The 57,671-nt window shown below is 67.1% G+C and carries 55 protein-coding genes, 1 tRNA gene and 1 pseudogene (2 of these 57 only partly in view); 41 read left to right on the top strand and 16 right to left on the bottom strand.

Annotated features, from left to right (window positions below; all coding sequences use genetic code 11):
- From L5G28_RS18995 to L5G28_RS18940, 12 genes are all read left to right on the top strand, one after another.
- Nucleotides 1-283, top strand: the final stretch of a protein-coding gene (locus L5G28_RS18995) for a carboxyl transferase domain-containing protein (protein WP_237002884.1). 1,331 nt of this gene lie to the left of the window's left edge; 283 of the gene's 1,614 nt are visible here — the last part of the coding sequence; the start codon falls outside the window, past its left edge; the stop codon is at nt 281-283.
- Between the two features lie 79 nt (nt 284-362).
- Entirely contained in the window at nt 363-2,390 is a 2,028-nt protein-coding gene (locus tag L5G28_RS18990; RefSeq protein WP_237002883.1) for an acetyl/propionyl/methylcrotonyl-CoA carboxylase subunit alpha, read from the top strand.
- A gap of 28 nt (nt 2,391-2,418) precedes the next feature.
- On the top strand, nt 2,419-3,567 hold the full coding sequence (locus tag L5G28_RS18985) for an acyl-CoA dehydrogenase family protein (RefSeq protein WP_236999025.1): 1,149 nt from the start codon (nt 2,419-2,421) through the stop codon (nt 3,565-3,567).
- Nucleotides 3,564-4,055, top strand: a complete 492-nt coding sequence (locus L5G28_RS18980) for a MaoC family dehydratase (RefSeq protein WP_237002882.1) — start codon at nt 3,564-3,566, stop codon at nt 4,053-4,055. Before L5G28_RS18985 ends, L5G28_RS18980 begins: the two co-directional genes overlap by 4 nt.
- Before the next feature lie 5 nt (nt 4,056-4,060).
- Complete coding sequence (locus tag L5G28_RS18975; protein ID WP_237002881.1) at nt 4,061-4,906, top strand: HpcH/HpaI aldolase/citrate lyase family protein; 846 nt, start codon at nt 4,061-4,063, stop codon at nt 4,904-4,906.
- 41 nt (nt 4,907-4,947) lie between these two features.
- Nucleotides 4,948-6,591, top strand: coding sequence for an AMP-binding protein (locus L5G28_RS18970; RefSeq protein WP_237002880.1), 1,644 nt, complete (start codon nt 4,948-4,950; stop codon nt 6,589-6,591).
- A gap of 189 nt (nt 6,592-6,780) precedes the next feature.
- Nucleotides 6,781-8,742, top strand: a complete 1,962-nt coding sequence (locus L5G28_RS18965) for an acetoacetate--CoA ligase (RefSeq protein WP_237002879.1) — start codon at nt 6,781-6,783, stop codon at nt 8,740-8,742.
- 148 nt (nt 8,743-8,890) lie between these two features.
- On the top strand, nt 8,891-9,844 hold the full coding sequence (locus tag L5G28_RS18960) for a DUF5336 domain-containing protein (RefSeq protein ID WP_237002878.1): 954 nt from the start codon (nt 8,891-8,893) through the stop codon (nt 9,842-9,844).
- A gap of 13 nt (nt 9,845-9,857) precedes the next feature.
- Nucleotides 9,858-11,345: a cell division protein PerM gene (locus L5G28_RS18955; protein WP_237002877.1), complete on the top strand. Its 1,488-nt coding sequence runs from the start codon at nt 9,858-9,860 to the stop codon at nt 11,343-11,345.
- 103 nt (nt 11,346-11,448) lie between these two features.
- The gene (purN, locus tag L5G28_RS18950; protein ID WP_237002876.1) at nt 11,449-12,078 is read left to right on the top strand and encodes a phosphoribosylglycinamide formyltransferase; all 630 of its coding nucleotides are present in this window, start codon (nt 11,449-11,451) and stop codon (nt 12,076-12,078) included.
- A complete protein-coding gene (purH, locus tag L5G28_RS18945) occupies nt 12,075-13,658 on the top strand; it encodes a bifunctional phosphoribosylaminoimidazolecarboxamide formyltransferase/IMP cyclohydrolase (protein ID WP_237002875.1) in 1,584 nt (527 codons plus the stop codon). Before purN ends, purH begins: the two co-directional genes overlap by 4 nt.
- A 633-nt stretch (nt 13,659-14,291) precedes the next feature.
- Nucleotides 14,292-14,705, top strand: a complete 414-nt coding sequence (locus L5G28_RS18940; protein WP_237002874.1) for an endonuclease domain-containing protein — start codon at nt 14,292-14,294, stop codon at nt 14,703-14,705.
- A 73-nt stretch (nt 14,706-14,778) separates the two neighbouring features.
- On the opposite strand, the gene L5G28_RS18935 is transcribed toward L5G28_RS18940, so the two are convergent.
- The 3 genes from L5G28_RS18935 to L5G28_RS18925 are packed head-to-tail and all read right to left on the bottom strand — an operon-like array spanning nt 14,779 to nt 16,783.
- The gene (locus L5G28_RS18935) at nt 14,779-15,498 is read right to left on the bottom strand and encodes a hypothetical protein (protein ID WP_237002873.1); all 720 of its coding nucleotides are present in this window, start codon (nt 15,496-15,498) and stop codon (nt 14,779-14,781) included.
- On the bottom strand, nt 15,495-16,403 hold the full coding sequence (locus L5G28_RS18930; protein WP_237002872.1) for an ATP-binding cassette domain-containing protein: 909 nt from the start codon (nt 16,401-16,403) through the stop codon (nt 15,495-15,497). Before L5G28_RS18930 ends, L5G28_RS18935 begins: the two co-directional genes overlap by 4 nt.
- Complete coding sequence (locus L5G28_RS18925; protein ID WP_237002871.1) at nt 16,400-16,783, bottom strand: GntR family transcriptional regulator; 384 nt, start codon at nt 16,781-16,783, stop codon at nt 16,400-16,402. Before L5G28_RS18925 ends, L5G28_RS18930 begins: the two co-directional genes overlap by 4 nt.
- A gap of 92 nt (nt 16,784-16,875) precedes the next feature.
- On the opposite strand from L5G28_RS18925, the gene L5G28_RS18920 reads away from it, so the two are divergent.
- The 9 genes from L5G28_RS18920 (at nt 16,876) to L5G28_RS18880 (ending at nt 24,784) form a co-directional block, all read left to right on the top strand.
- Nucleotides 16,876-17,259: a YchJ family protein gene (locus tag L5G28_RS18920; protein WP_237002870.1), complete on the top strand. Its 384-nt coding sequence runs from the start codon at nt 16,876-16,878 to the stop codon at nt 17,257-17,259.
- A 104-nt stretch (nt 17,260-17,363) separates the two neighbouring features.
- Nucleotides 17,364-17,723: an ArsR/SmtB family transcription factor gene (locus L5G28_RS18915; RefSeq protein ID WP_237002869.1), complete on the top strand. Its 360-nt coding sequence runs from the start codon at nt 17,364-17,366 to the stop codon at nt 17,721-17,723.
- Entirely contained in the window at nt 17,720-18,202 is a 483-nt protein-coding gene (locus L5G28_RS18910) for an SRPBCC family protein (RefSeq protein ID WP_236999040.1), read from the top strand. The genes L5G28_RS18915 and L5G28_RS18910 overlap by 4 nt, the downstream gene beginning before the upstream one ends.
- The gene (locus tag L5G28_RS18905) at nt 18,199-18,762 is read left to right on the top strand and encodes a DinB family protein (protein ID WP_237002868.1); all 564 of its coding nucleotides are present in this window, start codon (nt 18,199-18,201) and stop codon (nt 18,760-18,762) included. Before L5G28_RS18910 ends, L5G28_RS18905 begins: the two co-directional genes overlap by 4 nt.
- Nucleotides 18,763-18,818: 56 nt before the next feature.
- Nucleotides 18,819-19,751 carry a TauD/TfdA dioxygenase family protein gene (locus L5G28_RS18900; RefSeq protein WP_237002867.1) on the top strand — a complete coding sequence of 311 codons (933 nt, stop codon included), beginning with the start codon at nt 18,819-18,821 and terminating at the stop codon, nt 19,749-19,751.
- A gap of 78 nt (nt 19,752-19,829) precedes the next feature.
- Nucleotides 19,830-21,275, top strand: coding sequence for a magnesium chelatase ATPase subunit I (locus L5G28_RS18895; protein ID WP_237002866.1), 1,446 nt, complete (start codon nt 19,830-19,832; stop codon nt 21,273-21,275).
- The gene (locus L5G28_RS18890; protein WP_237002893.1) at nt 21,265-23,235 is read left to right on the top strand and encodes a VWA domain-containing protein; all 1,971 of its coding nucleotides are present in this window, start codon (nt 21,265-21,267) and stop codon (nt 23,233-23,235) included. Before L5G28_RS18895 ends, L5G28_RS18890 begins: the two co-directional genes overlap by 11 nt.
- Nucleotides 23,232-23,810: a mismatch-specific DNA-glycosylase gene (locus L5G28_RS18885; protein ID WP_237002865.1), complete on the top strand. Its 579-nt coding sequence runs from the start codon at nt 23,232-23,234 to the stop codon at nt 23,808-23,810. The genes L5G28_RS18890 and L5G28_RS18885 overlap by 4 nt, the downstream gene beginning before the upstream one ends.
- Nucleotides 23,811-23,845: 35 nt before the next feature.
- A complete protein-coding gene (locus L5G28_RS18880; protein WP_237002864.1) occupies nt 23,846-24,784 on the top strand; it encodes an endonuclease/exonuclease/phosphatase family protein in 939 nt (312 codons plus the stop codon).
- 31 nt (nt 24,785-24,815) lie between these two features.
- On the opposite strand, the gene L5G28_RS18875 is transcribed toward L5G28_RS18880, so the two are convergent.
- Nucleotides 24,816-25,748 carry an AEC family transporter gene (locus L5G28_RS18875; RefSeq protein WP_237002863.1) on the bottom strand — a complete coding sequence of 311 codons (933 nt, stop codon included), beginning with the start codon at nt 25,746-25,748 and terminating at the stop codon, nt 24,816-24,818.
- A 197-nt stretch (nt 25,749-25,945) separates the two neighbouring features.
- Here L5G28_RS18875 and rpmF point away from each other — a divergent pair, with 197 nt between their 5' ends.
- From rpmF to L5G28_RS18855, 4 genes are all read left to right on the top strand, one after another.
- On the top strand, nt 25,946-26,119 hold the full coding sequence (gene rpmF, locus L5G28_RS18870) for a 50S ribosomal protein L32 (RefSeq protein ID WP_236999047.1): 174 nt from the start codon (nt 25,946-25,948) through the stop codon (nt 26,117-26,119).
- A gap of 200 nt (nt 26,120-26,319) precedes the next feature.
- On the top strand, nt 26,320-28,494 hold the full coding sequence (betT, locus tag L5G28_RS18865; protein ID WP_237002862.1) for a choline BCCT transporter BetT: 2,175 nt from the start codon (nt 26,320-26,322) through the stop codon (nt 28,492-28,494).
- Complete coding sequence (locus L5G28_RS18860) at nt 28,491-29,996, top strand: aldehyde dehydrogenase family protein (RefSeq protein ID WP_237002861.1); 1,506 nt, start codon at nt 28,491-28,493, stop codon at nt 29,994-29,996. The genes betT and L5G28_RS18860 overlap by 4 nt, the downstream gene beginning before the upstream one ends.
- 1 nt (nt 29,997) lies before the next feature.
- Nucleotides 29,998-31,587, top strand: coding sequence for a GMC family oxidoreductase (locus L5G28_RS18855; protein WP_237002860.1), 1,590 nt, complete (start codon nt 29,998-30,000; stop codon nt 31,585-31,587).
- Between the two features lie 30 nt (nt 31,588-31,617).
- Here the strand turns inward: L5G28_RS18855 and L5G28_RS18850 are convergent, their stop codons facing one another.
- Nucleotides 31,618-32,391 carry an SDR family oxidoreductase gene (locus L5G28_RS18850; protein WP_237002859.1) on the bottom strand — a complete coding sequence of 258 codons (774 nt, stop codon included), beginning with the start codon at nt 32,389-32,391 and terminating at the stop codon, nt 31,618-31,620.
- A 149-nt stretch (nt 32,392-32,540) separates the two neighbouring features.
- Here L5G28_RS18850 and L5G28_RS18845 point away from each other — a divergent pair, with 149 nt between their 5' ends.
- The 7 genes from L5G28_RS18845 to L5G28_RS18815 all read left to right on the top strand — a co-directional run bounded on the left by L5G28_RS18845 (nt 32,541) and on the right by L5G28_RS18815 (nt 39,626).
- Nucleotides 32,541-33,455: an AurF N-oxygenase family protein gene (locus L5G28_RS18845; RefSeq protein ID WP_237002858.1), complete on the top strand. Its 915-nt coding sequence runs from the start codon at nt 32,541-32,543 to the stop codon at nt 33,453-33,455.
- Nucleotides 33,456-33,461: 6 nt separating this feature from the next.
- Complete coding sequence (locus tag L5G28_RS18840; protein WP_237002857.1) at nt 33,462-35,042, top strand: FAD-dependent oxidoreductase; 1,581 nt, start codon at nt 33,462-33,464, stop codon at nt 35,040-35,042.
- Between the two features lie 48 nt (nt 35,043-35,090).
- Nucleotides 35,091-35,774 (top strand): response regulator transcription factor, encoded by a 684-nt coding sequence (locus L5G28_RS18835; protein WP_237002856.1) that lies wholly within the window; start codon nt 35,091-35,093, stop codon nt 35,772-35,774.
- Nucleotides 35,775-35,819: 45 nt separating this feature from the next.
- A complete protein-coding gene (locus L5G28_RS18830) occupies nt 35,820-37,238 on the top strand; it encodes a HAMP domain-containing sensor histidine kinase (RefSeq protein ID WP_372476923.1) in 1,419 nt (472 codons plus the stop codon).
- A gap of 87 nt (nt 37,239-37,325) precedes the next feature.
- On the top strand, nt 37,326-38,822 hold the full coding sequence (locus tag L5G28_RS18825) for a trypsin-like peptidase domain-containing protein (protein ID WP_237002855.1): 1,497 nt from the start codon (nt 37,326-37,328) through the stop codon (nt 38,820-38,822).
- A gap of 83 nt (nt 38,823-38,905) precedes the next feature.
- A complete protein-coding gene (locus L5G28_RS18820; RefSeq protein ID WP_236999057.1) occupies nt 38,906-39,469 on the top strand; it encodes a MogA/MoaB family molybdenum cofactor biosynthesis protein in 564 nt (187 codons plus the stop codon).
- Nucleotides 39,459-39,626, top strand: coding sequence for a hypothetical protein (locus L5G28_RS18815; protein WP_236999058.1), 168 nt, complete (start codon nt 39,459-39,461; stop codon nt 39,624-39,626). The genes L5G28_RS18820 and L5G28_RS18815 overlap by 11 nt, the downstream gene beginning before the upstream one ends.
- A 51-nt stretch (nt 39,627-39,677) precedes the next feature.
- On the opposite strand, the gene L5G28_RS18810 is transcribed toward L5G28_RS18815, so the two are convergent.
- From L5G28_RS18810 to L5G28_RS18800, 3 genes are all read right to left on the bottom strand, one after another.
- A complete protein-coding gene (locus tag L5G28_RS18810) occupies nt 39,678-40,343 on the bottom strand; it encodes a biliverdin-producing heme oxygenase (RefSeq protein WP_237002854.1) in 666 nt (221 codons plus the stop codon).
- A 120-nt stretch (nt 40,344-40,463) separates the two neighbouring features.
- Nucleotides 40,464-41,297: a large conductance mechanosensitive channel protein MscL gene (gene mscL / locus L5G28_RS18805; protein WP_237002853.1), complete on the bottom strand. Its 834-nt coding sequence runs from the start codon at nt 41,295-41,297 to the stop codon at nt 40,464-40,466.
- A 93-nt stretch (nt 41,298-41,390) separates the two neighbouring features.
- Nucleotides 41,391-42,032, bottom strand: a complete 642-nt coding sequence (locus L5G28_RS18800) for an SAF domain-containing protein (RefSeq protein WP_237002852.1) — start codon at nt 42,030-42,032, stop codon at nt 41,391-41,393.
- A gap of 115 nt (nt 42,033-42,147) precedes the next feature.
- Here L5G28_RS18800 and nhaA point away from each other — a divergent pair, with 115 nt between their 5' ends.
- Together nhaA and L5G28_RS18790 are read left to right on the top strand one after the other, a co-directional pair.
- Nucleotides 42,148-43,401 (top strand): Na+/H+ antiporter NhaA, encoded by a 1,254-nt coding sequence (gene nhaA / locus L5G28_RS18795; protein WP_372477259.1) that lies wholly within the window; start codon nt 42,148-42,150, stop codon nt 43,399-43,401.
- Between the two features lie 99 nt (nt 43,402-43,500).
- Nucleotides 43,501-43,785 carry an FmdB family zinc ribbon protein gene (locus L5G28_RS18790; RefSeq protein ID WP_236999063.1) on the top strand — a complete coding sequence of 95 codons (285 nt, stop codon included), beginning with the start codon at nt 43,501-43,503 and terminating at the stop codon, nt 43,783-43,785.
- Between the two features lie 10 nt (nt 43,786-43,795).
- Here the strand turns inward: L5G28_RS18790 and L5G28_RS18785 are convergent, their stop codons facing one another.
- Nucleotides 43,796-44,398 carry a 5-formyltetrahydrofolate cyclo-ligase gene (locus tag L5G28_RS18785; protein ID WP_237002851.1) on the bottom strand — a complete coding sequence of 201 codons (603 nt, stop codon included), beginning with the start codon at nt 44,396-44,398 and terminating at the stop codon, nt 43,796-43,798.
- A gap of 70 nt (nt 44,399-44,468) precedes the next feature.
- Here L5G28_RS18785 and L5G28_RS18780 point away from each other — a divergent pair, with 70 nt between their 5' ends.
- The 6 genes from L5G28_RS18780 (at nt 44,469) to L5G28_RS18755 (ending at nt 49,913) form a co-directional block, all read left to right on the top strand.
- Nucleotides 44,469-45,404, top strand: coding sequence for a UTP--glucose-1-phosphate uridylyltransferase (locus L5G28_RS18780; RefSeq protein ID WP_236999065.1), 936 nt, complete (start codon nt 44,469-44,471; stop codon nt 45,402-45,404).
- 96 nt (nt 45,405-45,500) lie between these two features.
- On the top strand, nt 45,501-46,805 hold the full coding sequence (gene glp, locus L5G28_RS18775; protein WP_237002850.1) for a molybdotransferase-like divisome protein Glp: 1,305 nt from the start codon (nt 45,501-45,503) through the stop codon (nt 46,803-46,805).
- 3 nt (nt 46,806-46,808) lie between these two features.
- Nucleotides 46,809-47,465 carry a GNAT family N-acetyltransferase gene (locus L5G28_RS18770; protein ID WP_236999067.1) on the top strand — a complete coding sequence of 219 codons (657 nt, stop codon included), beginning with the start codon at nt 46,809-46,811 and terminating at the stop codon, nt 47,463-47,465.
- Nucleotides 47,466-47,589: 124 nt separating this feature from the next.
- A complete protein-coding gene (locus tag L5G28_RS18765) occupies nt 47,590-48,978 on the top strand; it encodes a SepX/GlpR family protein (protein ID WP_237002849.1) in 1,389 nt (462 codons plus the stop codon).
- 17 nt (nt 48,979-48,995) lie between these two features.
- Nucleotides 48,996-49,178 (top strand): hypothetical protein, encoded by a 183-nt coding sequence (locus L5G28_RS18760; RefSeq protein WP_236999069.1) that lies wholly within the window; start codon nt 48,996-48,998, stop codon nt 49,176-49,178.
- Between the two features lie 18 nt (nt 49,179-49,196).
- The gene (locus L5G28_RS18755) at nt 49,197-49,913 is read left to right on the top strand and encodes a hypothetical protein (RefSeq protein ID WP_237002848.1); all 717 of its coding nucleotides are present in this window, start codon (nt 49,197-49,199) and stop codon (nt 49,911-49,913) included.
- 213 nt (nt 49,914-50,126) lie between these two features.
- Here L5G28_RS18755 and L5G28_RS18750 read toward each other — a convergent pair whose 3' ends face one another.
- The 7 genes and pseudogenes from L5G28_RS18750 to L5G28_RS18720 form a co-directional block, all read right to left on the bottom strand.
- A complete protein-coding gene (locus L5G28_RS18750) occupies nt 50,127-50,387 on the bottom strand; it encodes a DUF3263 domain-containing protein (RefSeq protein ID WP_237002847.1) in 261 nt (86 codons plus the stop codon).
- A 90-nt stretch (nt 50,388-50,477) separates the two neighbouring features.
- A tRNA-Ala gene (locus tag L5G28_RS18745) sits at nt 50,478-50,550 on the bottom strand.
- A gap of 505 nt (nt 50,551-51,055) precedes the next feature.
- Nucleotides 51,056-51,820, bottom strand: a pseudogene (locus L5G28_RS18740) (HNH endonuclease family protein); the annotation flags it as partial.
- Nucleotides 51,821-51,922: 102 nt separating this feature from the next.
- Entirely contained in the window at nt 51,923-53,584 is a 1,662-nt protein-coding gene (locus L5G28_RS18735) for an alpha/beta hydrolase (RefSeq protein WP_237002846.1), read from the bottom strand.
- A complete protein-coding gene (locus L5G28_RS18730) occupies nt 53,581-53,874 on the bottom strand; it encodes a hypothetical protein (protein ID WP_237002845.1) in 294 nt (97 codons plus the stop codon). Before L5G28_RS18730 ends, L5G28_RS18735 begins: the two co-directional genes overlap by 4 nt.
- A 132-nt stretch (nt 53,875-54,006) precedes the next feature.
- Entirely contained in the window at nt 54,007-55,479 is a 1,473-nt protein-coding gene (locus tag L5G28_RS18725; protein WP_237002844.1) for an FAD-dependent oxidoreductase, read from the bottom strand.
- A gap of 5 nt (nt 55,480-55,484) precedes the next feature.
- Nucleotides 55,485-56,498: an AurF N-oxygenase family protein gene (locus tag L5G28_RS18720; RefSeq protein ID WP_237002843.1), complete on the bottom strand. Its 1,014-nt coding sequence runs from the start codon at nt 56,496-56,498 to the stop codon at nt 55,485-55,487.
- Between the two features lie 183 nt (nt 56,499-56,681).
- Between L5G28_RS18720 and L5G28_RS18715 the strand changes: the two genes are divergently transcribed.
- Nucleotides 56,682-57,671, top strand: the 5' portion of a protein-coding gene (locus tag L5G28_RS18715; RefSeq protein WP_237002842.1) for a cation:proton antiporter. 744 nt of this gene lie beyond the right edge of the window; 990 of the gene's 1,734 nt are visible here — the first part of the coding sequence; it begins with the start codon at nt 56,682-56,684; its stop codon lies off the right edge, out of view.

Raw genomic sequence — 57,671 nt, 5'->3', positions numbered from 1 at the left:
CTCGGTGATGGGCGGACCGCAGGCCGCCGACACGCTCGCAACGGTTCGCCGAGCGGGCGTCGAACGGTCGGGCGGAGAGTGGTCGATCGACGACGAAGAACAGTTCAAGGCACCCATCCGCGAACAGTTCGAGCGACAGTCGGACGCCTACTACTCGACGGCGCGACTCTGGGACGACGGGATCATCGACCCCGCCGACACCCGTACCGTCCTCGGCCTCGCTCTCGAAGCATGCCGCCACTCGCCGCTGCCGCAGCCCGGCTACGGCGTCTTCCGGATGTGATCGCGCAGATGCGAGAGACCAGATCGATCGACCAGCCGCACAGGGCTCGCTCGCTCCGCGAGCGGAAAGGACGCCTCCAGTGAAGACCATCCGTAAAGTTCTCGTGGCCAACCGCGGCGAGATCGCTGTTCGCGTCATCGACACGCTCGACGCGATGGGCATCGAATCGGTGGCCGTCTACTCCGACGCCGACGTCGACGCGCCGCACGTGCTCGCCGCGGGCGAAGCTGTCCGCCTCGGCCCCGCGCAGGCGTCGCTGAGCTACCTCGACATCGAGAAGGTGATCGCCGCCGCGAAGGCGACCGGGGCGGACGCAGTCCACCCCGGATACGGTTTCCTGTCGGAGAACCAGGCGTTCGCTGCCGCGCTGACCGATGCCGACATCGTGTTCGTCGGCCCGCCGCAGGAATCGATCGCGACGATGGGCGACAAGATCACCGCACGCGCCGCGGTCACCGCCCGGGGTGTGCCCGTCGTTCCCGGACTGTCCCGTCCCGGTCTGACCGACGAGGACCTCGTCGCAGCCGCGCCGGACATCGGCTTCCCGGTCCTGATCAAGCCGAGTGCGGGTGGCGGCGGTAAGGGGATGCACCGCGTCGACGACCTCGCCGATCTGCCCGAAGCGCTCGCGACCGCGCGCCGCGAGGCATCAGCCGCATTCGGCGACGACTCGCTGTTCCTCGAACACTTCGTCCTCACCCCGCGGCACATTGAGGTGCAGGTTCTCGCCGACACGCACGGCAACGTCGTGCACCTCGGCGAACGGGAGTGTTCGCTGCAGCGACGCCACCAGAAGGTCATCGAAGAGGCTCCGTCGGCGCTGCTCGACGAGGCGACTCGCGCCCGTATCGGTCAGGCGGCCTGCGACGCCGCCCGCAGCGTCGGCTATACGGGGGCGGGCACCGTCGAGTTCATCGTGTCCGCGGTCGCGCCCGAGGACTTCTTCTTCATGGAGATGAACACCCGCCTGCAGGTGGAGCATCCGGTCACCGAACTGGTCACCGGCCTCGACCTCGTCGAACAGCAGGTGCGCATCGCGCGCGGCGAGGAACTCGCGTTCGGCCAGGACGACGTGACCCTCGCCGGACACGCGATGGAGGCGCGCGTGTACGCCGAGGACCCGGCCGCCGGGTTCCTACCGACCGGCGGTGAGATCACCGACCTCGTCTGGCCTGCCGGATCGGAGCGGGCGACGTCCACCCGGTCGGTGCGCATCGACGCCGGTGTCCGCGCGGGCAGCGTCGTCGGCAGCGACTACGACCCGATGCTCGCGAAGGTCATCGTGCACGGCGCCGACCGCGACGAGGCCGTGTACCGGCTCGACGAGGCGCTGGCGCAGACCCGCCTGATCGGCGTCGTCACCAACATCGACTTCTGTCGGCATGTCCTCGCCCAGCCCGCCGTGCAGTCTGCGGACCTCGACACCGAACTGCTCGACCGGCTCGTCGTCGACTACACCGCACCGATCCCGCCGCCCGAAGCGCTCACCGCGGCCGCGCTCGGCGTCCTCGACCTGGGCACACCCGACGACCTGTGGTCGAGTGCGCTGGGCTTCCGGATCGGCGCTCCGTCGCCGTATGTGTCGCGGCTGTCGGTCGACGGAAACCACCACACGGTGACGGCCGCTCTGCGGTCGGCTCCGGACGCGCGGTCCCTCGACGCCGACGTCACCGTCTCGTCGGACGATCAGTCGTGGAGCGCGCACGTCGTCGTCGCGCCGCGCCCCGACGGTTCGATCGGCCTCTCCGCTGACGGAGTGCAGCAGCGGTGGACGGTCCGCGCGGACGTCGACGGTCGACGATGGGTCGCAGGCAACGCCGGAACATGGCAGGTCACACCGCTCAAATCCCTCACCGACGCCGACGCCGACGACGCCGTGGGAGACGTGGTCAGCCCCATGCCGGGGACCGTCGTCGCAGTCCCCGGCGTCGACGGCGACACTGTGCAGGCAGGCGCGCCGCTCGTCGTCGTCGAAGCCATGAAGATGGAGCACACGCTTCGCGCGCCGGTCGACGGCGTCGCCACCGTCTCGGTGCGCGTCGGCGACAAGGTGGCCGCCGCGGCGCTGCTCGCCCACGTCGCAGCCGCTGACGAGAACTCGAACTGACCCCGCCGATCTCTGCAAGGATTCGAACATGGAATTGACCCAGGAATACTCCGACCTCGTCGACAGCGTGCGCGACTTCGCGCAAGGCGTCGTCGCCCCGGTCTCGGCCCGACATGACCGGGACAAGACGTTCCCGTACGAGGTGGTCGACCAGATGGGCCAGATGGGCCTGTTCGGTCTGCCGTTCTCCGAAGAGTTCGGCGGAATGGGCGGCGATTACTTCGCCCTCGCACTCGCGTTGGAAGAGCTCGGGAAGGTCGACCAGTCGGTCGCCATCACCCTCGAGGCCGGAGTGAGTCTCGGCGCGATGCCGATCTACCGGTTCGGCACGCGCGAACAGAAGGAACGCTGGCTTCCCGACCTCTTGCAGGCCAAGCGTCTCGCCGGCTTCGGGCTCACCGAACCCGGCGCCGGATCGGATGCGGGAGCCACCGCGACCACCGCCCGCGAAGACGGCGACGAGTACGTCATCAACGGCGCCAAACAATTCATCACGAACTCGGGCACCGACATCACCTCACTGGTGACGGTCACCGCCGTCACCGGTGAGAAGCCGGGCGGCGGCAAGGAGATCTCCACGATCATCGTGCCGTCGGGCACCCCGGGATTCGTCGCCGAGCCCGCATACGACAAGGTCGGCTGGCACGCCTCGGACACCCACCCGTTGAGCTTCACCGACGCTCGCGTGCCGCAGGAGAACCTCCTCGGCGAGCGTGGCCGCGGCTACGCGAACTTCCTGGCGATCCTCGACGAGGGGCGCATCGCGATCGCCGGGCTGGCGACCGGTGTCGCGCAGGGCTGCGTCGACGAGTGCGTCAAGTACGCGAGCGAACGTCGATCGTTCGGCAAACCCATCGCCGAATACCAGTCGGTGTCGTTCGCGATCGCTCGGATGGAGACACGGGCTCACGTCGCCCGGATGGCCTACTACGACGCTGCGGCGAAGATGCTCGCCGGAAAGCCCTTCAAGAAGGAGGCGTCCATCGCCAAATTGGTGTCCAGCGAGGCGGCGATGGACAACGCACGAATGGCCACCCAGATCCACGGCGGGTACGGATTCATGAACGAGTACCTCGTGTCCCGACACTATCGGGACTCCAAGATCCTCGAAGTCGGTGAAGGCACCACCGAGGTGCAACTGATGCTCATCGCCCGTTCGTTGGGACTGCCCTCATGACCGGTGACGCCAGGCGCATAACGCAGCGCGGCCTCTGGTTCGAGGAGTTCGAGATCGGGGCCGTCTACGCGCACAGTCCCGGCCGCACCGTCACCGAAGCGGACAACGTCCTCTTCACGACGTTGACCATGAACACGCAGGCGCTCCACCTCGACGCCGCATGGTCGGCCGAGCAGCCGGGCTTCGGCGGCCAGCGGCTCATCAACTCGATGTTCACCTTGTCGACGATCGTCGGTCTGTCGGTGTCGCAGCTGACTCAGGGGACGCTCGTGGCGAACCTCGGATTCAGCGACATCGCGTTCCCGTCGCCCCTGTTCGCCGGCGACACCCTGTACGCGGAGACCGAGTGCACCGGCAAGCGGGCCTCGTCGTCGCGGCCGGGAGAGGGCATCGTGAATATCACGCACATCGGCCGGAACCAGGACGGTGTGATCGTTGCCAAGGCGTCGCGCGCGACGCTCGTCCGACTCGCTCCCGAGGAGAACTGACACCTATGACCGTCGAATCCTGGATTCCCGCCGGGCCCGCACTCCTGTTCTGCCCCGCCGACCGGCCGGAGCGCTACCTGAAGGCGCTCGACCGCGCCGACATGGTGATCCTCGACCTCGAGGATGCCGTCGCACCGAGTAACAAGCAGGCGGCCAGAGACGCACTCGTCGGCAACCCGGTGCATCCTGACCGGGTGATCGTGCGGATCAATGCGGCGGGCACCGACGACCACGAACTCGACCTTGCCGCCGTCAGCCAGACCCAGTACCGACTGGTGATGCAGGCTAAGACTGAGGATCCCGCCCAGATCAGCGCCCATGGGCTGCCGACGATCGCGCTCATCGAGACACCGATGGGCGCGATGCGCACCGAGGAGATCGTCGCCGCCCCGAACTGTGTCGGATTGATGTGGGGCGCCGAAGATCTCGTCGCCGGACTCGGCGGATCGTCGAGCCGCTTCGGTGGCGGCGAGCCCGATGCCGGCCAGTACCGGGATCTCCCACGATATGTGCGTGCACGTGTCCGGCTGGCCGCGGGCGCCTACCAGAAGGCCGCGATCGACGCGATCCACGCCGACATCGACGACACCGCCGGGCTGGCCGCCGAAGTTCGCGACGCCGTCGCTCTCGGATACTCCGCCACCGCCTGCATCCATCCGTCGCAGGCCCCGCACATCCGTGAGGCGTACGCCCCGTCGCCCGAACGCGTCGAGTGGGCGCGACAGGTGCTCGACGGCGCTGCCGCCCACGACGGCGGGGTCTTCGCCCTCGACGGCGAGATGGTCGACGGCCCCATCATCGCCCAGGCTCGCGCCACCCTCGCGCGGGCAGGCGAACGTCCCACCGACTGACTGATCGACCGACCCCAGACCGTCCGAGCCCCGGAGGAACAATGTCCGACCCGACGTACACCGCAACCGACTCGTACAGCCGGGGGGAGGTCGAGCCCGCGCTGCTCACCGACACGATCGGCAGCGTGCTCGCACAGACCGCGGCGCGCGTCCCCGACTCGATCGCCTTGATCGACGCCGCGGTCGACCGGCAGTGGACGTACGCCGAGTTCCGGCGCGACGTCCGGGCGCTCGCGGCCGGTCTGCTGCGATTGGGCTGTGCGCCGGGCGACCGTGTCGGCTTGTGGTCGCCGAACCGGTTCGAATGGGTGCTCACCCAGTTCGCTGCCGCCGAAGTCGGAGTGATCCTCGTGGTGATCAACCCGTCGTATCGGCGTCACGAACTCGCGTATGTGCTCGCGCAGTCGGGTACGTCACTGGTGCTCGCCGCCGAGAAGTTCCGAGACTCCGAGTATGCGCAGATGCTCGCCGACGTCCGCGACCAGACACCCGACCTGCGCGAGGTGGTGCTGTTCGAGTCGACGGAGTTCGCCGGTCTGCTCGCCGAGCCGGCCGCCGACGAACTGGCGGCGGTCGACGACATCGCGGCCGGACTGTCCGCATCGGATCCGATCAATATCCAGTACACGTCGGGCACCACCGGATCGCCGAAGGGGGTCACGCTCTCGCACACGAACATCGGCAACAACGGATATCTCGTCGGCGAACTCGTCGACTACACCGAGGCCGACCGGATCTGTCTGCCGGTGCCGTTCTACCACTGCTTCGGCATGGTGATGGGCAACCTCGCGGCGACCTCGCACGGGGCGGCCATGGTGGTCCCCGGCCCGGCCTTCGACCCGCAGACGGCGCTGGCTGCGGTCGAGAAGTACCGCTGCACCAGCCTCTACGGAGTGCCGACGATGTTCATCGCCGAACTGGCGTTGCTCGATACCGGCGCCGAGTTCGATCTGTCGTCCTTGCGGACGGGCATCATGGCGGGGTCGCCGTGCCCGGAGACGGTGATGCGGCGGGTGATCGACGAGATGAACATGGCACAGGTCTCGATCTGTTACGGCATGACCGAGACGAGTCCGGTGTCGACGCAGACTCGCACCGATGACCCGACGGACCTGCGTGTGGCGACTGTCGGCCGGGTGGGGCCGCACTTGGAGATCAAGATTGTCGACCCGTTGACCGGCGACGTTCTGCCGCGCGGTGAGACCGGCGAGTTCTGTACGCGCGGTTACTCGGTGATGCAGGGTTATTGGAACGAGCCGGAGAAGACCGCGGATGCGATCGACGCCGGCGGCTGGATGCATTCCGGCGACCTCGGCGTGATGGGCGACGACGGCTACGTCCGGATCACCGGCCGGATCAAGGACATGGTGATCCGCGGCGGCGAGAACATCTATCCCCGCGAGATCGAAGAATTCCTGTACACGCACCCGGACGTCGTCGACGCCCAGGTGATCGGAGTCCCCGATGAGAAGTACGGCGAGGAACTGATGGCGTGGATCCGCCTCCGTGACGGCGCAGCGCCGCTTGACGTCGACGCTCTCCGCGAATTCGCGACCGGCCACATCTCCCGCCACAAGATCCCCAAATACGTCACCATCGTCGACGAGTTCCCGATGACGGTCACCGGCAAGGTCCGCAAGGTCGAGATGCGCGCCAAGTCGATCGAGATGCTGGGGTTGAGCTAACCGCGTTACGCGTTCTCCGCGTCGAACACCGACCGCGCGACTTTCATCGCCGACAGCGCGGCGGGCCACGCCCGGCCGGTTCCATGCGGGGTCCCACACGTGCTCGGTGACGTAACGTGCCGCTCGAACGAGTGGTACGCGGCACTATGTTGAGAACGCAAGATTGTCGCGAATGCGAAGGGGAGTCGAATGGGCCGGTCGCGGATGGAAGTCTTCGCCGAAGAAGTGAGTGACAGGGTCGGTCGCGACCTCACCGATTATCCCGACCTCTGGGAGTACTCGACCACAGACCTCCCCGGGTTCTGGCGAGCGGTGTGGGAGCACTTCGGGCTCGACGCGATCGCCGAGAGCGGGCTGCGGCGTGCCGACCCGGTGCTCGCCGACTCGTCGATGCCCGGCGCCGTCTGGTTTCCGACCGTTCGCCTCAACTATGTCGATGCGGTCCTCGCGCACGCCGACCAGCCCGGCGCGGCGATCGTCGGACTGGACGAGGACGGTGTCCGCACCGAGATCACCTGGAACGACCTCCCGCGCCTCGTCGGAGCCGTCGCACGGACCCTCTCCGACGCCGGAGTCAGGCAGGGCGACGTCGTCGCCGCATACCTGCCCGACATCCCCGAAGCGGTGATCGCCTTCCTGGCGACCGCGTCCCTCGGAGCGATCTGGTCGGGCTGCGGCCAGGATTACGCGCCCGAAGGTGCGGCCGGACGTCTCGCACAACTCGAACCCAAGGCCCTGTTCACAGCGTCCGGCTACCGCTACAACGGCAAGGACATCGACAAGCGGGCCGATTCCGCCGAACTCGCCCGACTGCTCGATGTGGGGACGCACATCGTCGTCGGTGACGCACCAGACGGGGCGACGGCATGGGCCGATGCGACAGCGAACGGCGACGACCTGCAGGCGTCCGTACGCGTCCCGTTCGACCATCCGCTCTGGGTGCTGTTCTCCTCCGGCACCACCGGCAAACCGAAAGGCATCGTCCACGGACACGGCGGCGTCGTTCTCGAGCACCTCAAAGAGACCGGCCTCCACGCAGACCTCGGCAACCACTCCGTCTTCTTCTGGCAGACAGCCCTGAGCTGGATGATGTGGAACTTCCAGATCGCCGGGCTGCTGGTCGGCGCGCGCATCGTCTGCTACAGCGGCTCACCGCTGTACCCGGACGCCGACCGACTGTGGCAGATCGTCGCCGACGAGCACGTCACCTACTTCGGTACCAGCCCCGGCCAACTCCAGGCATCGCGGAAGGCAGGTCTCGTCCCCGGCCGCGACCATGACCTGTCGGCGCTCACCACACTCGGCAGCACCGGGTCGACTCTCGCCGCCGACCTCTTCACCTGGGTCGACGATAACGTCCGTGGGCGCTCTGCATCGCCTGGCTCCGCTCCACCCGACTTACCGGTCTCGTCGATCAGCGGGGGCACCGACATCGTGTCCGCATTCGCGGGAGGGTCCGTCGGCGTCCAGGTCGTGGCGGGCGAGCTCTCGGTGCGGCATCTCGGCGTCGCACTGGAGAGTTGGTCGCCGCAGGCGAGACCGCACATCGGCGAGGTCGGCGAGATGGTGATAACAGCGCCGATGCCGTCGATGCCCGTCGCGTTCTGGAACGACGCTGACGGCGAGCGATACCGCACCGCGTACTTCGCGCACCAGTGGGATGTGGCCGACGCGCCCGTCGTCTGGCGGCACGGTGACTGGGTGACCCTCACCGATCGCGGCTCTCTCGTCATCCACGGTCGTAGTGACGCAACCTTGAACCGCAACGGAATCCGCATGGGCTCGGCCGACATCTACGAAGTGGTCGAAGCCGTCGACGAGATCGCCGAAGCATTCGTCCTCGGCGTCGACGGGCCAGACGGCGCATATTGGATGCCGTTGTTCGTCACGCTCGTGCCCGGCGCCGAACTGACCGACGAGCTCACCGCCCGGATCGCGTCCGACGTGAAGACCCGACTGTCGGCGCGACACGTTCCCGACGAGGTCCTCGCAGCGCCGGGCATTCCCCACACGCGGACCGGCAAGAAGCTGGAAGTCCCGGTCACCGCGATCCTCGCCGGACGGAGCGACGTGAACATCGATCCCAAGTCGGTCGACGACTATTCGCTAGTCGAGTGGTTCCGGCAGCAGGGGAGAGCCCACGAGTGGTGACGTCTCGAGCGACGCGCGGAGTCTCTCGACCAGGAGAACAGGCGCGTCGTCGCGCACGTGTACGACCCACACAGCTCACGTGTATTAGCGTGGACGACGTTCGTCGCAACGGCGGACGAGGCGAGTTCCATGCGTGAGGAGTCAGACGATGAGCTATCCCCAGTCCGGCGGATACGGCTACGGCCAGAACCCCCAAGGGGCACAGCCCTACGGTCAGCCCGCCGATTACGGTCAGCAGAGCCCGGGGCAGTACGAGGGCCAGCAGTACGCGGGCCAGCAGTACGGGCAGCCGCAAGGCTACGACGCCCAGGCCCAGCAGGCGCAGGCACAGCAGGGGCAGTACGCCCAGCAGCAGTACGCCCAGCAGTACCAGCAGGCCCAGTACGGTTACAGCGCGCCGCAGCAGCCCGCCAACCCGGGTCTGCCCGCCAACACTCCGATTATCCTGGCCGGCATCATCGGTGCACTCGGCATCATCACCCTGTTCTGCGGGTTCCTTGACGGATACTCGCCGGAGTCGGGGAGCGGCGACGGCGTTCAGCTGTTCCAGTCGCACTTCGTTCTGACGTACGGTCTCGTGACGCTCGCCGGGCTGCTCGCCCTGACGACGTTCGTCGTCGGCGCCACCAAGCACTTCGTCGCGGGTATCGCCAGCGTCGCGGTCACCGCAGGCATCATCACGATCTTCCAGTTCGCGATGATGGATCCGATGTTCAAGGAAGGCGGAAGCCGTGGCGTCGGCGCCATCATTCTGCTGATCACCGCGATCCTGTCGGCGATCGCAGCCGTCGCATGGCTGCTCGTCGAGGGCGGTCAGATCAAGCTCGCCGACGCGGTCGCCGTCCCCGCTGCGCCCGCACCGGTCGCGGCTGACGCGTCGCAGTACGGCGGAGCGCACCAGGCAGCCGCACCGGCCGCCGACTACGGCTACGGTTACGGCCAGCAGGCTCAGGCCGCCGCGCCGCAGGCTCAGCCCGGACAGTATGCGCAGACTCAGTACGGCCAGTCGGCTCAGTCGCAGCCGGGCGATCAGAACGCCACCACCGCGTTCGGCAAGCCTGCCACCGATCCGGGTGTGAACCCGCAGTCCGAGCAGCACTAGGGCTCGCCGCGGCGTGAGCGGATCGTCGAACTCTCTGGCCACCCGCCTCCGGCAGGTGCGCCTGGCTCGTCGTGCCGACAGCGCGCCGCGGAAGGCCGCCACCTGGGACCTCGTCAAGGTGGCACTTCTCGTCCCCGGACTGTCGATCCTGGTGATCGTCGTCGTCCTGGGCATCGTCCGTCTCCTCGCAGGCGACGGACTGTCCGGCATCATGTCGGCGACGGCGGCCGGCTGGCTCGCCGTCAACCAGGTTCCCGTCACCATCAGCGGAGTCACGCTAGGCGTCCTGCCGCTGCTCCCGACTCTGCTGGTGTGCGCCGGAACCGCCCGAGTGGTGGCCGAAGGCTCGTCCACCGCGCGTGAACTGCCTGACCTCGTGGGCATCATCGGAGCAGCGCTCGGCGGATCATTGCTGGTGACAGCATTGTCGCTGGCCGTGGTCGCCGACGGTGCCGCAGTCAGCGCAGTCGGCCAGCCCGACCCACTCGCGGCGTTCGGCTACACGCTGCTCATTCAGGGAATCGCGGTCCTCGTCGGCGTCGCGATCCCGAGTCTGAGACCCATCCTCGAAGAGTTCGTGGTGCCTGCGACCGAACGGGTGGGTCTCCGCAGCGGAGTAATCGCGTTCGGTGTGCTCGTCGTGGGCGGCGCAGTTCTCGTCTTCGGCGGCATCGTCATGCACTGGGGTTCGGTGTCGGCGATGATCGCCGACGGCAACTCGTTCGACGGCTATCTCGGCCTCACCGCGCTGAGCATCCTCTACCTGCCGAACATGGTGATGGGAGCCGCCGTCGTCACCACCGGTTCTACCGTGCAACTCGGTGACACCGTCCTCGACGCGTTCGACGTGTCACGCGGGGCCGTTCCTCCGCTTCCCATCGTGTCGGCGCTCCCCGAGACAGGTCTCGGCGGCGTCGGCGGACTGCTGTTCGTCGTTCCGCTCGCCGCGGGACTCCTGCTCGGCTGGTACTGCCGCAGCAGCGACCCGATCCGTCACCTGCGCGCGGTCGCCATCGGCTCGGCGGTCGCCGCCGCACTCGTCGTGGCGGTGAGCTGGGTATCCGGCGGTCGTCTCGGCGAACTCGGCCACACCGGGGTCGACGTCGCGACAGCAGGTGTCTTCACGTTCGCGTGGCTCATGCTCGCCGGAGCGCTCGTCGTCGGCGGCATGTGGGTGTCGAACGGAGGCGTTCGCCGAGTTCGCGGCGCCGACGACGACCTCGACTCCTGGCTCGACGACGTCGCCACCCACGACGAGCCCGTAGACGAACCAGCAGGCGCACCAGCAGGCGCACCCGACGAGTTCACCGACGCTGAGCCCGCCCCCGGTTACGGCGGCGGCGCCGAGGATCTCGGCGGTGAGCTCCCCGACGAGTTAGAAACGGCAGCCGAGTTCGAACCGGCCGACGAGGCTGAACCGGCTGACGTGGCTGAACTGGCCGACGAGGCTGAACTGGCCGACGAGCATCTGGTCGAACCAGAACCCGAACACCGCGACTGAGTGGTCCCCGCCACCGGTCCCCGCCACCGGTCCCCGCCACCGGTCTGCGGCCTCGTCCGACACCGCTCCGAACCGTTCAAACCCATGCCCTAAACTTGGGTGCGTGACAGACGCCCCCCACGACACAGCGCATCGCTCACCTGTCGTGGTCCTCGCGTCAGGGGCCGGGACGCTCCTCGCCGCGATCATCGATCGTGCGGCATCCGTCGACGCCGCGTTCACGGTGGTCGGCGTCGTCGTCGACCGAGCCTGCCCGGCGATGCAGATCGCCGCCGATGCCGACATCCCGGTCGTCGAATGCATCTTGACCGAACACCCCGACCGCGCGACCTGGGACAGCGTCCTGACCGATGCCGTCGCCGCGTTCTCGCCCGACTGGGTGGCGACCGCGGGTTTCATGAAGATCCTCGGCCCGGCGTTCCTGCAGCGCTTCGGCGGAACCGTCGTCAACTCCCACCCCGCGCTGCTGCCGTCGTTCCCGGGCGCGCACGGGGTGGCCGACGCCCTCGCATACGGCGTCAAAGTCACCGGCACCACGGTCCATCTCGTCGACGACGGCGTGGACACCGGACCGATCCTGGCCCAACGGATCGTCGAGGTGGCCCCCGACGACACCGAGGCCGCCCTGCACGAACGCATCAAGATCGTCGAGCGCGCACTTCTACCAGCAGTGGTGGACGCGCTCGCCGCCCGTGGCGTTGTCACCGATGGACGAAAGGCACACCTCAAGTGAACGCAACTGCAGATCGCCGCGACGTGCGGCGCGCACTGGTCAGCGTCTACGACAAGACCGGACTGACCGAGCTCGCGACCGCGCTCCACGCAGCAGGCGTCGAGATCGTGTCCACCGGGTCGACCGCCAAGACGATCGCGAGCGTCGGCGTCCCCGTGATCGAAGTCAGTGAACTGACCGGCTTCCCGGAATGCCTCGAAGGTCGCGTCAAGACGCTGCACCCGCGCGTGCACGCCGGGGTCCTCGCCGACACCCGCAAACCCGATCACCTCGCACAGCTCGACGGGCTGGGCATCGCCCCGTTCGAGCTCGTCGTGGTGAACCTGTACCCGTTCACCCAGACCGTCGCCTCCGGAGCGTCCCCTGACGAGTGCGTCGAGCAGATCGACATCGGCGGCCCGTCGATGGTGCGTGCTGCGGCGAAGAATCATCCGTCGGTGGGCGTCGTCGTCGACCCGTCCGACTACGCGAAGGTCGCTGCCGCGGTCGCCGCGGGAGGCTTCAGCCTGGCCGAGCGTAAAGCTCTGGCCGCCAAGGCGTTCCGCCACACTGCAGACTACGACGTGGCGGTCGCGTCCTGGATGTCCAGCGACGCGCTGGGCTCCGGCAGCGATGCTGACGAGCAGACGTCGGTCTTCCCGGTGTGGGCCGGCGCGACCTGGGTGCGTGCCGACGTGCTCCGCTACGGCGAGAACCCGCACCAGGCGGCCGCGCTGTACACGTCCACGTCCGGACCGGCGGGTCTCGCGCAGGCCGAGCAGCTGCACGGCAAGGCGATGTCGTTCAACAACTTCACCGACGGCGACGCCGCGTGGCGCGCCGCCCATGACCACGCCCAGCCTGCGGTGGCGATCATCAAGCACGCCAACCCGTGCGGTATCGCTGTCGGCTCCGACATCGCCGAAGCCCACCGCCGCGCCCACGCGTGCGACCCGGTCAGTGCGTACGGCGGCGTCATCGCCACCAACCGTGAGGTCAGCGTCGAGATGGCCGAGCAGGTCGCCGAGATCTTCACCGAGGTCGTCATCGCCCCGTCGTACGCCGACGGCGCCGTCGAAGTCCTGCAGCGCAAGAAGAACGTCCGCATCCTGGTCGCCGACGCGCCGAGCGCGGCGGTCGCCGAGATGCGTCCCGTCTCCGGCGGCATGCTGGTGCAGCAGCGCGACGTGATCGACGCCGAAGGCGACGATCCAGCTAACTGGACGCTCGCCACCGGCGAAGCCGCCGACGAGAAGACCCTCGCCGACCTCGTCTTCGCGTGGCGTTCGTGCCGTGCCGTCAAGTCGAACGCGATCCTCCTCGCCTCCGACGGCGCGTCCGTCGGCGTCGGCATGGGCCAGGTCAACCGCGTCGACTCGGCGCATCTGGCCGTCAACCGTGCGGGCGACCGCGCCAAGGGCTCGGTCGGTGCGTCGGACGCGTTCTTCCCGTTCCCCGACGGCCTCCAGGTGTTGATCGACGGCGGCGTCCGCGCGGTCGTCCAGCCGGGCGGATCGATCCGCGACAACGAAGTGATCGAAGCGGCCAAGGCTGCGGGCATCACCATGTACCTGACTGGGTCACGCCACTTCGCGCACTGAGCTGGCACCGGCACGAATTCTGTTGCACACCGGTCGTGAGGCGACCGTTGTGCAACAGAACTCGGTGCGACCCGGAACCGGGCGCCGTTCCGGCGCGTCTAACCGAGTATGGGGGAAGTACCAGAACTCGCACGATTCCTCGCTGACCACGACGGCGTCATCACAGCGGACCAAGCTCGTCGGCTCGGAATGACGCGCGGGCAGATACGTAGCCGCGTGACAAGAGACGAATGGCGGGCTACGGCGAAAGGGCTGTACCGCAGTACCTCCCACCCGATGACGGAACGGGTGCTCGTGCGGTCAGCGGTCCTGGCGCACCACGCTGTAGCCGACCGGACCACTGCGGCCTGGCTGCACGGTCTGATCCGACCGCTTCCGGAGGTGATCATGCTAGTGCCTCGTATCGCTAATTCCTTAATGGTTGGCAGCGCCCCGCTGCACATCTGGCGGCGTTGTCGTCGGTCGCGATACCTACCGGTATCCCTTCCTCCTCCGCCTTGCCAGCTGCACAGCGGAACACCACCAACCGTCGAGGAATTAACGACACGCGACACTAGCCGCCGACCAGGTCCCGCGCCCGGGCCGATCCGCGACGGCTCGGCCTTCGCCGACCGCATGCTGCAGAAGAAGGTCGTGACTGTCCCGCAGTTGAGCGCTGCCGCCGAGCGACACTCGGGTCGTGCGGGTGCGCCGGCGCTTCGCAGGCTGCTCGATGTCGTCACCGGAGACTCTGAGTCGATCGCCGAACGGCTCTTCGTCGAGCTGCTCACCGACGCAGGCGTCGGGGGCTGGGTCCAGCAATTGCAGTTCGGGTCGTGGAGGCTCGATTTCGGTTGGCCCGAGTTGAAGGTGTGCGTGGAGATTCAAGGGCTCGCATTCCATCGCGCGCCCGGCAGGCTGGCGAATGACGAGGCGAAGGCCAACGCACTCGAGCGCGCGCGATGGCGCCGCCTGGGCTTCACATGGCATCAGCTGACGGATGACCCGGTCCGATGCATCGAATCGGTGATCGAGGTCCTCAACCAGCAGGCCGACGAGGTCGCGTGATGAAGGGGATGCACGAATGGTGTTGCACAACGGTCCTCAGACGACCGTTGTGCAACACCATGCGTGCGCCTCGCTACGGCGTTGCGCGCCGCAGCGTGAGATACGACGTTCCGGCGAACAGAAGGTCCAACGCGAACACGATGCCGACGAGGGCGATCGGCCGCAGGTCGACGATCCATCGTCCGATTGCGGGCCACCCGCCGGCGAGGCTGACGACCAGGCATGCCAGGACGATCGCGACGACGATCGCCATGCCCGTGACCACCAGCCAGAGGGTGCCGAACCGCTTGTAGAGAGTCGTGCCCCAGAACCCGACGGCGAATGCGAACATTGCGATCGTGAAGTACATGAGCAGCGCGACGAACGGCCCCTGATCCCAGATCCAGGGCAGGTAGAAGAAGTAGCCGTCGATGCCCCACCCGTCGGTGGCCCGCTCGATGAGCCCGCCGACCAGGAACGTCACGGCGACGGCCGCCGACGAGAGCATCGCCGTCGCATACGTTCCGAGGAAGTACTCGCGGCGCGTGATGCTCATGGCCTGCGAGAACGGGAACGTGAACGACAACGCCTGAACACCGACCACCAGGAAGTACCAGAGCGGTGCCTGGGACCCGCCCCCGTAGATCGGTTCGTCCATGTCGTCGACCGAGAAGACGATGATGCCGTAGATCATCATGCTGATCGCGAACGAACTGGCCAGGATCAACAGCGGCAACCAGACGAAGGTCTGTTTGTTGAGCAATTGCATGCGGATCACGTTCAACGTGCGATTCGCGGGCGCGGTGGTGGTCATCGGACGGCTCCCGTCTGATCGGAGTGTTGAGTGAATCGGACAATGAGTTCCTGCAGCGACACCGACGACGTCGTCAGGTGCAGCTGCTCGAGTCGGCGAGTGTCGTCGCTGCTGAGCGCGCCCAGAACGGTCGACGACGCGACCGGTCCGAGGTTCTCGCGGTGCAACTCCTCCCGGCCGGCGATGAACTCGTCGACGGCGGCCGCATTCCCGACGACGGTCACCGCCCTGCCGCGGAGCGCGTCGGCGTCCTCATCGAGGACGAGAGCACCGTCGTCGACCACCAGCACACGTTCGATGAGATCGGCGATCTCGTCGATGAGGTGGCTCGACAGCACGATGGTGCGCGGATGCTCCGCGTAGTCACCGAGTAGACGGTCGTAGAAGATCTGTCGGGCCACTGCGTCCAACCCGAGGTACGGCTCGTCGAAGAAGGTCACCTCGGCGCGTGAGGCGAGCCCGATGATCACGCCGACCGCGGACAACTGTCCGCGGGAGAGCTTCTTGATCCTCGTCTTGAGCGGGAGCCGAAACTCGGCGACCAACTGCTGGGCGAAGTCGTCGTCCCAGTTCGGGAAGAAGAGGCGCGCGGCGGCGAAGGCGTGCACAGGGCGCGCGTCGTCGGGATACCGCTGGCTCTCGCGGACGAAGCACACGCGGCTCAGTGCGCGAGAGTTCTCGTACGGCTCCTCGCCGTATACCCACGCCTGGCCGGACGTGGCGAAGTTCTGCGCGGTCAGGATCGACATGAGTGTGGTCTTACCCGCACCGTTGCGCCCGAACAGCCCGCAGATGATGTTCTCGGGGATGTCGAAGTCGACGGAGTCGAGGGCGACGGTCTTGCCGTATCGCTTGGTGAGGCCGCGGGCGCTGACCGCCGATGTGCGGGTTGAGGTGCTGGTCATCGTGCGTCTCCTGTCGAAGAGTGCTGGGGCGCTCGGTCTTGGATCAGCGTGACGAGATCGTCTGGCGTCAAGCCGAGTCGGTCGGCTTCGTTGAGTAGCGGTTCGATGAAGTGGTCCGCGAACGATTCCTGGCGTTCGCGACGGAGCAGGTCGCGAGCACCGGCCGACACGAACATTCCGACGCCGCGTCGTTTGTAGAGGACTCCCTTGTCGACCAGCATGTTGACGCCCTTCGCTGCGGTTGCGGGATTGATTCGGTAGAAGGCGGCCAACTCGTTGGTCGAGGGTGCGCGGGTCTCCTCCGCGAGGCTGCCGTCGATGATCGAGTCGGAGACGTTCTCCGCGATCTGTTGGAAGAGGGCTCGTCCGTCGTCAATCATGAGCACCCCCTGTTCTTTGGTTAGTTAGTTGACTAACTAACCATCGCACCGGGTCGGGGGTGTGTCAAGAGGGTTGTGGCAGCCTGGCTGTCGTGGACGAACGACGATGCCCGTGCGGAAGTGGCGAAACGGTTGCGGCGTGCTGCGGTCGTTACCTGTCGGGGGAGGCGGCCCCGCCGAGTGCGGAGGCGTTGATGCGCAGCAGGTTCACGGCGTTTGCGGTCGGCGACGAGTCGTACCTGCTCGCCACGTGGCATCCCGACGTCAGGCCGCCGTCGTGCCCGATCGATCCGCAGACGCGGTGGCTCTATCTGACGATCGTCGACGTGCTCGACGGGTCGCCGTTTCATCGGGGCGGGGTGGTGGAGTTCGTCGCCGTCTATCGCGATGCCGACGGCCGGGGCGAACTTCGTGAGCGCAGCACCTTCGAGCGCGTCGACGGTTGCTGGTACTACGTGTCCGGCAGTCATCGCTGACCCGAGGTCGGCGGGGAAGCTGTATTCAATCAACCGGTTGACAATGAACGGTCGCAGGGTGTGTAGTTATATTCAACCGGGAGATTGAATAAGGAGTGTGGACGATGTCTGACGACCAATTGTCCCGAGTCTTCTCGGCTTTGTCCGACCCCACCCGGCGGGACATCGTCGCCCGGTTGACCACGGCTGATGCCACGGTGAACGAACTGGCTCAGCCGTACGACGTGAGCCTGCAGGCCGTATCGCGGCACCTTCGCGTCCTCGAAGACGCGGGGCTGGTGACACGCAGCCGCGAGGCGCAACGTCGGCCCGTTCATCTAGAGGCCGAGGTGTTCGACCTGATGACCAAATGGATCGAGCGCTACCGCAGGCAGGCGGAGGAGAGGTATCAACGGCTCGATGCCGTGCTCGCGGAAATGAACCGAGAATCCGACACACCCAGTCCCGAGGAGGACGCATCATGAACACGCACACACCGGCGTCGATCGACGCCGACCCGAGCCTTCCGCTCATCCGCATCACCCGCGACTTCGCGGCCACCCCCGCGCAACTGCTCAGAGCGCATGTCGACCCGGAACTGTTCGCGCGGTGGGTCGGACCGGACGGGATGGACACCCGCATTGTCGCCTGGGACGCCCGCAACGGAGGGGAATGGCGTTATGTCGCAGGCCGCGACGGTGAGGAGTACGGTTTCCGCGGTTGCTTCCACACGATCAGCGACGACGTCATCGTTCAGACGTTCACCTTCGAAGGCATGCCGGACGACGTGTCACTCGAGACACTCCGATTCGAGGACCTCGGCGACGGACGCACGCGGCTGCACGCACAGTCGCTGGTCGACAGCTTCGAAGGGCGCGACGCCTGGCTGGCGTCGGGGATGGAGGTCGGCGTCGACCAGGGGTACGCGAAGCTCGACGATCTGCTCGCCGAGGGGGAGGTGTGAGCGCCGTCAGCAACGCCTCACCCGCCGAACGACACCGCATCGTCGCCGCCGGATTCGCCGACGAGGCTGCGGCGACCACGAACTGGTCGGCGCGCAGTCCGGTCGAGGAGTGGACGGCCCGCGCCGTCGTCGATCACCTCGTGGAGTGGTTCCCGGCCTTTCTGGAAGCCGGCGGTGTCGAACTGTCCGAAGTCTCCGCCGACGACCCGGTCGACGCATGGGCGGCCCGCACTGCTGCGATCCAGGGGCTGCTCGACGGCGACGATGCGGCGCGTGACTTCACGCATCCGTACGTCGGGACCATGCCGTTGGCCGACGCGGTCGACCGGTTCTACACCGCCGACGTGTTCATGCACACGTGGGACCTCGCCCAAGCCGGTGGGCGTCGCCCAGATCTCGATCACGATTTCGCTGCCGACCTGCTCGCCGGGATGCGACCGCTAGAGGACATGTTGCGTTCGAGCGGCCAGTACGGTCCCGCGTACCCGGTGTCGAGCGTCGTCGATCCCGCGGTCGCGCTGGCCGCGTTCATCGGACGTGACCCGCGTTTCGCGGATTAAAACGCACCGCAGGCAAAAGGCTTCTGCCTCGGGGGCTCCTCGGACATCCTCGAATCATGACCATCACCGCTGCGGCCACCGACCGCCCCGTCTCATCGGGCGTCACCTCCGGCGTCGAAATCGACGTCGCCCGACTCGGACCGTCGCACGGCGCCGAGATCTCGGGCATCGACATCGCGTCGGCGACCGACTCTCAGATCGCTGCCGTGCGCGTCGCACTCGCCGAGTACAAGGTCCTCGTGCTGCGAGGCCAGGACCTCGAGGACGCGCACCACGTCGAGTTCGCCGCCCGACTCGGGGAGCTGACGGCTGGACATCCGGTGTGGGACAGCGGCGACGTACCGGACGAGGTGTACTCGCTCGACAGCACCGACAACGGGTTCGCCGACGTCTGGCACACCGACGTCACGTTCATGCCGCGTCCGCCCGCCGCATCGATTCTGCGTCCGCTGGTACTGCCCGAGTTGGGCGGCGACACCAACTGGGCCGACGCCGAGGCTGCGTACGCGTCCCTGTCGTCGCCGTTGCAGCGGGCCGCCGACGAGTTGGTCGCCGTGCACGACGGAAACCGTGAGTTCGGCTACTACCTGCGGCAGCGTCGCGAGGGCCGAGGCAACCTGTGGGACGGCGAAGAGGTGACGAGCCTGCGGCCCGTCCGGCAGCCGGTCGTCCGCATCCACCCGGAGACCGGACGCAAGTCCTTGTTCGTGAATCCCGGCTTCACCTCACACATCGAGGGTGTGTCCGAGGCGGAGAGCCGCGGGTTGCTCGATGCGTTCTATGCGCACCTCACCAAGCCCGAACATGTGGTTCGGCACCGATGGAGCCTCGGCGATGTCGTTCTCTGGGACAACCGGAGCACCGCCCACTACGCGAATCGTGACTACACGCATCGTCGCGTCATGCACCGCGTCACGCTCCGCGGCGACCGACCCGTCGGGCCGCAGGGACTCATCGAGCCGTTCAGTGACGACCCCAGTCAGTGGTGACTCGCGGAATGCTCGCCCGTAGGCCGGAATTCCCGTTGCGGGCGAACCGATCACGAGAGTGCGAGTAGCGTGGAACAGGTGGCAGATCAATCCACCAACCCGCCCCAGATCACAACTCTCGGCGAACTTCGCGCGTCCGATCACGTACAGCGCGGTGTGCGCGACGAGATCCGAAACAACCTGTTGACCGCACTCCGGGACGGTGATGACCCGTGGCCCGGCCTCGTCGGCTTCGACGACACGGTGATCCCACAGGTCGAACGTGCGCTGATCGCCGGACACGACATCGTCATGCTCGGCGAACGCGGCCAAGGCAAGACACGGCTCCTGCGCACGCTCGTCGGCCTGCTCGACGAGTGGACACCGGTGATCGCCGGATCCGATCTCGACGAGCATCCGTACGAGCCGATCCTCCCCGAGTCGATCCGTCGCGCCGACGTGCTCGGCGACGATCTGCCGATCGACTGGCGTCACCGCAGCGAACGGTACCGGGAGAAGCTCGCGACACCGGACACCTCGGTCGCCGACCTCGTCGGCGACATCGACCCGATGAAGGTCGCCGAAGGGCGCAGCCTCGGCGACCCGGAGACCATCCACTTCGGTCTGATCCCGCGTTCGCACCGCGGCATCATCGCCATCAACGAACTGCCTGATCTGGCCGAACGCATTCAGGTCTCGATGCTCAACGTGATGGAGGAACGCGACGTCCAGGTGCGCGGATACAGCCTCCGCCTACCGCTAGACGTCGTCGTCACCGCGAGCGCCAACCCGGAGGACTACACCAACCGCGGTCGCATCATCACCCCACTCAAGGACCGGTTCGGCGCCGAGATCCGCACCCATTATCCGCTCGACCTGGACGACGAGATCGACGTCGTCGAGCAGGAAGCCGACCTCGTCGCGACCGTCCCGACGTACCTCGTCGAGGCGCTCGCGCGGTTCACTCGGTACGCCCGCGAGCATCCGTCGATAGATCAACGGTCCGGTGTCTCCGCACGCTTTTCGATCGCCGCAGCTGAAACGGTGGCTGCGGCGGCGCTGCACCGGGCCGCGGTGACCGGCGAAGAGCTGCCTGTTGCGCGTCCGGTGGACCTCCAGTCGGTCATCGAAGTGTTGCGCGGCAAGGTCGAGTTCGAGTCGGGCGAGGAGGGGCGCGAGGTCGAGATCCTCGACTATCTGCTCCGCAAGTCCGTCGCTGACGTAGTCCGGGCACATCTCGGCGGCGTCGACATGCGACCGATCGTCGAGGCCCTCGACTCCGGGCATCCCGTCCTGACCGGTGACCGGGTCCCCGCCGCCGACGTCGTCGACGCGATCGGTGATTCGGCCGAGGTCCACAAGGTCGTCGACGACATCGCAGGCCGACTCGACGCCATCGAACTGGCCGAGCGTGCCAGCGCTATCGAATTGGCGTTGGAAGGGCTTTATCTGGCGCGTCGTATCGGCAAGGACGAGGACGACTACGGTCGCACCGCCTATTCGGTGTCCGCGTCCGATGACGAACTCGAACGCGATGGCGCGTAAGGGTTTCCACCGCTCCCGGTACAGCCGCTATACGGGTGGACCGGACCCGCTCGCGCCTCCCGTCGACGTGCGGGAGGCGTTGCGCGCGATCGGCGACGACGTGATGGAGGGCGTCTCGCCCGAGCGCGCGATGCGCGAGTTCCTGCGGCGCGGCGGACCGTCGAATCGTGGACTCGACCGGCTCGCGGAGGAAGCGAACCGGCGCCGCAGGGAACTGCTCCGCAGCCGTAACCTCGACGGGACGTTCGACGAGATCAGGGAACTCCTCGACTCAGCGGTCCTCAACGAACGCAAGCAGCTCGCCCGCGACCTCGACGACGACGCACGTTTCGCCGAGATGCAGATCGGCAGCTTGCCTGCGTCGACAGCCCAAGCCGTCCGAGAACTCGCCGACTACGACTGGCGCAGTCCGCAGGCGCGCGCCGATTACGAGAAGATCTCCGACCTCCTCGGCCGCGAGGCGCTCGACCAGCGGTTCGCCGGGATGAAGGAGGCGCTTGAGGGCGCGAGCGACGAAGATCGGCAGCAGATCACCGACATGCTCGGCGACCTCAACGACCTGCTCGCCAAGCACAACGCCGGACAGGACACACAGGCCGACTTCGACGAGTTCATGGACAAGCATGGCGAGTTCTTCCCCGAAGGCCCGGAGAACATCGACGAACTGATCGACGCGCTGGCGCGACGGTCCGCCGCCGCTCAGCAGTTCTTCAACTCGCTCACCCCCGAGCAGCAGGCCGAGCTGGCTGAGTTGTCCCAGCAGGCGTTCGGGTCGCCCGAACTGATGAGCGCCCTCGGGCAGATGGACGACGCGCTCCGTCAGGCGCGTCCCGATCTGGACTGGGGCGGGTCGCAGGAGTTCTCCGGCGACAATCCGATGGGTATGGGGGAGGGGGCCGCCGCACTGCGCGACATCGGCGAACTCGAACAACTCGCCGAGCAACTCTCCCAAGGCTATGCGGGCGCGCAGATGGAAGACATCGACCTCGATGCGCTGGCTCGACAGCTCGGTGACGAGGCCGCAGCCGACGCACGAACCCTGTCCGAGCTGGAGAAGGCACTCCGTGACCAGGGGTTCTTTCGACGCGACCAGGACGGGAGCCTGAAACTCAGTCCGAAGGCGATGCGCCGACTCGGGCAGGCGATCCTCCGTGATGTCGCGGCGCAGCTCTCCTCTCGCGGCGGCGACCGTCGCACCGACCTCGCGGGCAGGCTCGGCGAGCCGACCGGTGCGACCCGCGAATGGGCGTTCGGCGACACCGAGCCGTGGGATGTGACGCGGACAGTGACGAACGCGGTGGTGCGGACGGCCGCCGACGGCGGTGACCCCGCCGACGGGGTCCGAATCGATGTCCGGGACGTGGAGGTCACCGAGACCGAAGCCCGGACGCAGGCCGCCGTCGTCCTGCTCGTCGACACGTCGTTCTCCATGGTCATGGAGGGTCGGTGGACGCCGATGAAGCGGACGGCTCTGGCGTTGAACCAGTTGATCTCGACGCGGTTCCGATCCGACGAGCTGCATCTCATCGAGTTCGGCAGGCATGCGCGGTCGACGACGGTCGACGAGTTGACGGGTCTGGAGCCGAGGATGGAGCAGGGCACTAACCTGCACCACGCGCTCATGCTGGCACACCGGCATCTTCGCCGGTTCCCGAACGCGCAGCCCGTGCTGTTGATCGTGACGGACGGTGAGCCGACCGCCCATTTGGAGCCGGATGGCGAGGCGTTCTTCTGGTATCCGCCGCACCCGCAGACCATTGGGCTCACGGTGCGCGAACTCGACCACCTCTCGCGGATGGGCACGCAGATCACGTTCTTCCGACTGGGCGAGGATCCCGGTCTGGCGAACTTCGTGGACCGCATCGCCCGCCGGATCGGCGGACGCGTCGTCGCACCGGACATCGACGGGCTGGGCGCCGCGGTGGTCGGCGACTATCTGCGGGCCCGACGCGCACGGTGAGTTTCACGCGCGCTGAACTCCTCGCGTTCGCCGGCACGAGCGTCCCGGATCTGATCGGTCCCAGATGCCGCCTCCTGATCTCCGGTATCAACCCAGGGTTGTGGACGGCGGCGACGGGCGCGCATTTCGCGCGGCCGGGTAACCGGTTCTACCCGGCGTTGTATGCGGCGGGTATCACCGACCACCTGATCGACGCATCCGACGGGATGAGTGCGGCCGACGAGGCTGCGCTCATCGATGCAGGCGTCGGGATCACCAATGTGGTGGCTCGTGCGACGGCGAAGGCCTCCGACCTGACCCGCGACGAATTCGTCAGGGGCGGTGAGCAACTGGTGCGGACCGTCGAACGGGTGCGTCCACGAGTGCTGGCGATCCTCGGCGTCACCGCCTACCGGACGGCGTTCTCGGCCCCGAAGGCGACCGTCGGAGAGCAGCCGGAGGGGGTGGCGGGGGCGAGCCTGTGGGTACTGCCGAATCCGAGCGGCCTCAACGCCCACGAGAGTGTCGCGTCGCTGGCGCGCGCGTACCGGGAGGCCGCGGTGGCGGCCGGCCTGCGGCGAGGTGCCGTCTCGTAGAAGAGTCGCGACGGCGGCACAGGCACAATATGGGCATGGGGGAGATTCTTCGCTGGACGGCGAACATCATCGGAACCGTCGCACTTATCGTCGCCGCAGTGGCTCTGGCACTGTATTTCTGGCCGACGTCGCAGGTCCCGGTCGTCGCGATCGCATCCGTGTCGCCGGTCATCGTCGGTGTGTCCGTGGTGCTCGCTCTCGCGTGTCTGTCGGCGACGCGTGCATGGTGGCGAGTCGGCTTCGCCGTCGCCGTCGCCGTCGCCGCGATCGGCGTGCAAGCGCCGTACTTCGCCGCGGCGGACGCGCCGTCCGGAGAACCGATCACGGTGCTGACGTCCAACGTCATGTTCGGGGAGGGTGACGTCGAGGAACTGGCGCGCCTGGTTCGGGACAATCGGGTGGACGTGCTCGCCGTCCAGGAGTTGACGAGCGACGAGGCGGACCGGATCGCCGCGTCGAGTATCGCCGACGATCTGCCGCACGCTTTCGTGCGGGCCGGGTCGGGAGCGGAGGGAACCGCCCTCTACAGTCGGCACCCGCTGTCGGACGAGGTCGAGTATCCGAGGTTCGTCTTCAACCAGCTTTCTGCGGTCGTCGCCGTTCCCGGGCGCGGTGACGTGCAGGTGTTCGCGCTGCACCCGGTGCCGCCGACCATCACGCCGCAGTGGGAATCCGAACTCGGACGGATCGACGAGATCGTGCACGATGCGCCCGAGAATCGCCCGGTGATCGCGATGGGCGACTTCAACTCGACCCTCGATCACGCGCGGTTCCGGCAGTTGCTGACCGGCGGATACCGCGACGCGGGGGAGATCGCCGGCGTCGGCTGGCTGCCGACATATCCGACCGACAAATGGTTCCCGGCGATAGTCGGGATCGACCATGTCCTCGTCCGAGGGCTGTCGGCGGCGGACGTGACGTCGCACGACGTCCCCGGCACCGACCATAAAGCGGTGCTCGCGCACGTCGGGTGAGGGCCCCGCCCGACTCGGCCACGTTCGGCGATCACGCCAGGAGCCACGCCGTCACCGCGATGACCGGAATCGACAGCACCGTCGTGACCAGCGCCGAGTCACGGGCGAGGATCTCGCCGCGTCGGTAACGGGTCGCGTACACGAGGACGTTCTGCGCAGTCGGCAGGGCCGCGATCACGACCTGGGCGAACAGTCGGTGGCCGGTGAGCCCGAACATCCAGCGTGCCGTCGCGTACGCGATCACCGGCATCGCGATCATCTTGAGTATCGACACGAGCACCACGTCACGCCGCGGGCTCTCGCCCTTCTTGAACACGGTGGTGCCAGTCAACGTGAGCCCGAACGCGAGGAGAGCGAGGGGAGCGGACGCCTGGCCGAGCATGTTCGCCGATTCCAGGACCGCCTCCGGCGGCGTCCACCCGGTAAGCGACACGACCAGGCCGATCGCTCCGCCGATCAGGATCGGGTTGCGCAACGGTACCGAGATCGTCTTCCAGACCGACGTCCGCGTCGACGCGTCGAGCGCGGTCAGGTCGAGGGCGGCCAGCGCGACGGGTGAATAGAAGACGATCTGGAACAGTAGGAGCGGCGCGATGAACGACTCGTCGTGAAGGACGAAGATCGCGATCGGCAGGCCGAGGTTGACGGAGTTCACATACGACGACGAGAGCGCGCCGATCACCAGTTCGGGAAGCTCCCGCCGCAGCCACAGGCGTGCGGCGACGAGGTAGACGAGTCCGACCGAGACCGCGGTGATCGACGCGATGGCGAGCGTCGAGGAGAAGACGGCCGACAGGTCGCTCGTGGCCAGCGAGTAGACCAGAAGCGCTGGCGTGCAGATGAAGAAGACGAGCCTGGCCAGCGTGGTGGACGCGTGTTCGCCGAGGGCGCCGGTCCGGCCCAGAATGTAGCCGAGACCGACGACGAGGAAGATCACGGTGAACCCGGAGACGACGCCTGACACCCGCGTAATGGTAGGTGTCGGCCACTCATGTGGAAGGTCCTGCCCGTCCCGTTTTGCCATGTGAGCCTCCGGCCGGTTAATCTGTTCGGGTTGTGTGCCGCGGTCGGATTGCCGTGGATACAGGCGATCAGCGGGTGAGTCGGGTCGGGACAGACCCGGACCCATGCCCGTGCCGAACGTGAGGAAGGGCGAGAACCATGGCAGTACCGAAGCGCCGGATGTCGCGGGCGAACACCCGTAGCCGTCGTTCGCAGTGGAAGGCAGACAATGCTCCGCTGCAGGAAGAGAAGATCAACGGCGTCACGCAGCGCGTGCCGCGTCGCCTGGTCAAGGCCGTGAAACTCGGCCTCGTCGATCTCGACCGTCGCTGAGACCACTCGCGACGACGAATCAGTGTCACCGGCTGCGGCCGACGAGCGTCCAGCTCGTCGGCCGCAGCCGTTTTCGTATTACGAAACCACTTCTGAACGGTAACGCCGCCGATATGCGGCGCGGTCCGTCAGTAGCGTGGGCGTGGGACGATGCCAGCGATCCGGTGCGGTGGCGATAGTGAGAAGGTGGGAGTTGACCTGTGGGAACTGATCCAGCGTCGATATCGGACGGGGCGCTCGATCCGCCGAGCCCGGTCACCAAGGCCCCCGCCATACCGGTCAACAAGAGAGTGTTCGTCGGCGCCAGCGCAGGCATCATCGGCATCATCGTGTGGGCCTTCATCGACGCCGATGGCGCAGATCGGGTGATCCAGTCCGCGGTCACCTGGGTTGCGGACGAACTCGGCTGGTTCTACATCGGTCTGGTCGTGGCCGTCGTCCTGTTCGTCGTCTGGGCAGCGCTCTCTCGCGTCGGCGGGGTGAAACTCGGTCCCGATCACTCCAAGCCCGTCTACAACCTGTTCTCGTGGACGGCGATGCTGTTCGCGGCGGGTATCGGCATCGACCTCATGTTCTTTTCGGTCGCCGAACCCGTGACACAGTGGATGAGCCCGCCGACGGGCGACGGCCAGACTGTCGAGGCCACGCGACAAGCCGTCGTCTGGACCCTGTTCCACTACGGGATCATCGGGTGGAGCCTGTACGCCCTCATCGGGATGTCGCTCGGCTACTTCGCTTACCGCTACAACCAGCCACTGTCTCTGCGATCGGGGCTGCGGCCGATCTTCGGCGACCGACTCGATGGCATCCTCGGCGACTCCGTCGACATCGCCGCGCTCCTCGGAGCCATCTTCGGGTTGGCGACGAGCCTGGGCATCGGGGTGGCGCAGCTCAACGTGGGCCTCGAGGACTTGTTCGGGATCGCGCAGAGCCATTGGGCGCAAGCTGGGCTCATCGTGGTCGCAGTAGCGATCGCGACGCTGTCGGCGGTCTCGGGCGTCGACAAGGGCGTCAAGCGGCTCTCCGAGATAAACGTGATCATCGCGCTCGGTCTCCTGCTGTTCATTCTGATCGCCGGATCTACGACATACCTGATGAATGCGCTGGTCCAGAACGTCGGCGACTTCGCCAGCCGGTTCCCCTCGATGGCGCTCGACACGTTCGCCTACGAGGACACCGGCGACTGGAAAGCGACGTGGACGCTCTTCTTCTGGGCCTGGTGGATTGCGTGGGCGCCTTTCGTCGGGCTGTTCCTGGCGCGGATCTCCCGCGGCCGCACCATCCGTCAGTTCGTGTTCGGCACGCTGACCATTCCGTTCGTGTTCATCGTCATCTGGATTTCGATCTTCGGAAACAGCGCGCTGGAGATCGCCCGTGGCAACAAGGGTTTCGCGGACACCGCGGTCAACACTCCCGAGGAGGGGTTCTACGCACTCCTGCACGAGTACCCCGGTGCGACCGTGCTCGTCGTGATCGCGACGTTCACCGGCATGCTGTTCTACATCACGAGCGCCGACTCGGGCGCTCTCGTGATGGCACACTTCAGCTCGCACGTCACCGACAACGACTCCGACGCGGGGCGCTGGGTGCGCATCTTCTGGGCGGTGGTGACCGGCCTGCTGACCATGGCGATGCTGTTGATCGGCGGCATCACCACCTTGCAGAACGCGACGGTGATCATGGGGTTGCCGTTCGCGGTGGTCGTCGCACTGATGATGCTCGGCCTCTTCCGAGCGTTGCAGGCCGAAGGCGACTGGGTGGATTCGCGGCGGAGCGCGCTCACCCATGCTCTCTCGCACCGATCGTCGGGCGGCACCGCGTTGAACTGGCGGCAACGGGTGAAACGGCTCGTGCAGTACCCCGACGCGGACGACGTTCGAGGATTCTCGGAGTCGATCGTGCGGCCTGCGCTGGCGGACGTCGTCGACGAACTCGTACAGGCGGGGATGGACGCGACGACCGGGTCGGCCCACGTCGACGCTTACGACCTGACGAGCTACCACCTCGACGTCGACTTCGGCGGTGGCCGCACATTCCACTACCAGGTGTATCCGACCCGGCACCCGACACCGGTGTTCGGCCGTTCACCAGACGCCGGCGACCTGTTCTTCCGGCTCGAAGTGTTCACCGCGCAGGGCAGTGAGGGGTTCGACGTGTACGGGCTCACCGAAGCGCAGATCAGCTCCAACGTGCTCGACCACTACGAGCGTCACCTGCACTACTTGGAGATGGTCGGCGGCGACACCGCGACGATCGTCGGCGAGAACGTCACCGACTGGTCGGCCGATTTCGACAACGGGCCCGACCCGGCGACCACAGAGACCGAACCCGCAGCAGAGGCCGGGACCGCACCCCCGGCGAAGGAGGAATCGTGAGCGCACAGACCCTGTTCATCGACGGACGGTGGGAGGCCGCGGCCGACGGCGCCACCCGGGACATTCGGTGCCCGGCCGACGGGACGCTGGTGGCGACCGTCAGCGAGGCGAGTGCCGTCGACACCGAACGGGCCATCGCGGCCGCGCGTCGCGCATTCGACGACCGGCGGTGGGCGTCGGTGCCTGCGGGCGAACGCGGCAGACTGTTGGCGAAGCTCGCCGACGGCATCCGGGAACGCCACGAGGAGTTCTCGCGCGCCGAGGCCCTCGACACCGGCAAGCGGATCGTCGAAGCACGCATCGACATGGACGACATCGTCAACTGCTTCGACTACTTCGCCGAAGTCGCGTCGAAGGATGCGGGCCGGCTGGTCGACGCGGGCTCGGAGTCAGTCGTCAGTCGTATCCAGTACGAGCCGGTGGGTGTCTGCGGGCTGATCACACCGTGGAACTATCCGCTGCTGCAGGCCGCGTGGAAGATCGGCCCCGCGCTCGCCGCCGGTTGCTCGTTCGTTCTCAAACCTGCCGAGCTGACGCCGCACACCGCGATCTTGACGATGCGGCTGCTCGACGATCTCGGGCTGCCCGCGGGCGTCGCGAACCTGGTCACCGGTGCGGGCGCGCAGGCGGGCGCCCCGTTGTCCGCGCACCCGGACGTCGACATGGTCTCGTTCACCGGCGGGTTGGTGACCGGTCGGGTGATCGCGGCGTCGGCGGCGCCGACCGTCAAGAAGGTCGCGCTGGAACTCGGCGGCAAGAACCCCAACGTGGTGTTCGCCGACGCCGACTTCGACGCCGCCGTCGACAATGCGCTCAACGCCGCGTTCGTCCATTCCGGACAGGTGTGCTCGGCGGGCGCGCGACTCGTCGTCGAAGAGTCGATCGCCGAGAAGTTCGTCGACGTGCTGGTGGAGCGGGCTGGGCAGATCCGGCTCGGTGGACCGTTCGATGAGGCGGCGGAGACCGGCCCCCTGATCTCGGCGGCCCACCGCGACAAGGTCCACGCGTACGTCCAGGCGGGCGTCGCCGATGGCGCCCGCCTTCGGTGCGGTGGTGGGTTCGCTACCGGCACATCGGGTTCCAGTGATCTCGATGCGGGCTTCTACTATCAGATTACCGTCCTGGACCAGGTGCGGCGCGGTATGTCCGTCGTCGTCGACGAAGCGTTCGGCCCGGTAGTCACCGTGGAGACATTCACCGACGAGGACGACGCCGTCACGACCGCGAACGACACGATCTATGGTCTCGCGGGTGCCGTGTGGACGCAGGACGCGGGCAGGGCTCAGCGTGTCGCGAACCGGCTGCGGCACGGCACCGTGTGGATCAACGACTTCCACCCGTACCTGCCGCAGGCCGAGTGGGGCGGGTTCGGGCAGTCCGGTGTCGGACGCGAACTCGGCCCCGCCGGGCTCGACGAGTACCGGGAAGCCAAGCACGTCTACCAGAACATCGCCCCCGAAGTGACCGGTTGGTTCGCCGACCGGACGAGCGAGGAGAACTAGATTGAGCCCCGTTTCGTCTGATCCCGTTTCGTTTGATCCCGATTCGTTTGATTACGTCGTCGTCGGCGGCGGCTCAGCAGGCTGCGCCGCCGCCGCACGGCTCTCCGAAGACCCGTCGGTACGCGTCGCACTCGTCGAGGCCGGCCCCGACGATCGCGCTGTTCCCGAAGTGCTGCAGCTCAACCGGTGGATGGAACTGCTCGAATCGGGGTACGACTGGGACTATCCGGTTGAGCCGCAGGCATCGGGCAACTCGTTCCTGCGCCACGCCCGCGCACGCGTCCTCGGTGGCTGCTCGTCGCACAACTCGTGTATCGCGTTCTGGCCGCCTCGTGAAGACCTCGACGGATGGGAGCGCGAGTTCGGTGCGACCGGCTGGAACGCCGCGGCCATGTGGCCGATCCTCAAGCGGTTGGAGACGAACGAAGACGCCGGCCCGGCGGCGCCGCACCACGGCGACAGCGGCCCCGTGCACCTGATGAACGTGCCTGCGAACGACCCGTGCGGCGTCGCGCTGCTCGCTGCGGCCGCCGAAGCCGGGCTGCCGACCAGCACGTTCAACACCGGGACGACGGTGACGCGCGGCGCGAACTTCTTCCAGATCAACCGGCAGGCCGACGGTACGCGTGCATCGTCGTCGGTCTCGTACATCCACCCGATCGTCGACCGCGAGAACTTCACGCTGCTCACCGGACTACGCGCCAAGCGACTCCTCTTCGACGGCACTCGCTGCACGGGCGTCGAGGTGGTCGACAACCAGTTCGGCCAGGCGCGGGCGATCACCGCCGAACGCGAACTCGTGCTGTCCTCCGGCGCCATCGACACACCGAAATTGCTGATGCTGTCGGGGATCGGGCCGGCCGACCACTTGCGTGCCAGCGGCGTTGACGTGCTCGTCGACTCGCGGGGAGTCGGCCTCAACCTGCAGGACCACCCGGAGGGCGTCATCTCGTGGGTCGCCAAGCAGCCGATGCCGACCGACTCCACCCAGTGGTGGGAGATCGGGATCTTCGACATGGTCGACGACGGCCTCGACCGGCCCGACCTGATGATGCACTACGGCAGCGTGCCGTTCGACATGCACACCGTACGGCAGGGCTATCCGACACAGGAGAACGTCTTCTGCCTCACCCCGAACGTGACGCACGCACGTTCTCGGGGCACTGTTCGACTGCGGTCGCGTGACTTCCGGGACAAGCCGATGGTTGACCCGCGCTACTTCAGTGATCCGGAAGGCTACGACATCCGCATCATGACGGCGGGCATCCGCCGTGCGCGCGACATCGTCGCCCAGCCGGCGCTTGCCGACTGGGCTGGAGAGGAACTGTTCCCGGGACCCGGCACCGTCGCCGACGCCGACCTGGCCGACTACATTCGGGCCACCCACAACACCGTCTATCACCCGGTCGGCACGGCGGCGATGGGCTCGGGCGACGACGCCCCGGTCGACGCCGAGTTGCGGGTGAAGGGCACCGAGGGGCTCCGTGTGGCCGACGCCTCCGTCTTCCCTGAGCACATCTCGGTGAACCCGAACATCACCGTCATGATGATCGGCGAACGCTGCGCCGATCTGTTGACCGGCAGCGTCTAGTGGTTCGCGCTGGTCTAGTGTCGCGTGTCGTTACTGCGACAGGAACTTGTTGACCCCGCGGTTGAGGACGTTCGGAATGAACTTGGCGGCGTTGCCGAGGACGGTGGTCTGGACGCCGACGGAGTAGCTCGTGCGGCGGATCAGTTTGTCGACGGTGGTCGGGTGCACCGACTCCCACACTTTGTCCGCGACGTCTTCGGCGCTGAGGCGGACGCCCAGCGTCTGGGTGCTCTTGGCGTCGGTCTCGGCGGCCAGCGCAGTCTTGGCCCAGAGCGGCCAGATGGAGACGGCGCGGATGTCGTCGTCCTGCCATTCGAGCTCGAGGGCTTCGGTGAGTCCCGCGACGTAGAACTTGGTGGCGCTGTACGTCGCGATGCCGGGCTGACCGTAGATGGCGGACGCCGATGCGATGTTCACCAGGTGCGCGCCGGGCGTCGCCTTCAGGTACGGATGTGCGGCGCGCGCGCCGAGAGTGACGCCGAGCGCGTCGATGTCGATCTGCGCTTTGATCGCGTCGGGGGAGATGTCGGCGATGTCGCCGGACAGGAGGATGCCCGCGTTGTTGTCGAGGACGTCGAGCTGTCCGCCGGTGTGCGCGGTGAAGTCGGCGAGCGCGGCGTCCCACTGGTCGGCGTCGCGGACGTCGAGGAGACCGGTGACGAACTCGGGATCGTCGGCCTTCGCCGCGGCGAGTGCGTCGGCGCTCACGTCATAGATGCCGACGGTCCAGCCGTGTGAACGGAACAGCTTCGCGGTGGCGAGGCCGATGCCTGCGGCGCCTCCGCTGATGAAGATCGACGACATGAATGCTCCCTCTGTCGGGTGATTGACCTGCGATGTCTACGCGCACACCTTACTTACTCGCGGGTAACCTTACTAGCCTCTATGAAGGCTGTCACACGCGTGTTATCGTGACAATAGAAATTGTCACATCAGTCAATGGGGGCTTTGAGATGACATCTGTCGAAACGTCGACGACGAGCATGCCCGACCGTGGGATGGACGAGGTGTCCGACCGGCTCCTCGCCTCCGCGACACGACTCTCGCGCAATGCCATGACCGAGATCGACTGGTCGCAGCCGATGGATCCGAACCACTACGGTTGCAGCCCCGAGTGGTCGACGCTGTACGGCACCGACTACTGGGACGAACTGACGCATGAGCAACGCGTGCGTCTCACCCGCCACGAGTTCGCGTCGATCATGAACATCGGCATCTGGTTCGAGATGATCCTGCAGGAGCTCATCCTCCGTGACCAGTATCTCGGCGCCTATCACCGTCCGGAGTTCCAGTTCGCGCTCACCGAGATCGCCGACGAATGCAGGCATTCGATCATGTTCGCGAAGGCGTCGGAGAAGATGGTCGGCACGTCGTACCGACCTTCTCGCGCGATCGGCCGCCTGGGCAAGGTGTTCCAGTACACGGCCCGCGGCGCGGTTTCCTACGCGGGCATCCTCGTCGCCGAGGAGATCCTCGACGTGTTCCAGCGCGGCTGCATGCGCGACGACCGGGTGCTGCCGTTCATCCGTACGATCAACGAGATCCATGTCCTCGAAGAGTCTCGACACATGAAGTACGCGCGTGAGCAGGTACGTGAGTCGGTCGCAGGCATGTCGGCGACCAAACGCAACTTCTGTGCGGTGTACACATCGCTCGGCGCGATGGAGATCGTGTCGAATCTGGTGCAGCCGCAGGCATACGCGGACGCCGGGCTCGACGCCGAGCGTGCCCTGGCCGAACGCCGTACCAACAAACACTTTCACGCGATGGTCCGGAGCAACTGCACACACTTGATGGCGTTCCTCGACGAGGTCGGACTGCTCACTCCCATGGCGCGAAAGAACTACCGTCGCGTCCACATGATCTGACCGCACATGGCCCACGTCATCACTCAGTCCTGTTGTAGCGACGCCTCATGCGTGGCGGTGTGCCCGGTCAACTGCATCCATCCGACACCGGAGGAACGCGGTTTCGGGACCTCCGACATCCTGCACATCGACCCCGTCGCGTGTATCGACTGCGGTGCCTGCGCCGACGCGTGTCCGGTGGACGCGATCTATCCCGCCGACCGGCTGGGCGAGCGTGACCGCGTGTTCATCGAGGTGAACGCGTCCTTCTACAAGGACAATCCGGACATCTCGTCGGGATGGTCGAACGTCGTCTACCCGGAGATTCCGCGGTTGGAGTCCGACCTGCGCGTCGCCGTCGTCGGCACCGGTCCGTCCGGCGGATACGCATTGCAGACGCTGATCGGGCGCACCGATGTGAAAGTCACGATGATCGATCGCCTTCCGACGCCCGGCGGGTTGGTGCGTGCAGGAGTCGCTCCCGACCATCCGGGCACCAAGGGCGTGCTCAAGACCTTCGACCTCCTGTATCGGCATCGGCGTACGACGATGGTCGGCGGCGTCGACGTCGGCGACGGTCCGTCCGCGCTGACCGTCGCCGAACTCGCCGACCACTTCGACGCCGTCTTCTACGCGATCGGCGCGCCCGCATCGAAGTCGCTGGGCGTGCCGGGCGAGGAACTGCCCGGTTCCACATCGGCCACCGACCTCGTCGCCTGGTACAACGCGGTCCCCGGCGCGAACGGCGACGTCCGCGTCGACGGCTGCTCGCGCGCGGTGCTCGTCGGAACCGGCAACGTCGCGCTCGACGTCGCCCGCATCCTGGTGTCGTCGCCGGAAGAGCTGGCCACGACCGACATAGCCGACCGTGCACTGAATCTCCTACGCAGGCAGAACGTCCACGACGTGGTGCTGCTCGGCAGGCGCGGGCCGGAGCACGCCGCGTACACGCCGGCCGAATACCGTGCGGTCGAAGCGATGGCGGGCGTCGAGGTGATCGTGTGCGATGATCCCGCGCAGATCCGGGGACTGGGACTCGACCGGCCTGCGGACCCGAGCCGTTGGCGCATCGTCTTCCTGTTCGCGAGCACGGTCCGTGAGATCCTGCCGGACGCGTCCGGTCGCGTCGGCACCGTCGACGTCGTGACGCACGGCGACGACCACTCGATCGTGACCGACCTCGTCGTACGGTCGGTCGGGTACCGCGGCGTCGAGGTCCCCGGACTCCCGTTCGACGAGGAGACCGGCACGATCCCGAACGACGGCTGCCGCATCGTCGACGCCGACGGTGCGCCGATCCCCGGCCATTACGCACTCGGCTGGGCGGCGCGGGGAGCGCGCGGCGGCATCGGCGCCAACAAGGCTCATGCGATCGGTGCGGTGGAGGCGTTCATCGACGACGCCGCGGCCGGACGTCTCACACGGACGTCGCGAACGGCGGCGGAGTTCGCGGCGCTGGTCGCGGGACGGACGACGCCGGTCGACTACGCGGGCGTCGCTGCGATCGACCGTGCCGAACGGGCGCGCGGACGTGCGGCGGGACGCCCTCGGATCAAGTTCACCGAGATCCCCGAGATGGTAGCCGCGGCGACGCGAGCGCGTCGATGACGGCGCGTTCTCAGCCGTATCTGAACTTCGGTCAGTAAAACTGTAGGCATGCGTATTCTCGTGGTCGACGACGACCGGGCCGTCCGAGAGTCCCTTCGTCGGTCTCTGACATTCAACGGCTACACGGTCGACACCGCGGGTGACGGCCTCGAAGCGCTCGAGAAGGTGATCGCTGCGCGACCCGACCTCCTCGTGCTCGACGTGATGATGCCGCGGCTGGACGGGCTGGAGGTGTGCCGTCGGCTGCGGTCGGCGGGCGACGACCTCCCGATCCTGGTGTTGACCGCCCGCGACTCCGTCTCCGAGCGAGTCAGCGGACTCGACGCGGGGGCCGACGACTATCTGCCCAAGCCGTTCGCGCTCGAGGAACTGCTGGCGCGTCTGCGCTCGCTGCTGCGTCGTGTCGTCCGCGACGAGGAAGAGGGTTCGGAGGCGGTGTCGTTCTCCGACCTGACGCTCGACCCGGTGACGCGCGAAGTCACGCGCGGTGAACGCAAGATCAGCCTGACGCGCACCGAGTTCGCGCTCATGGAGATGCTGATGACCAACCCGAAACGCGTCCTCACACGCAGCCGCATCCTCGAAGAGGTGTGGGGGTACGACTTCCCGACGTCGGGCAACGCGCTCGAGGTCTACATCGGCTATCTGCGTCGGAAGACCGAAGCCGACGGCGAGCCTCGCCTGATCCACACTGTGCGCGGCGTCGGATACGTGCTGCGCGAGAACGCCTGACCCTCGATGGGACTGTTTCGCCGTGGCCCCGACGGCCACCGCCAGATGCGTGCGCCGATCGCACTGACGAGATCGGTGTCGCTGCGCAACCGCGTTGCGCTCCTGGCCGCGGCCGTCGTGCTGCTGTCGGCGATGCTGATGGCGGGAGCCGCATTCTTCGTCGTGCAACGGTCCCTGTACAAGGACGTCGACGCGCAACTTGTGGCGCGTGCGGACGGCATGACGGCGCTGTCGAAACTGGGCCGATTGTCGAGCGGCCCCGAGGCGCTCCTCGCGGGCACCGTCTTCTCGACGTCGATCTCGATCGGCCTCGTCGAACCCGACGGACGCACATACATGGTCGGCGACGTCCCGTTCGGCGACACCGAGCGGCAGATCATCGACTCGGTCAATCCGCCCGGCAAGCTCAACCAGAGTCTGCGGACGACTGGCAATCATCGAGTGCTCGCCCGCAAGCTGTCCGACGGCGGCACCCTGATGATGGCGCAGTCGTTGGAGGGCACCGATGCCGTACTCAAACAGTTGGCGTCAGTGCTGTTCATCGCGGGCGGTGTGGGCGTCGCGTTCGCGGCGCTCGCGGGGACCGCGGTCGCGCGCGGCGGCCTGAGACCGGTCGGGCGTCTCACCGGGGCCGTGGAACGCGTCGCGCGCACGCAGGACCTCACGCCGATCCCGGTGTCGGGTCAGGACGAGCTGGCCCGTCTCACCGCGAGCTTCAACACGATGTTGCGCGCCCTCGCCGAATCGCGTGACCAACAGGCGCGTCTGGTCGCCGACGCGGGACACGAGTTGAAGACGCCGCTCACTTCGCTGCGGACCAACCTGGAACTTCTGATGGCATCGTCGGAGCCGGGAGCTCCGCAGATTCCGGCCGCGGACATGGTGGAACTGCGATCAGATGTGGTCGCCCAGATCGAGGAGTTGTCGACGCTGGTCGGCGACCTCGTCGACCTCGCCCGCGAGGACGCCCTCGACACCGTCCATGAAGAGGTCGCGCTGGAGTCGGTGATCGGCGACGCACTCGAACGCGTCCGCCGCCGTCGCACCGACATCGATTTCGACGTGCAGACCACGCCGTGGTTCGTGTTCGGCGAGGAGCACGGGATCTCTCGAGCCGTGCTGAACGTGCTCGACAACGCCGCGAAGTGGAGCCCGCCCGGTCGGGAGGTCCGTGTACGGCTCACTCAATCCGGTCCGGCGTCCGCCGAGCTGACGGTCGCCGATGCGGGTCCGGGTATCCCGATGGAAGACCGGGAACTGGTCTTCGAACGCTTCTACCGCGCCGACGCCACGCGGTCGATGCCCGGATCCGGCCTGGGGCTGGCGATAGTCCGACAGGTGGTGACGCGTCTCGGAGGGGCGGTGTCGGCCGAGGGATCCGAGGAGGGCGGTGCGCTGATCCGGCTGCGGTTCCCGGGGTCGCCGCTACACACCGAACCGGATCCCGTCGTGGTGCGGCGCTGAACGCCCCGACCGACCGGGAGCGTTCCGGAAGCTGATTCCCAGTGGACTTTGACCAACTTCACAGGGACGTGGCATACGCTCACTTTCATGAATGACGGTGTGAATCGCGACTCCTCGCAGGGCAATGACGATTACCCGGGGCAGGGCCCCGGCTCGCCGAACCCGTACGGGCACAACCCCTACGGTGCCTACCCTTCCGACGACAAGCCCGCTGGAGCCGCCCCTGCGGGCACCAACCCCCAGAGTCTGAATCCCCAGAGTCTGAACCCCCAGTATGGGAACCCGCAGGCTCCGGGGCAGTACGGTCACAACCCATCCAGCCCGAGCCCGTATGGAGCCGATCAGTACGGGCAGACCCAGTCGGGTCCCGGCACCGGCGGGTTCGGCGCCCAACCGCCGACCAGCCCATACGGGACGGCCCCGTTCGGATCGGCCCCCGTCGAGAACCAGACCGGACAGTTCGGCGCGGTGCCGCCCGCCGGTCCATACGCCCAACCGAAGCCTGAAGACGGCAGACGCGGCGGCAACGGCAAGAAGATCCTCCTCGGCGCGGTCGCCGTCGCGGTATTGGCCGGCGGTGTCGGCGGCGGCGTCGGCGCCTTCGTCGCCGATAACAACAACTCGACGTCGTCGTCGAGTTCGCCGGTCGCGTCCGGGCCGACCGAGTCGTCGCAGCCCAAGGCCGAACCGGGTTCGGTGCAGGACGTCGCGAGCCGCGTGCTCCCGTCGGTCGTCTCGATCACCGTCGCGTCGGGACGCCAGGTCGGCTCGGGTTCGGGAGTCGTCCTGGACAGCAACGGCGTGATCCTGACCAACAACCACGTCGTGCAGGGCGCCGACCAGGTGCTCGTCAGTTTCAACGACGGCAGTCGCGCCCAAGCGAAAGTCCTCGGTGCCGATCCGGTGTCCGACATCGCCGTCATCCAAGCCGATAAGACGGGCCTGACCCCGATCACGATCGGCGCCTCGAACAATCTCAGCGTCGGGCAGGAAGTCATCGCGATCGGTTCGCCGCTCGGCTTGGAGGGGACGGTGACGACGGGCATCATCTCGGCCCTCAACCGTCCCGTGTCGACTTCCGGCGCCGACGGCAGCACCGAATCGGTGATCGATGCGATCCAGACCGATGCCGCGATCAACCCCGGCAACTCCGGCGGCGCGCTCATCAATTCGAGCGGGGCGCTGATCGGTGTCAACACCGCCATCGCCACGACCGGCGCAGAAGGCGAGTCGGGCAGCATCGGCCTCGGGTTCGCGATCCCCGTCGACCAGGCGATGCGGGTGGCCAAAGAGCTCCGCAACAACGGTAAGCCGACTCAGGCCAATCTTGGCGTCTCGGTCCGTCCGAACAACGACCTGGAGAAGCCGGGAGCCGTCGTCGCCAGCGTGGTCCGCAACGGACCTGCCGACAAGGCGGGTATCCCGTCGGGCGCGCTCATCACCGCGGTCAACGACCGGAAGATCTCGACGGCCAACGCATTGGTCGCGGCTATCCGTTCACACGCTCCGGACGATACGGTGAAGGTGACCTACTCGGTGAACAACCAGAGTAAGACCGCTGAGGTCACGCTCGGCACGGCGTGACGTCGGCCCGTGCGACCCGACGTTCCCAGACGGTCCGACGTTCACCGGCGGTCAGACCACAGACACTTCCAGAGAGGCCGAAGATGACCAACGCTCCCGCAGACCCGGACGAACGGGCCGCTGACGCGGCCGCTCGCGTGAGTTCGCCCGAGGTGCCGACACCGCCCGAGGACGGTTTCTCCCGATCGCTCGTGGTGGTCGTCGACGACCGTGCGGCCCTCGGTGAAGAGCCGAGCACACTCGGCCCGCTCATCGGCGAGCTGCTCGAGGAAGCCGGATTCCACGTCGATGCCACCGTGACGGTGCCCGGCGACGAGATCGAGATCCGGAACACGTTGAACACCGCGGTGATCGGCGGTGTGGACTTGGTGGTCTCCGTCGGTGGCGTGGGCGTCAGTGCGCGGGACGTGACACCGGAAGCGACCGAGCCGCTGCTCGACCGTCGCCTGCAGGGCATCGAGGAGGCGATCCGCAGTTCTGGACTGTCGGCAGGCGCCACCGACGGGGGACTCTCGCGCGGACTCGCGGGGATCTCGGGTCAGACGGTCGTGGTGAACATCGCCGATTCGCGTGCCGCGGTCCGCGACGGCATGGCGACATTGATCCCGTTGGCCCAGCACGTGATCGGGCACATCAGTGACATCTGACCCGGACCCTGTCGAGCCGGCGTGGAAACGCAGGCGCCGACTCGATGCGGTGTTCGGCGACGATCTGCCCGAGCAGGTCGCCGAGCCGGGCGAGCACCCCGACAGCGGCCGCGGCCGCGACTGGTACGACCAGAACCGCCCGCCCCACCACGGGTGACCCGCGGGGCATCTCGACCCGCGGGGCATCTCGATCAGTGCGGAGAGACGGCTAGCGGCCCGGATGCAGTTCGCTGAGTTCGGCGAACAACGACTGGTTGAAGCCGAACGCGAGCCGGACCTCGTCGACGAGCCGGTCGCGGTCGGCGGCACTGAGCGTCGCGCCGATGGCGTCGAGTCGGTCCCGGTAGCGATCCTTGTACGGCTTCACCTTGCCGACCTCGTCGAACGCGTAGAACGAGATGCCTGCGCCGTCGAGGTGAAAGGACCGGTCGAGGATACGGCCGATCGCCTGACCTCCCGACAGATCACCGAGATAGCGCGTGTAGTGGTGTGCGACGAATGCGCCGCTCCACGTCGACTCGGTGATGCGTTCGGCATACGCGGTCGCCACAGGCGATGAGAACGCAGGTGCACCGCCGGGGGCCCAGTCCGCGAGGTCGGCGTCGATCGTCGCCAGACGGTCCAATGCGGGGTCGATGATCGGCGACGCGATCGGATCGGCGACGAGGGTCGTCGCCACCGACTCGAGAGCCTCGTAGACGAGCCGCAGACGCTGCAGATAGGCGATGTAACCGTCGGCGTCCATCCGGCCGTCGAGGAGCGCCGACATGAACGCCGAACCCTCGGCCTGCTCATGCTCGATGGCCGACCCCTTCTTCATCGCTGCGGAGAGCGTGTCCTCGGGCGCGGTGCGGGCCGGTGTGGCGGTGGTCATGGTGGGGCTCCTGAAGAAACATGGAAACTAGTGAGGTAAACCTTACACGGTCAGATGATCTGAAGAAGGCCCCGTTCCGGCACGTGAACGGGGCCTTCTCTCCTCGCTAGGAGACAGCGGTCAGCGCGAGTGGCGCGGACCATCCTGTCCGAAGCCCGGATCCTGCGGGTACTGACCGCCTGCGGGCGGGTACTGGCCCGGTGCGGGCGGCGGGTACTGCCCCGGTGCGTACTGGCCCGGAGGCAGGTTGCCGGGGGGCGGGTACTCGCCCGGTGCGGGATTCGGCGTCGGGAAGCCGCCGCTCGGCGGTCCAGCCGGGTACTGGGGGCCTGGAGTCTGGGGTCCCGAAGTCTGGGGGTTCACGGGCGGACCCTGCTGCTGCTGAGCCTGCGGCGGGACGCTGATCTGCTGTGTCGAACCGCTCGACGGGTAGTTGTCCTGCGGAGGTTGCGGACGCTGCCCCTCGTAACGTGCGGCTTCCGCAGCACGTGCGGCGTCGGCGTCGGCGCGAGCCTTCTCCTCTGCGGCAGCGGCCTCGGAGGCCTTACGCTCCTCGGCATGCGGGTCGAGGAGGTTGCGGATCTCGACGAGCAGCGAGATCTCCGAATCGTCCTCCGCTTCCTCTTCGAGGGTCCGGAGTTCGTTCAGCTTGTTGTACGGCACGATGATCAGGAAGTAGACCACCGCGGCGACGATCACGAAATTGATCAGTGCGGTGATGACGGCGCCGAAATCGAGGAAGGTTGCGGCGGTGCCGTCCGGGTTCTCCTTGTCTGAGATCTCGAAACCGAGACCTGCGAAATCCGTGTTGACCGGGATCGCCGCGATGAGCGGCGCGATGATCTTGTCGGTGAATGCGGTGACGACTGCGGTGAACGCGGCGCCGATGATGACCGCTGTGGCCAATTCGACGACGTTCCCCCGCATGAGGAAGTCTTTGAATCCTTTGAGCACGCGGCTCTCCTTCGTTTTCGGTGCCGTAGACGAATGTGAGTCTAATGGACCGAACGGGGGATTTCTCGCCAACAATCGGCGAGTTACCGACTTTCAGTGGAGAACGAATGTAATCGGTTCACGTAATCCGGCCGCGGCAACGATGTGTGCGTCGTCTTCACCCATCGCGACAAGAACAGTTCCCGGGTCGGAGGACGCACGCCGGTCGCTGTCCGGACTGACGGCGACGACGGCTCCGCGTGCGAGCACCCGGTCGTCCTCGGACAAGAGGTCGACGAGATCGCCTGCGCGGACGAATGTCGCCAGTGTGTCGTCCGCCGGACGCACCGGAACGAGTCGCGCGTCGGGCCGTCCGATGAGTGCTGACGGCAGCCGAGAATCGAGAAGCCGGTGGCGGGCAATGATTTCTCCAGCGTGAACGAGTCCGGTCACATGACGGCCGACGACATCGTCGGCGGTGACCGAATCAGTGGGCACCAGGTGTTCGGGGACGGGGGTCGACCGGACGTCGTTGATTGTGAGGGACTCGCCCGGGCGCAGATCGCGGGTGGCGACGAGAGCAGTCGAGGAGGGCTGGCCCTGTTGTTGAGTCACTGTCACTGCCGCCGCGCACACGATTAACGTGATCGCGACGGCCCGCCGAATGAACACCGATCGAATCCATCCCGGTGCGCAGATTCGGCGAAGCCGATCGATGATCCTCGGATTCAAGTCTCGTCGCTCGTCACGCTTCATGTCCGGAATGTACTGGGTTGAATATGCCGGTTAGTACCGCGTATCCACGAATGTGGATAACCGACGACATTGGCGACGATTCTCCACAGTTCTGGCGTCTGGAAGACTGATCGTCATGGACCGATCGGACCCGCAGGCACAACCGTTGATCCGGCGCGCCCGAATGTGGATCGGCGCCGACACGACCGGCGGCGTGCTGTTGATGATCGCCGCCGTCCTAGCCCTCGTATGGGCCAACTCGCCGTGGCGCGACATCTACCACGACCTGCTGTCGTTCGATGTCGGACCTGAATCGTTGCAACTGCACCTGTCGCTCGCGCACTGGGCCGCAGACGGACTCCTCGCGGTGTTCTTCTTCGTCGTCGGCGTCGAACTGAAGCAGGAGTTCGTCGCAGGGGATCTTCGAAATCCTCGGAGCGCGGGCGTGCCGATCGCCGCGGCGGTCGGCGGGATGGTGGTGCCCGCGCTCATCTTCGTCGCGATCGTCGGCGGTCTGGAACCCGAGGCCCTGCGCGGGTGGGCCACCCCGACCGCCACCGACATCGCGTTCGCGCTCGGCGTTCTCGCGTTGTTCGGGCGGGGGCTGCCGGTGGCTCTCCGGGTGTTCCTGATGACGTTGGCCGTCGTCGACGACCTGCTCGGCATCCTTGTGATCGCCACTGTGTACACCGACAGCATCGACGCCGTGATGCTCGGTGTGGGCGTCGTGTGCATCGCAGTGTTCGCGGTGTGCGTGCGGGCGACTCGGTCGCACTGGTGGATTCTGTTGCCGCTCGCGGTCATCGCGTGGGGCTTCGTCCATGCGTCCGGTGTGCATTCGACCGTCGCTGGCGTGGTGCTCGGATTCACCGTTCCGGCGGTCGCGAGGGCAGGTGAGCGCGCGCCTCGGACGGAACGGTTCGCCGCCGCTGTCACGCCGTACTCGACGGCGATCTGTCTGCCCCTGTTCGCGTTCGCGTCCGCGGGGGTCACGGTGATCGGATCCGGCCACATCGTCCAGCCGGTCAGCGTCGGAGTCTTCGCCGGTCTGGTGGTCGGCAAGGTCGTCGGCGTGATGGGGACGGTCTGGTGTGTGACCCGTTTGACGCCGTTGCGACTACCCGACGCGATCGGGCTGCGCGACCTGCTGCCGGTCGGACTCCTCACGGGTATCGGTTTCACCGTCGCGCTGCTGATCGCGGAACTGTCGTTCGCGCCCGACTCCGGTCTGTCACCCGATCATGAGCCGGCGGCGAAGGTCGGCATCCTCGTCGGTTCCCTGACTGCGGCTGTGCTCGGCGCGATCATGCTCCGATGGGACGCGCGACGCGCCCGCTCCTCCGACGAGAACCGTGACGGTGTCCCTGACCAGGACACTCGCGTCATCTGACGCTGCACGCGGGTCGTGTCGAACGCGGCAACTGGCACTCGGAATGACTGAGTGCCAATAGCTGTTTACAATGGGGAATCTGACGACCGGAGGTTTCCCGTGCCCACCTATAGCTATTCGTGCACCGTGTGCGACAACAAGTTCGACATCGTGCAGTCGTTCTCGGACGACTCACTGACCGTGTGCCCCGAATGCGGCGGCAAGCTCCGTAAGCTCTTCAACTCGGTCGGTGTCGTGTTCAAGGGCAGCGGCTTCTACCGCACGGACTCGCGCTCGAACGGCTCGGTGCCCGCGTCGTCGGCATCGTCGGACTCCTCGAGCACCAGCACCTCGTCGTCGAGTTCTTCGTCGGACTCGGGTTCGTCCAGCGCAGCCAGCGCCTGAGGGCTGCCGGTCAGACGCCCACGGCGGTGAAACCGCTGCCGGGGGTCAGCACCCAGTCGACCGGCACGTCGTGCTGGCTCTGCTCGATACCGTCGTCGAGGAACTCTGCGTCGTTCACCACGGCGACGACGGGGGCGTCGATCGTCGCGAGCGTCCGATCGTAATAGCCTGCCCCGCGCCCGAGGCGCGCGCCGCTGCGGTCCGCGCCGAGAGCAGGCACCAGGATGAGTCGCGCCCGGTGGATCGCATCGGGACGCAGGGGCCGACCGGTCGGCTCCAGGAGACCCCAGCGGCGCGCCTCGAGCGCCATCTCCCCGCGGTACTCGCCCCACTGCAGACGAGCCGGATCGCCGGGCGGAACCACTGGCAGGAGCACGGTGAACCCGCGGTCGACGAGAACGTCGAGGATCGCGGTGCTGCCGGGTTCGGAGCCCGACGCGACGTATGCCGCGACGATCGCGCCGTCGGCGATGTCGACGGGCAGGCGGTACATCCATTCGGCCAGCTCGGCGTTGACCTGTGCCAGCACGAACGGAGACATGGACGCGCGCGCGTCGAGGACGGCGCGACGCAATTCGCTCTTTGACTGTGAGGGTGTCGTCTCTGCGGCCATAGCGGTCCTTTCAGGCGGTACGAACCCAGTGCCGACGATCCTGCCAGAGTTCGACCGTAGACTGATCGCCATGTCTGACCACGCGACCAGTCCGAGCAGCGGCGCCGCGCCGTGCATCCCGCGCACCGCGGTGGTGCCTGCAGCGGGTCTCGGGACGAGATTCCTGCCTGCGACGAAAACCGTCCCGAAAGAGTTGCTTCCCGTCGTCGACACCCCCGGGATCGAGTTGGTGGCCGAAGAAGCGAAGTCGGCGGGCGCCGAACGGCTGCTCATCGTCACCTCGCCCGGCAAGGACGGGGTCGTCGCGCACTTCGTCGAGGACCTCGTCCTCGAGCACACGCTCGCCTCGCGCGGCAAGGAAGCGATGCTCGCGAAGGTACGCAATGCGCCGTCGTTGCTCGAAGTCGCCTCGGTGGTGCAAGACAAGCCGCTGGGCCTCGGCCACGCGATCGGCTGCGTCGAGTCGGAGCTGGCCGACGACGAAGACGCCGTCGCCGTCCTGCTGCCCGACGACCTCGTGCTGCCCGGAGGGGTGCTCGGCGCGATGGCGGCCACCCGTGAACGACACGGCGGAAGCGTCCTGTGCGCGATCGAGGTCCCCGGCGAGACGATCAGCGCCTACGGCGTGTTCGACGTAGCCGACGCAGACCCGGCGTCGCCGGACGTCAAACGCGTGCGCGGCATGGTCGAGAAGCCGCCCGCGCACCTCGCGCCGTCGAACCTCGCCGCCGCAGGCCGGTACATCCTCGACCGCAAGATCTTCGACGCGCTGCGTCAGATCGAGCCCGGCGCGGGCGGCGAGCTGCAGATCACCGACGCGATCGCGCTGCTCATCGAACAGGGCGAGCCGGTGCACGTCGTGGTCCACTCCGGCACCCGCCATGACCTCGGGAACCCCGGCGGCTATCTGAAGGCCGCCGTCGACTTCGCACTCGACCGCGACGACTACGGTCCGGAGTTGCGTCGCTGGCTCGTCGAACGGTTGGGTGCGACCGAGCACGCCTGAGCAGCCGCTGAGCCGACCCGGATTCCGCGCGCCTGTCCGGCAGGAGCGAAGCGGACCTCTATCCTGGGAAACCTGAGTCCACGAGTAGGAGAGACGATGCGATCGGTCGAGGATCATCTGAGCCTCGTGACTGCGTCAGTGGTGGCACCCCGACCGATCCAGGTCGCAATCTCCGAAGCGCAGGGTCTGATGTGCGCCGAGGAAGTCGTCACTACTGACCCGCTGCCCGGATTCGATCAGGCCGCGATCGACGGATACGCCGTGCGCGCCGTCGACGTCGCGCACGCCGGCGGGCAGGCGCCCGACGACACCTCGGTGCTCGACGACGAGCCGGTGGATGTGTCCGTCCTCGCCGACACAGACCGACTCGTCGTGCACCTGCCCGTCGTCGGCGAGGTGACACCGGGAGCCAGGACACCGACCCGGCTACAGCCCGGCCAGGCCGTCCGGGTCGAGACGGGCGCGCCGCTTCCGACGCTCTCCGACGCCGTCGTGCCGCTTCGATGGACCGACGGCGGCGACGATCGCGTGATGATCGGGCACGACGTGGAGAGCGGCGACTATGTGCGGCGCATCGGCGACGATGTCCAACCCGGCGACGTCGCGGTCCGTGCGGGCACCGTCATCGGCTCCGCTCAGGTCGGACTGTTGGCGGCAGTGGGACGGGCGCGCGTGCTCGTGCACCCGCGGCCGCGCGTCGCGGTGATCGCCGTCGGAAACGAACTGGTCGACATCGACCGAGATCCCGGGCCCGGCCAGGTGTTCGACGTCAACACGTACGCGTTGGCCGCCGCCGCGCGCGACGCTGGAGCAGAAGTGCACCGTGTCGGGATCGCCGAACGCGACACCGGCCGGCTCCGCGAAGTGGTCGAGGCCCAGTTGATCCGGTCGGAGATCGTCGTGATCTGCGGTGCCGTCGGCGGCGCCGCGTCCCGCATGATCTCCGAATCCGTCGTCGATCTCGGCGACCTCGAAGTGGGGCGCGTCGGCATGCACCCCGGCTCGGTACAAGGCTTCGGCCGTCTCGGCCGCGACGAGATCCCGACGTTCCTGCTGCCCGCGAACCCGGTCAGCGCGCTCGTCACGTTCGAAGTGATGGTCCGGCCGCTCATCCGGATCGCACTCGGTAAACGTCAACCGATGCGACGCACGGTGACCGCCCGCTCGATCGGACCGATCGCCTCCGTGGAGGGGCGGCGCGGCTATCTGCGGGGACAGTTGATGCGCGACGAACGATCCGGCGACTATCTCGTGCAAGTGATCGGGGAGTCCGAGAGCGGGGCGTCGCACCTGCTCGCCGAACTCGCTGAGGCGAACTGCCTGATCGTGGTGCCCGAAGACGTCGAAGACGTCCACACCGGCGATCGCGTCGAAGTCGCGTTCCTGTCAGAGCGCGGCTGATCGGTGTTCGGTTGGCTCGTCGACTCGTCGACCTCCCCCGGATGGCCGGCGACGGTCGGCCCGGTCCGGGTACCCGCAGGCCTCATCACGCTGCGGCCGGTGAAACTCCGTGACGCAGCCACCTGGAGTCGGCTGCGAATACGCAACCAGAACGAGCTCCTGCCGTGGGAGCCGACCGGCTCCGGGCAGTGGGAGCGCAGGCATCAGCAGTCGATGTGGGGCCCGTTGTTCTCCGTGCTCAAACGCGAGGCCAAGCATGGAGTGATGCTGCCGTTCGTCATCGAACTCGACGGTGAATACGTCGGACAGTTGACGGTCGGCAACATCCAGCGCGGCGCGGTGTGCAGTGCGTGGATCGGCTACTGGGTGGATCGGGACCACACCGGTCAGGGCGTCGCCGCGGCGTCGGTCGCGCTCGGCGTCGACCACTGCTTCGGCCCTGTCGGGCTGCACCGGCTGGAGGCGACCGTCCAACCCGAGAACAGCGCATCGCAGGCCGTCCTCCGCCGTGTCGGATTCCGGGAAGAGGGCCTGCTCAAACGCTATATGGATGTGAATGCGCGGTGGCGCGACCACCTGCTGTTCGGGCTCACCGTGGAGGAGGTCGACGGCGCCGCGGTGGACGCTTTGATCCGTGCCGGGCGCGCGTCGGCGCCGTGAGCGCGTCAGGGGAACCTGTGAGTTCGATATATGCGCGGCGCGCCTGACCGATCGAAAGGCCCTGCCTCCCTAGGGTGTTTGATTGGAGACTCGTCACTCGACTCGGAGAAGGGAGGCACCCGACATGCCTAATTCAGTGCTCTGGGTGTTCCTGATCGTGGTCTGGCTGTTCGTCCTGGTGCCGATGGTGCTGCGCGGGCGACCGGCCGCGCGCACATCGACCAAGGCCGCCGCACAGACGCGTGTCGTCCATCGAGGCGGCAGTCGCAGTGCTGCATCCCGCCGTGCGGCAGCGCACGCGAGGTCCGAACGTGCGGCGACCACTGCCAAGCGTCTGGCCGAGCGTCGCGCTGCCGAAGCGCAGGCAGCCAAGGCAGCGGTGGCCGAAGCCGACGAGATCGAAGCTGACGAGATCGAAGCAGCTGTATCGACTGACGCTGAATCCGTTGACGAGGAGACCGTCGTCGACGTCGAGGCCGTGGAATCGGAATCGGAGACGGGGACGGAATCGGAGACGGGGACGGCTGAGGCTGCGGAGACCGATTCTGTGACCCCCGATTCGGTAACCACAGATTCTGTGACCACCGAGTCGGAGATCGTCGAGATCGACGCCGAGATCGTCGAGGACGAGTCGCGACCTTCGCCCGCAACGCTCCGCGCCCACGCCGAGAGTCCCGCCGAGGTCACCGATGTGCTCGACATCGTCGACGTCGAAGTGGTCGACCTCGACGAGGCGCAGGCCGCCCGCGTCGATCCGCTCGTCACCGACGAGGAGACGGACGAACTCGACGGTGAGTTCGACGAGGGAGAGTTCGAAGAGGACGCGTTCGACGACGAGTACGACGAGTTGGACGAGGACGATCTCACCGACGAGCGTGACGACGCCGACGAGGCCTTCGACATCCTCGATGAGGAGTCCGACGACGCCGACGACGAGACCGATGTCGAGGACGAGTCGTCGGTACCCGAGCCGACACCGCGCGAGCTCCGCGGCCGCGGAGGTCGTGCCCCCGGCCACGTTCAGGCGCGCGAGGAGGCCACTTACCGGGAGCGCCGACGCATCCTGGCGTCGCTCTCGCTGCTGACCCTCGCCGCCGTCGTGTCCGCGTTCTTCGTGCAGCCGCTCGGATACGTTGCGGTCGGTGTGATGGTGGTCGTGTTCGCCGCCTACCTGACGTTCCTGCGGCGCGCAGTCCGGGCGGAGCACCAACGACACGCACAGCGGGTGGCCCGGCAGCGTCGCCGCCAGGCCGAAGATGCGAGGGTTCGCCGCGAGCAGGCCGAGCCGTTGTACGTCGCCCCGCCCGCGCGTCTGCGTCGACCGGGCGGCGCGATCGTCCTGGAGATCGACGATGAGGATCCGGCGTTCGATCATCTACCCACCTACGACTTCGGCGAGGCACACCGCTACGACTCGACATTCGACGACGGGGCCTTCGACGACAGCGGATTCGACGACAGGGCCTTCGACGACAGGGGATTCGGCGGCTCTACCCACCGCGCAGCCGTCTGATCTGGGATCGTGGAGCCATGAGTGGATCAGACGAGTGGTACTACCAGATCTCGACCGGCGAAGTGACTCGCGGCAAGGTCGCGAACGTCTTCGACCGGATGGGGCCGTACCCGGACGAGGCGACCGCCCGGAATGCACTGGCTATCGCTGCGGCGCGTAATGCCGCGGCCGACGATCAAGACGACTCCGAGAACGACTGACACCGTACCCTGGACGTCATGAGTTTGAGCGACGCCCAACTGGTCGACGCCGTGGACCGGACGGTTGGCGCTGTCGACGGTGTCCTGAGACTGTTGGCCGACACCGATCCGCTGCATCTCAAACAGCGCGGCGTGCGGGACTGCCGTGTATCTGGTGTCGGGTCGTGGGCGCTCGACGCCGCGCACTGGCCGGGCACCGACTCGTGGGACGGTCTCGACGTCGACGACCGTGCGGCCTGGTGGGTGAACCGGGTCGGCGCGCTGACGACGGCGGCGGCCGCCTTCCCCGGCGTGTTCGGCGTGTGGTCGAGGATGCTGCCGTTGGGCGCGTGGCTCGGCTATGCCGGTCAGGCGCTCGTCCTACGCGCCGTGGCCCGCGAACACGGGGCCACCTCGCGCGCGGTGGGCGTGGTCATGCTCGCCGACATCCTCTTCGACCGCGACGTGTCCGAGACCGTGGTGGGAGTCGATGACGAGAAGCCATCCGCCGGTGATGACGCCGAGGGTGGACTCGTCGAGCGGACGTGGGGGATCGGGACGACGATCTACGAGCTGTCGAAGTCCTTGGACTCTCGTCCGTCGATGCCGCGGGCCATCGGCTGGGGGACATGGATTCCGTTCCTCGGAGGGCCTCTCACCTACATCGGCGAACGCATCGCGCTGCACCGAGCGGTCGGGCAGGCGACGGCATGGATCGCCGCGCACCCCGGTGTCGTGACACGCGCGTCCAGCTAGACATATTCGGCGCCAGGCAGTCCGTCAAGTCGTCAGTCGGCCGCGCGGTTGATGCTGCCGTCGTCGCTCGATCTGCGCGGGACGGGGCCGCAACTGCCCGTCAATGCTTACGGTGACACCGCTCAGTGCGTGCATCGACCTATCGCCGGTCGTATCGCCTGAGCGGTGTAGGTTTGCGTACCGGTCGAAGGGCGGACCGTTCCGAAACGTGAATCAGCGCAGCTTGTTCCGGCGCAGTCGTTTGACGACGATGGGTGAGTAGGCGAGCGCGGCGGGATCGTCGGCGAGTCGGTTGAGCTTCCTGAAGTAGTCGGTCACGGACAGCCCGAGCTCGGTGCGGACCGCTGCGGCGTGGGCGTCGGCGGTGCGGTAATGCCGCTTCGAGAGGTCGATGATCGCCCGGTCCTCGTCGGACAGCCGGGCGTCGGAAGGCTTCTCTTCGTCACCCTGGGGCGGCGTCGCGGAGGAGTTCATGTCCGATCGTCGACTCCTCCGCTGCGTGCGCGCCGTGAAATGAAATGAGGCCAGGTCAAGGGGATGCTCCGCTGACCTGGCCTTCGTATGTGGAGCTAGGGAGAATCGAACTCCCGACCTACTCGATGCGAACGAGTCGCGCTACCAACTGCGCCATAGCCCCGGGTGTCACCGAAGTGAACCGTTGTCCACTATAACAGCGACGTAGAGTAGCGGTGATGCCCGGGTCGCGTCCGCTGCGACCCGGGCATCACTGTGCCACTTTGTACGCGGGACCCTTATGCGCCGAAGCCGAAGGTCAGTGCGATCGACAGGAAGTCGCCACCGAAGACGGTGAAGTCGTTGAAGAACTGAGTGAGGGCCGGGAAGTCCACGGTTGGCCTTTCGTTGGGATGAGTCGCATCGGTTGATGCACGAAGATCGTTACATAAGGTCTGCCTAACTTCCGACTGTCTGGGTGTACCTCACATAGTTCGTAAACGAGTGGTACCCATCACGAGGGCGAGATCGACGGTCGGTGACCTCGTCGTATGCGCACCACCGAATGTGCTGTGAGATAGCTCGGCGTTCGCTCGAAATTTCGTGTTCACCTGCAGTCATCTACCCGCAACCATGTTCGCGAGGGCGAGATCTCGACCAGTCGTTGAGATTTAGCGAGGGGAGATTCAGCAGGAGTGGAGAATCCGACGCATCGCTTCCGCCTCGGCCTTGGTCACCCAGAGTTGGTAGCGAGCCTTCACCTCGATCTGCCGCGAGACGTAGGTACAGCGGTACGCCTTGTTCGGTGGTAGCCACGTCGCGGCGTCGCCGTCGCGCTTACGCATGTTCGTCGGGCCGTCGACTGCCTGCAGGTTGAGGGGATCGTTCGCGAAAGACTGCCGTTCGGCAGTGGTCAGCTGCTGTGCGCCCTTCTGCCATGCGTCCGACAGTGCGACGACGTGGTCGATCTGGACGGCGGTCGACGTCTTCTGGCCGCGTTGGAATGCGATGGTCGTGCCGGTGTACGGGTCGTCGAGCACGCCGGTCAGAATGACGCAGTCGTGCGTCCGAGGTTTGGTGGTGAGCTCGGTGAGGTCTCGTCGCAGGATGTCGTTGCGGGTGTCGCACCCGTTGTGGCCGCCCTCGACAGAGACGTCGTCGGCCCACGCCTGCCCGAACAGCGCACGGTCGTATCCGGTCTTCGGTGCGCGACCCTTCACCGCGATCGTGTCGAGCGCGGTGAGTGCGTCGGCGGACCCTGCAGGTGCGTCGGAGGAGGCCGACGACGCGGTGCTCGTCGACGGGAGCGGCGACGACGGGAGCGGCGACGACGGCGGCGAGATCGATGCAGGCGTCTGCTCGACGGCGCCGTCGGACACGGCAGACGACCACGCGACATCGGTCTGATCGGCGTCGGGCAGTGAACAGCCGGTGAGGGCGAGGCCGCCCACCATGATCGCCGTCAGGGCGGCGACGGCCGGCCCGCGGTCGGAGAAGTACGACATGGCACCCATTGTGCCGTCGACCTCCGACAATTCGCGCATCCGACGGTCGGATCAATCGAACAGGCCGAGCAGTCCACGCGCCGGACCGGTGACCGTGTCGAGGAGCAAGTGACCGCTGAGCCGGCCGATGGCCGACGCACTGTTCACGACGTCCTCGGTGAGGTCGTCGACCTGGTGCATGTCGGGACGACGGTCGACGTACCGCGCAGGCTCGTCGCCGACGATGACGTCGACGATGGCGCCGAACGCGTCCGAGCCCGGGTCGTCCAGATACGCCGAATGCGAGCTCGGCCCCTCCAGGAGGGCGCGGTGCCCGTGATCGTCGGGGGAGAGGTAGCCGCTGTCGAGCCTCACCACGCCGTCGGCGTCGTCCGGGTCGCCGCCGTGGAGCAGTCCACCGCCGTCCTGCGCGTAATGGATCAGGTCGCCGGGCGGTGTGATGGAGTATCGGGCGACGTCCGAGTCGGGGTTGTGCCATCCGACACCGGGCAGTGCTCCTGTCCCCGCTGCCGACGCATAGACGACGCGGTCGGCCCGCATGCCGAGCTGCTCGGCGGTGCCTACGACGGTGCCGCCGTACGAGTGCCCGATGACGGTCGTCTCAACGCCTGGTGCGGCAGTCGCGAGTTCCGCATCGAGGGCCTCGGTGAACGACTTGAGTCGCGGTGCGTTCTCGGCTGCCAGACGCGGGTCGACGGCCATCGACTTCAGCGGAGCGTGGCGGGGATCGGAGACGATGGTCTGTGGGAACGTGCCGTTTGCCCAGACGATGATCGGCGCACCGGTCTGCTCGTTGAGTGCGAGCGCCCGCCGGCGCAGGTCGTCGACGTCGTCGCCCGCGGTGCCGGTGCCCGGGACGAAGACCGCTGTGCCGCGAGCGTCGGGAGCGATCTCGCCGACGAGCTCGATGAACTCTCCGGTGTCCGGGTCGTAGGCGAGGAAAGTGCGGCCGTCGGCGAGCATCGACCGCAGTCGCGCGGCGTCGTCGGCTCCTGACTCGCGTGCGTCGTCGAGCCGGTCGAGCATCGTGACCCTGTTCGCGGTGATCCTGTCGTCGAACGGGACGCCGTCGAGGTTGCCGACGACCTCCGGCGCGGACCGAAGAAGTTTGTCTTTCTCCGCGCGCGACAGCGACTCCCAGTACGTTCGACGACGCTCCGGGGAGAGTGCGGGCAGGGCCTGCGCAGCCTTCTCCGGGGCTCCAGTGGAGCCGTCGGGCAGGCCGACTGCGTCTCCGGAGCCGTCGATTTGCAGAGCGGACCGGTAGATCTCGCTCGCGAACACCCGGTCGAATTCGCCCGCCGTCGCCAGTAGTTGTTGGACGGCCTCGGTCAGGTAGAGGGAGTCGGCGCGGCGCTCGGGATCGGCGTGGGTCACGGAGCCGTCCGGTGCGACGGTGAACCCGGCGTTGCGCGCGGAGAGCACCCGAGCACGCAGCGTCGACTGCGCGTTCTCCAGGATCGCCGTGCTGCCGCGGACGAAATCGGTTGCGGTCGAGGTCGCCTGGGCCGATCGTCGCATCGACACCGCGACCACTCCGACGCGCTGGGTCGCCGCATCGTGGGTCGCCCCGTGCCATGCCTCGTCCGAGCCGGCGGCGACGACCGCCTCCCGACTCGCGTCCCAGAGGCGATCGGTGAGAGTCGCCAGTTGCGCGGCTGCGGTGGGCAATCCGCTGAGGTCCCAGGCGAGGACGTCGTCGATGCTGGTCATCGGACGCTCTCGCGGGTCGCGTCGCCGATCGCATCGGCGGACGCCGCATCCGACTCCTGGGAGAGCGCGTTGAATCTGGCGAGTGCGTCGGCCAGTGCCACCAGCCGGAGCCCGTCGGCCGCCGACACGGTCTTGGCCTTGACGGTGGCGATCGCCGCGGCGGCGACCGTGTGCGAGGTGGAACTCGCAGGCGGATCGTCGAGCCGGGTCTCGACGATCACGCTCCCCAGCTCGCGCCAGTCCGCCGCGATCTGTGCAATCTGAGCCGGTGTGATCCCGAAACCCGCCATGATGTCCCCGTCCGCCGCAGTGCACCCGGTACGACGACCGGGCCTCTACTCCTTAGACGTGCGGGGACCGTGCACGGTTCTGCGGAATTCCACAGCGACGCTGCGGCGAGCGAATCCAGCCTGCGGCAGCTGTCAGCCGACGCTGGAGAGGGCACCTGCCTCAGCGTCTTCGAGAAGATGTGCGACGGTCTCCCCGGAATCGGTCTTGTTGGTGCCGATGAAACCGGACGGTCCACGTTTGATCCAGCCGGTCACGTACATCCCGGGCACCGGGGTGCCGCCGTCCGTGACTCGTCCGGCGACGTTCGCGATGGTGCCCGTGTTCTCGTCGAACGGGAGTCCGGCGACGGGGACGCCGCGGTAGCCGATCGAGGTCAGCACCAGACCGGTGTCGAGTGTCTCCTCGAGATCGCTCCCGGTCCGGACGAAGCGCACGCCGGTCGCCTTCTCCTGGCCGACGACGGCGACCGGAGTCTTACCGAACATCAGTCGGATGAAGGGTTCGGCGGGCTTGGGGCGCTGCGAGATCTCCTGCAGGAGAGAGAGCTTCGCGGCCGACGTCGGATCGCCGACACCGTCGGCCAATACCCCTTCGAGGTCTGCGGGGTCGACCCACACGCGAGCGTGCCCGTCGGCGATGCCGATCAGTTCGGGCAACGTGAACGCGGCGTGCTCGGGGCCGCGACGACCCGCGACGACGACTTCGCGAACGGCCGACGAGCGCAGTGCGGCGAGCGCGTCACGCGAGATGTCGGTCTTCGCGAGCTCGTCGACGTCACCGGTGAGAATGCGTGCGACGTCGAGGGCGACGTTGCCGTTGCCGATCACCACGACCCGCTCGGCAGACAGGTCGGGTCCGGCGTCGACGAAGTCGGGGTGCCCGTTGTACCAGCCGACCAACGACGTCGCGCTCTGGACGCCGGACAGTTCGACGCCGGGAATCTGCAGTGTCTTGTCGGTCGGCGCGCCGCCGGCCCACAACACCGCGTGGTGGCGTGCGCGTAGCTCGTCGAGCGACACGTCGCGGCCGATCTCGGTGTTGAGTGCGATGGTGATGTTCGGATGGCGGGCGATGTCGTCGAACAGATTCATCACGGTGCGGGTCGACGTGTGGTCGGGGGCGACACCGAAGCGCGACAGACCGAACGGTAGGTCGAGCCGCTCGTAGACGGTGACGCGCACGCGCGGCTGTTTGAGGAGCTCGTCGGCCGCATACATCGCGGACGGTCCCGAACCGACGATCGCGACTTCGAGGACGTCTGGGCCGCCGCGGACCGCCCGCGGTTTGGAGATCGGTGCGAGCGGTAGGCGCTTGTCGCGCGGGACCGGGAAGCGGACGAGGTCGTCCTGCGTGTGGCCGTAGTGCTCGGCGTTGACGTCGACGAACCGCTGCGCCTCCTCCGGCAGGCGGTGGCCGGGGACGATGGCGCCGACCGGGCACGCCGAGACGCACGCGCCGCAGTCGACACATGTCGCCGGGTCGATGTAGAGCATTTCCGCGATGCCGAAATCAGGCTCGTCGGGGGTGGGATGTATGCAGTTGACAGGGCATGCGTAGACGCACGAAGCGTCGCCGCAACAGGCCTGCGTGACGACGTGGGGCACCGGCGTCAGCTCGCGGTATAGGCGGGTTCGCTGCGGAACCGCGAGTTGCGGCCGTCGATGCCCAGGGCGCGCCACACTCGGCGGGACGCCGGGTTCATCAGACCGCACTGTTCGGCGAGCATGCGGACGTCGCCGAACACGCCTGCCAAGAAGACCTTCGACTGCTCGGACTCCCAGAAGATGTCCTTCATCACCTCGCGAGGCACGTTGAACTCCTTACGGAACTCGGTCGGCGGGATGACGATCGCATTGCACAGCACGCGCATGACGATCGGCATCGCGATCGACAGGGCGAACTTGGTGAGACGGCCCTTGTTCGGGATCGTCGCACGCAGATGGTTGTGCGCGAACGAGATGTGCCGAGCCTCCTCGGCCACGTGCAGTTCCATCACGGCCGACATCGCCGGGTGCAGGCCGTCCTTGCCGCGCAGGAAGTCCTTCTGGATGTGGTCGATGGGCTCTTCGCCTGCGAGCACGCCGAAGTAGAAGACGGTCGGAGTGATCGTCGAGAACAGCGGAACGATCGGCGAGAGCAGGCGCAGCCAGCGGCGCATGCCGGGCGTCTTCATCCCGATCCGGTTCACCAGTTCCTGGAACATGAGCGTGTGGTTGCACTCTTCCTTCGCCTCATGCGTGGTGTAACGGAACCGCTTGTCGCCGTTGGGGAGGCGGTCCGAGTACTGAAGCAATCCGCGGATGAGAATGGACTCGAACTGCAGGCCGACCTTGGCGACGTTGGCCTGGCGCCACATGCCGAGGCGGATCTGTTCGGACTCGGGAAGCGACTGGTACCACGGGTGACGGCCGATCGGGTCGACTGTGTACGACAGGATCCAGCGAGGATCGTCGGGAACGATCGCCATCTCCGGAGCGTCCCACGCGATGTCGATGTACGGATCGAAGTTCCGGTGCACTGACGCAGACGACAGATCGTCGAGAACCTGCTCGTAATCGAGCTCTGCGTCCTGCTTCACGGGCGGCTGATACGTGGTGGTCGGCCGCGGTTGCGTCGAAGTCATCTCACATCTCCCTCTGCTGGTGTTCTGCTGACGAGTCAGCAGAACGAACCTTGATGACTCAACCGTGACACCAATCATTGATCTTGTCAATGCTCGATGACACGATGGGTGGTGGCGCATGAGTTGACGGCGCGACGTGGCCGGGGGATGCCACGGATGGGTCGATGCCCGACAATGTAGGACGTGGAAGTTGTTCTGATTGTCGTCATGTGTGTGCTCGCGATCGCTGCGGCCAATCTGCTCGCCCCGCGACTGCGTATCGCGGCTCCGTTGCTGCTCGTCCTGTTCGGTGTCGTGGTCAGCTACCTTCCCGGGGTCCCGCGGATCGCGCTGAATCCGGAGATCGTCCTGATGGGCGTCCTGCCTCCGTTGCTCTACGCGGCGGCTGTCGCGATGCCCTCGATGGAGTTCAAACGTGACTTCCGTGCGATCAGCGGATTGTCTGTGGTCCTCGTCATCATCAGCGCGCTCGGGCTGGGCGCGGTGTTCATGTGGATACTCCCCGACGCCGACTATGCGACCGGTGTCGCACTCGGCGCGATTCTCAGTCCGACCGACGCGGTCGCGACGACGACCGTCAAACGGGTCGGCGCTCCCAACCGGCTGATCACCGTGCTCAGCGGCGAGAGTCTGTTCAACGATGCGAGCGCGCTGGTGATGTTGCGTGCGGCGATCGCGGCGATGGCGGCGAGCGTGTCGGTGTGGGGTGTCGCGATCTCGTTCGTGTGGACGGTGGTGGCTGCGGTCGCCGTCGGCTCCGCCGTCGGCTGGGTGTTCGTCCGGTTCCGCGCACGGATCGCCAATCCCGCTGTCGCGACAGCGGTCTCGTTCCTCACCCCGTATGTCGCGTACATCCCGACGGAACTCGTCGAGGGCTCCGGGCTGGTCGCCGCGGTCGCGGCGGGTCTGGTCGCGGGGCGGGGCGCGGTCCGGCATCTGACTGCGGCGCACCGGCTGTCCGACGTGCAGAACTGGCGGATGGTCGAACTGCTGCTGGAGGGCAGCGTCTTCCTGCTGATGGGGCTCGAACTCAAGGACCTGGTGTTCGACGTCCACGAGAGCGGTGAGACGGTCTGGCATGCGGCGTGGCCCGCCGCGGTCGGTTTCGTGCTCTTGATCGTGCTGCGGTTGATCTTCGTGATCCCGCTGGTGCACTGGACCGAGCGTCGTGCG

Origin of the sequence: Gordonia liuliyuniae, assembly GCF_021739025.1 — a bacterium.
GTDB lineage: Bacteria > Actinomycetota > Actinomycetes > Mycobacteriales > Mycobacteriaceae > Gordonia > Gordonia liuliyuniae.
Note: the sequence above shows the minus strand (reverse complement) of the source record. Positions and strands in the feature narration are given on the sequence as shown.

Coding starts and splice junctions, on each gene's coding strand:
- L5G28_RS18835 (WP_237002856.1), top strand. CDS start 35,091: ATGCGTATTCTCGTGGTCGACGACGACCGGGCCGTCCGAGAGTCCCTT.
- L5G28_RS18880 (WP_237002864.1), top strand. CDS start 23,846: ATGGGGGAGATTCTTCGCTGGACGGCGAACATCATCGGAACCGTCGCA.
- L5G28_RS18915 (WP_237002869.1), top strand. CDS start 17,364: ATGTCTGACGACCAATTGTCCCGAGTCTTCTCGGCTTTGTCCGACCCC.
- L5G28_RS18975 (WP_237002881.1), top strand. CDS start 4,061: ATGACCGTCGAATCCTGGATTCCCGCCGGGCCCGCACTCCTGTTCTGC.
- L5G28_RS18980 (WP_237002882.1), top strand. CDS start 3,564: ATGACCGGTGACGCCAGGCGCATAACGCAGCGCGGCCTCTGGTTCGAG.
- L5G28_RS18800 (WP_237002852.1), bottom strand. CDS start 42,032: ATGAAGCGTGACGAGCGACGAGACTTGAATCCGAGGATCATCGATCGG.
- L5G28_RS18900 (WP_237002867.1), top strand. CDS start 18,819: ATGACCATCACCGCTGCGGCCACCGACCGCCCCGTCTCATCGGGCGTC.
- L5G28_RS18925 (WP_237002871.1), bottom strand. CDS start 16,783: ATGATTGACGACGGACGAGCCCTCTTCCAACAGATCGCGGAGAACGTC.
- L5G28_RS18840 (WP_237002857.1), top strand. CDS start 33,462: ATGGCCCACGTCATCACTCAGTCCTGTTGTAGCGACGCCTCATGCGTG.
- rpmF (WP_236999047.1), top strand. CDS start 25,946: ATGGCAGTACCGAAGCGCCGGATGTCGCGGGCGAACACCCGTAGCCGT.
- L5G28_RS18760 (WP_236999069.1), top strand. CDS start 48,996: ATGAGTGGATCAGACGAGTGGTACTACCAGATCTCGACCGGCGAAGTG.
- L5G28_RS18765 (WP_237002849.1), top strand. CDS start 47,590: ATGCCTAATTCAGTGCTCTGGGTGTTCCTGATCGTGGTCTGGCTGTTC.
- L5G28_RS18810 (WP_237002854.1), bottom strand. CDS start 40,343: ATGACCACCGCCACACCGGCCCGCACCGCGCCCGAGGACACGCTCTCC.
- L5G28_RS18730 (WP_237002845.1), bottom strand. CDS start 53,874: ATGGCGGGTTTCGGGATCACACCGGCTCAGATTGCACAGATCGCGGCG.
- L5G28_RS18890 (WP_237002893.1), top strand. CDS start 21,265: ATGGCGCGTAAGGGTTTCCACCGCTCCCGGTACAGCCGCTATACGGGT.
- L5G28_RS18720 (WP_237002843.1), bottom strand. CDS start 56,498: ATGACTTCGACGCAACCGCGGCCGACCACCACGTATCAGCCGCCCGTG.
- L5G28_RS18935 (WP_237002873.1), bottom strand. CDS start 15,498: ATGACCACCACCGCGCCCGCGAATCGCACGTTGAACGTGATCCGCATG.
- L5G28_RS18820 (WP_236999057.1), top strand. CDS start 38,906: ATGACCAACGCTCCCGCAGACCCGGACGAACGGGCCGCTGACGCGGCC.
- L5G28_RS18985 (WP_236999025.1), top strand. CDS start 2,419: ATGGAATTGACCCAGGAATACTCCGACCTCGTCGACAGCGTGCGCGAC.
- L5G28_RS18735 (WP_237002846.1), bottom strand. CDS start 53,584: ATGACCAGCATCGACGACGTCCTCGCCTGGGACCTCAGCGGATTGCCC.
- L5G28_RS18785 (WP_237002851.1), bottom strand. CDS start 44,398: ATGGCCGCAGAGACGACACCCTCACAGTCAAAGAGCGAATTGCGTCGC.
- L5G28_RS18780 (WP_236999065.1), top strand. CDS start 44,469: ATGTCTGACCACGCGACCAGTCCGAGCAGCGGCGCCGCGCCGTGCATC.
- L5G28_RS18970 (WP_237002880.1), top strand. CDS start 4,948: ATGTCCGACCCGACGTACACCGCAACCGACTCGTACAGCCGGGGGGAG.
- nhaA (WP_372477259.1), top strand. CDS start 42,148: ATGGACCGATCGGACCCGCAGGCACAACCGTTGATCCGGCGCGCCCGA.
- L5G28_RS18965 (WP_237002879.1), top strand. CDS start 6,781: ATGGGCCGGTCGCGGATGGAAGTCTTCGCCGAAGAAGTGAGTGACAGG.
- L5G28_RS18830 (WP_372476923.1), top strand. CDS start 35,820: ATGCGTGCGCCGATCGCACTGACGAGATCGGTGTCGCTGCGCAACCGC.
- L5G28_RS18750 (WP_237002847.1), bottom strand. CDS start 50,387: ATGAACTCCTCCGCGACGCCGCCCCAGGGTGACGAAGAGAAGCCTTCC.
- L5G28_RS18825 (WP_237002855.1), top strand. CDS start 37,326: ATGAATGACGGTGTGAATCGCGACTCCTCGCAGGGCAATGACGATTAC.
- L5G28_RS18845 (WP_237002858.1), top strand. CDS start 32,541: ATGACATCTGTCGAAACGTCGACGACGAGCATGCCCGACCGTGGGATG.
- glp (WP_237002850.1), top strand. CDS start 45,501: ATGCGATCGGTCGAGGATCATCTGAGCCTCGTGACTGCGTCAGTGGTG.
- L5G28_RS18930 (WP_237002872.1), bottom strand. CDS start 16,403: ATGACCAGCACCTCAACCCGCACATCGGCGGTCAGCGCCCGCGGCCTC.
- L5G28_RS18755 (WP_237002848.1), top strand. CDS start 49,197: ATGAGTTTGAGCGACGCCCAACTGGTCGACGCCGTGGACCGGACGGTT.
- L5G28_RS18960 (WP_237002878.1), top strand. CDS start 8,891: ATGAGCTATCCCCAGTCCGGCGGATACGGCTACGGCCAGAACCCCCAA.
- L5G28_RS18850 (WP_237002859.1), bottom strand. CDS start 32,391: ATGTCGTCGATCTTCATCAGCGGAGGCGCCGCAGGCATCGGCCTCGCC.
- L5G28_RS18910 (WP_236999040.1), top strand. CDS start 17,720: ATGAACACGCACACACCGGCGTCGATCGACGCCGACCCGAGCCTTCCG.